The organism is Methanobacterium sp. BAmetb5 (genome assembly GCF_003491305.1).
Taxonomy (GTDB): domain Archaea; phylum Methanobacteriota; class Methanobacteria; order Methanobacteriales; family Methanobacteriaceae; genus Methanobacterium.
This window is the reverse complement of sequence record NZ_CP022706.1, coordinates 2,297,501-2,355,171: the sequence shown is the minus strand read 5'-3', so window position 1 is coordinate 2,355,171 and position 57,671 is coordinate 2,297,501. Positions and strand designations below refer to the sequence as shown.

54 protein-coding genes (2 of these 54 running past the window's edge) are annotated in these 57,671 nt (G+C 40.5%); 19 read left to right on the top strand and 35 right to left on the bottom strand.

The features are described 5' to 3' along the window. The 8 genes from CIT02_RS11745 to CIT02_RS11710 all read right to left on the bottom strand — a co-directional run. A protein-coding gene (locus CIT02_RS11745; RefSeq protein ID WP_292612719.1) for a methanogenesis marker 15 protein crosses the window boundary here: on the bottom strand, window positions 1-1,141 show its 5' portion. 110 nt of this gene lie to the left of the window's left edge; only the first 1,141 of its 1,251 coding nucleotides appear in the window; the start codon lies at window positions 1,139-1,141; its stop codon lies beyond the left edge, outside the window. Between the two features lie 2 nt (window positions 1,142-1,143). Further along, the gene (locus tag CIT02_RS11740) at window positions 1,144-1,638 is read right to left on the bottom strand and encodes a methanogenesis marker 5 protein (RefSeq protein WP_292612717.1); all 495 of its coding nucleotides are present in this window, start codon (window positions 1,636-1,638) and stop codon (window positions 1,144-1,146) included. Next, window positions 1,635-2,012, bottom strand: coding sequence for a DUF2111 domain-containing protein (locus CIT02_RS11735; RefSeq protein WP_292612715.1), 378 nt, complete (start codon window positions 2,010-2,012; stop codon window positions 1,635-1,637). The genes CIT02_RS11740 and CIT02_RS11735 overlap by 4 nt, the downstream gene beginning before the upstream one ends. Beyond that, window positions 2,009-2,431, bottom strand: coding sequence for a methanogenesis marker 6 protein (locus tag CIT02_RS11730; RefSeq protein WP_292612713.1), 423 nt, complete (start codon window positions 2,429-2,431; stop codon window positions 2,009-2,011). Before CIT02_RS11730 ends, CIT02_RS11735 begins: the two co-directional genes overlap by 4 nt. After that, window positions 2,412-3,944: a methanogenesis marker 3 protein gene (locus tag CIT02_RS11725; RefSeq protein ID WP_292612711.1), complete on the bottom strand. Its 1,533-nt coding sequence runs from the start codon at window positions 3,942-3,944 to the stop codon at window positions 2,412-2,414. Before CIT02_RS11725 ends, CIT02_RS11730 begins: the two co-directional genes overlap by 20 nt. A gap of 11 nt (window positions 3,945-3,955) precedes the next feature. Next, on the bottom strand, window positions 3,956-4,942 hold the full coding sequence (locus tag CIT02_RS11720) for a methanogenesis marker 2 protein (RefSeq protein ID WP_292612709.1): 987 nt from the start codon (window positions 4,940-4,942) through the stop codon (window positions 3,956-3,958). A 128-nt stretch (window positions 4,943-5,070) separates the two neighbouring features. Beyond that, the gene (locus CIT02_RS11715; RefSeq protein ID WP_292614992.1) at window positions 5,071-6,183 is read right to left on the bottom strand and encodes a DUF2117 domain-containing protein; all 1,113 of its coding nucleotides are present in this window, start codon (window positions 6,181-6,183) and stop codon (window positions 5,071-5,073) included. A gap of 130 nt (window positions 6,184-6,313) precedes the next feature. Continuing rightward, window positions 6,314-6,814, bottom strand: coding sequence for a ribonuclease VapC (locus CIT02_RS11710; RefSeq protein WP_292612707.1), 501 nt, complete (start codon window positions 6,812-6,814; stop codon window positions 6,314-6,316). 618 nt (window positions 6,815-7,432) lie between these two features. Between CIT02_RS11710 and CIT02_RS11705 the strand changes: the two genes are divergently transcribed. Then, the gene (locus tag CIT02_RS11705) at window positions 7,433-7,972 is read left to right on the top strand and encodes a molybdenum cofactor biosynthesis protein B (RefSeq protein ID WP_292612705.1); all 540 of its coding nucleotides are present in this window, start codon (window positions 7,433-7,435) and stop codon (window positions 7,970-7,972) included. A 111-nt stretch (window positions 7,973-8,083) separates the two neighbouring features. Here CIT02_RS11705 and pyrE read toward each other — a convergent pair whose 3' ends face one another. From pyrE to CIT02_RS11655, 10 genes are all read right to left on the bottom strand, one after another. Beyond that, entirely contained in the window at window positions 8,084-8,611 is a 528-nt protein-coding gene (gene pyrE / locus CIT02_RS11700) for an orotate phosphoribosyltransferase (protein WP_292614990.1), read from the bottom strand. Further along, window positions 8,607-8,774, bottom strand: coding sequence for an orotate phosphoribosyltransferase (locus CIT02_RS11695; protein WP_292612703.1), 168 nt, complete (start codon window positions 8,772-8,774; stop codon window positions 8,607-8,609). Before CIT02_RS11695 ends, pyrE begins: the two co-directional genes overlap by 5 nt. 128 nt (window positions 8,775-8,902) lie before the next feature. Beyond that, on the bottom strand, window positions 8,903-9,166 hold the full coding sequence (locus tag CIT02_RS11690; protein ID WP_048072142.1) for a PRC-barrel domain-containing protein: 264 nt from the start codon (window positions 9,164-9,166) through the stop codon (window positions 8,903-8,905). Between the two features lie 380 nt (window positions 9,167-9,546). Beyond that, window positions 9,547-11,145, bottom strand: a complete 1,599-nt coding sequence (locus CIT02_RS11685) for a sodium:solute symporter (protein ID WP_292612700.1) — start codon at window positions 11,143-11,145, stop codon at window positions 9,547-9,549. Window positions 11,146-11,176: 31 nt separating this feature from the next. After that, the gene (locus tag CIT02_RS11680) at window positions 11,177-11,386 is read right to left on the bottom strand and encodes a symporter small accessory protein (RefSeq protein WP_048072144.1); all 210 of its coding nucleotides are present in this window, start codon (window positions 11,384-11,386) and stop codon (window positions 11,177-11,179) included. Between the two features lie 342 nt (window positions 11,387-11,728). Continuing rightward, window positions 11,729-13,516, bottom strand: coding sequence for a glycosyltransferase family 39 protein (locus CIT02_RS11675; protein ID WP_292612697.1), 1,788 nt, complete (start codon window positions 13,514-13,516; stop codon window positions 11,729-11,731). A 348-nt stretch (window positions 13,517-13,864) separates the two neighbouring features. Further along, complete coding sequence (locus tag CIT02_RS11670) at window positions 13,865-14,599, bottom strand: BPL-N domain-containing protein (RefSeq protein WP_292612695.1); 735 nt, start codon at window positions 14,597-14,599, stop codon at window positions 13,865-13,867. A 436-nt stretch (window positions 14,600-15,035) separates the two neighbouring features. After that, window positions 15,036-15,338 (bottom strand): hypothetical protein, encoded by a 303-nt coding sequence (locus CIT02_RS11665; protein ID WP_292612693.1) that lies wholly within the window; start codon window positions 15,336-15,338, stop codon window positions 15,036-15,038. 12 nt (window positions 15,339-15,350) lie between these two features. Then, a complete protein-coding gene (locus CIT02_RS11660) occupies window positions 15,351-15,635 on the bottom strand; it encodes a winged helix-turn-helix domain-containing protein (protein WP_292612691.1) in 285 nt (94 codons plus the stop codon). A 241-nt stretch (window positions 15,636-15,876) separates the two neighbouring features. Continuing rightward, on the bottom strand, window positions 15,877-16,638 hold the full coding sequence (locus CIT02_RS11655; RefSeq protein WP_292612688.1) for a winged helix-turn-helix domain-containing protein: 762 nt from the start codon (window positions 16,636-16,638) through the stop codon (window positions 15,877-15,879). A 60-nt stretch (window positions 16,639-16,698) separates the two neighbouring features. Between CIT02_RS11655 and CIT02_RS11650 the strand changes: the two genes are divergently transcribed. Both CIT02_RS11650 and CIT02_RS11645 read left to right on the top strand, forming a co-directional pair. Next, window positions 16,699-17,349 carry a PadR family transcriptional regulator gene (locus CIT02_RS11650; protein ID WP_292612686.1) on the top strand — a complete coding sequence of 217 codons (651 nt, stop codon included), beginning with the start codon at window positions 16,699-16,701 and terminating at the stop codon, window positions 17,347-17,349. A gap of 254 nt (window positions 17,350-17,603) precedes the next feature. After that, window positions 17,604-20,009: a DUF362 domain-containing protein gene (locus tag CIT02_RS11645; RefSeq protein ID WP_292612684.1), complete on the top strand. Its 2,406-nt coding sequence runs from the start codon at window positions 17,604-17,606 to the stop codon at window positions 20,007-20,009. Window positions 20,010-20,063: 54 nt separating this feature from the next. Here the strand turns inward: CIT02_RS11645 and CIT02_RS11640 are convergent, their stop codons facing one another. Next, window positions 20,064-21,728: a serine hydrolase gene (locus CIT02_RS11640; RefSeq protein WP_292612682.1), complete on the bottom strand. Its 1,665-nt coding sequence runs from the start codon at window positions 21,726-21,728 to the stop codon at window positions 20,064-20,066. A 309-nt stretch (window positions 21,729-22,037) separates the two neighbouring features. Here CIT02_RS11640 and CIT02_RS11635 point away from each other — a divergent pair, with 309 nt between their 5' ends. Both CIT02_RS11635 and CIT02_RS11630 read left to right on the top strand, forming a co-directional pair. Next, window positions 22,038-23,102 (top strand): CPBP family intramembrane glutamic endopeptidase, encoded by a 1,065-nt coding sequence (locus CIT02_RS11635; protein ID WP_292612680.1) that lies wholly within the window; start codon window positions 22,038-22,040, stop codon window positions 23,100-23,102. 124 nt (window positions 23,103-23,226) lie between these two features. Continuing rightward, on the top strand, window positions 23,227-23,709 hold the full coding sequence (locus CIT02_RS11630; protein WP_292612678.1) for a GNAT family N-acetyltransferase: 483 nt from the start codon (window positions 23,227-23,229) through the stop codon (window positions 23,707-23,709). A gap of 168 nt (window positions 23,710-23,877) precedes the next feature. Here CIT02_RS11630 and CIT02_RS11625 read toward each other — a convergent pair whose 3' ends face one another. The 3 genes from CIT02_RS11625 to CIT02_RS11615 all read right to left on the bottom strand — a co-directional run bounded on the left by CIT02_RS11625 (window position 23,878) and on the right by CIT02_RS11615 (window position 26,993). Next, on the bottom strand, window positions 23,878-24,615 hold the full coding sequence (locus tag CIT02_RS11625) for an ABC transporter permease (RefSeq protein ID WP_292614988.1): 738 nt from the start codon (window positions 24,613-24,615) through the stop codon (window positions 23,878-23,880). Between the two features lie 14 nt (window positions 24,616-24,629). Next, a complete protein-coding gene (locus tag CIT02_RS11620) occupies window positions 24,630-25,619 on the bottom strand; it encodes an ATP-binding cassette domain-containing protein (protein WP_292612675.1) in 990 nt (329 codons plus the stop codon). An 87-nt stretch (window positions 25,620-25,706) separates the two neighbouring features. Beyond that, a complete protein-coding gene (locus CIT02_RS11615) occupies window positions 25,707-26,993 on the bottom strand; it encodes an APC family permease (protein WP_292612673.1) in 1,287 nt (428 codons plus the stop codon). Between the two features lie 484 nt (window positions 26,994-27,477). On the opposite strand from CIT02_RS11615, the gene CIT02_RS11610 reads away from it, so the two are divergent. Next, complete coding sequence (locus CIT02_RS11610; protein WP_292612671.1) at window positions 27,478-28,362, top strand: CPBP family intramembrane glutamic endopeptidase; 885 nt, start codon at window positions 27,478-27,480, stop codon at window positions 28,360-28,362. Window positions 28,363-28,396: 34 nt separating this feature from the next. Here CIT02_RS11610 and CIT02_RS11605 read toward each other — a convergent pair whose 3' ends face one another. The 3 genes from CIT02_RS11605 to CIT02_RS11595 form a co-directional block, all read right to left on the bottom strand. Next, window positions 28,397-29,218, bottom strand: a complete 822-nt coding sequence (locus tag CIT02_RS11605; protein ID WP_292612669.1) for a CPBP family intramembrane glutamic endopeptidase — start codon at window positions 29,216-29,218, stop codon at window positions 28,397-28,399. A gap of 67 nt (window positions 29,219-29,285) precedes the next feature. Continuing rightward, a complete protein-coding gene (locus tag CIT02_RS11600) occupies window positions 29,286-31,058 on the bottom strand; it encodes a serine hydrolase (RefSeq protein ID WP_292612667.1) in 1,773 nt (590 codons plus the stop codon). Continuing rightward, a complete protein-coding gene (locus CIT02_RS11595; RefSeq protein WP_292612666.1) occupies window positions 31,021-32,700 on the bottom strand; it encodes a serine hydrolase in 1,680 nt (559 codons plus the stop codon). The genes CIT02_RS11600 and CIT02_RS11595 overlap by 38 nt, the downstream gene beginning before the upstream one ends. A gap of 226 nt (window positions 32,701-32,926) precedes the next feature. On the opposite strand from CIT02_RS11595, the gene CIT02_RS11590 reads away from it, so the two are divergent. Then, the gene (locus tag CIT02_RS11590; protein ID WP_292612664.1) at window positions 32,927-33,508 is read left to right on the top strand and encodes a hypothetical protein; all 582 of its coding nucleotides are present in this window, start codon (window positions 32,927-32,929) and stop codon (window positions 33,506-33,508) included. 356 nt (window positions 33,509-33,864) lie between these two features. Beyond that, on the top strand, window positions 33,865-34,743 hold the full coding sequence (locus CIT02_RS11585; protein WP_292612663.1) for a hypothetical protein: 879 nt from the start codon (window positions 33,865-33,867) through the stop codon (window positions 34,741-34,743). Between the two features lie 424 nt (window positions 34,744-35,167). Here CIT02_RS11585 and CIT02_RS11580 read toward each other — a convergent pair whose 3' ends face one another. After that, window positions 35,168-35,662, bottom strand: a complete 495-nt coding sequence (locus CIT02_RS11580; protein WP_292612662.1) for a CPBP family intramembrane glutamic endopeptidase — start codon at window positions 35,660-35,662, stop codon at window positions 35,168-35,170. An 816-nt stretch (window positions 35,663-36,478) separates the two neighbouring features. On the opposite strand from CIT02_RS11580, the gene CIT02_RS11575 reads away from it, so the two are divergent. Both CIT02_RS11575 and CIT02_RS11570 read left to right on the top strand, forming a co-directional pair. Next, on the top strand, window positions 36,479-36,841 hold the full coding sequence (locus tag CIT02_RS11575; protein WP_292612661.1) for a DUF5518 domain-containing protein: 363 nt from the start codon (window positions 36,479-36,481) through the stop codon (window positions 36,839-36,841). Between the two features lie 346 nt (window positions 36,842-37,187). Continuing rightward, entirely contained in the window at window positions 37,188-37,673 is a 486-nt protein-coding gene (locus tag CIT02_RS11570; RefSeq protein ID WP_292612660.1) for a DUF5518 domain-containing protein, read from the top strand. A gap of 64 nt (window positions 37,674-37,737) precedes the next feature. Here the strand turns inward: CIT02_RS11570 and CIT02_RS11565 are convergent, their stop codons facing one another. Then, the gene (locus CIT02_RS11565; RefSeq protein WP_292612659.1) at window positions 37,738-38,613 is read right to left on the bottom strand and encodes an MBL fold metallo-hydrolase; all 876 of its coding nucleotides are present in this window, start codon (window positions 38,611-38,613) and stop codon (window positions 37,738-37,740) included. Between the two features lie 73 nt (window positions 38,614-38,686). Further along, window positions 38,687-40,291, bottom strand: a complete 1,605-nt coding sequence (locus tag CIT02_RS11560; RefSeq protein WP_394340416.1) for a sodium:solute symporter — start codon at window positions 40,289-40,291, stop codon at window positions 38,687-38,689. A gap of 300 nt (window positions 40,292-40,591) precedes the next feature. On the opposite strand from CIT02_RS11560, the gene CIT02_RS11555 reads away from it, so the two are divergent. The 3 genes from CIT02_RS11555 to CIT02_RS11545 all read left to right on the top strand — a co-directional run bounded on the left by CIT02_RS11555 (window position 40,592) and on the right by CIT02_RS11545 (window position 43,369). Next, a complete protein-coding gene (locus CIT02_RS11555; RefSeq protein ID WP_292612657.1) occupies window positions 40,592-41,428 on the top strand; it encodes a PsbP-related protein in 837 nt (278 codons plus the stop codon). 123 nt (window positions 41,429-41,551) lie between these two features. Continuing rightward, the gene (locus CIT02_RS11550) at window positions 41,552-42,859 is read left to right on the top strand and encodes a phenylacetate--CoA ligase family protein (protein WP_292612656.1); all 1,308 of its coding nucleotides are present in this window, start codon (window positions 41,552-41,554) and stop codon (window positions 42,857-42,859) included. 78 nt (window positions 42,860-42,937) lie between these two features. Then, window positions 42,938-43,369: an ACT domain-containing protein gene (locus CIT02_RS11545; protein ID WP_292612655.1), complete on the top strand. Its 432-nt coding sequence runs from the start codon at window positions 42,938-42,940 to the stop codon at window positions 43,367-43,369. A 144-nt stretch (window positions 43,370-43,513) separates the two neighbouring features. Here the strand turns inward: CIT02_RS11545 and CIT02_RS11540 are convergent, their stop codons facing one another. The 4 genes from CIT02_RS11540 to CIT02_RS11525 form a co-directional block, all read right to left on the bottom strand. Continuing rightward, window positions 43,514-44,008 carry a DUF7000 family protein gene (locus CIT02_RS11540; protein WP_292614986.1) on the bottom strand — a complete coding sequence of 165 codons (495 nt, stop codon included), beginning with the start codon at window positions 44,006-44,008 and terminating at the stop codon, window positions 43,514-43,516. 145 nt (window positions 44,009-44,153) lie between these two features. Next, window positions 44,154-44,750: an indolepyruvate oxidoreductase subunit beta gene (locus CIT02_RS11535; RefSeq protein ID WP_292612654.1), complete on the bottom strand. Its 597-nt coding sequence runs from the start codon at window positions 44,748-44,750 to the stop codon at window positions 44,154-44,156. Further along, complete coding sequence (iorA, locus tag CIT02_RS11530; RefSeq protein WP_292612653.1) at window positions 44,747-46,630, bottom strand: indolepyruvate ferredoxin oxidoreductase subunit alpha; 1,884 nt, start codon at window positions 46,628-46,630, stop codon at window positions 44,747-44,749. Before iorA ends, CIT02_RS11535 begins: the two co-directional genes overlap by 4 nt. 225 nt (window positions 46,631-46,855) lie before the next feature. Continuing rightward, on the bottom strand, window positions 46,856-48,973 hold the full coding sequence (locus CIT02_RS11525) for a CocE/NonD family hydrolase (protein WP_292612652.1): 2,118 nt from the start codon (window positions 48,971-48,973) through the stop codon (window positions 46,856-46,858). Between the two features lie 86 nt (window positions 48,974-49,059). On the opposite strand from CIT02_RS11525, the gene CIT02_RS11520 reads away from it, so the two are divergent. The 5 genes from CIT02_RS11520 to glyS all read left to right on the top strand — a co-directional run bounded on the left by CIT02_RS11520 (window position 49,060) and on the right by glyS (window position 54,848). Beyond that, window positions 49,060-49,617, top strand: coding sequence for a M48 family metallopeptidase (locus tag CIT02_RS11520; protein ID WP_292612651.1), 558 nt, complete (start codon window positions 49,060-49,062; stop codon window positions 49,615-49,617). Window positions 49,618-49,875: 258 nt separating this feature from the next. After that, window positions 49,876-51,381 carry a fumarate reductase (CoM/CoB) subunit TfrB gene (gene tfrB / locus CIT02_RS11515; protein ID WP_292612650.1) on the top strand — a complete coding sequence of 502 codons (1,506 nt, stop codon included), beginning with the start codon at window positions 49,876-49,878 and terminating at the stop codon, window positions 51,379-51,381. Between the two features lie 102 nt (window positions 51,382-51,483). Then, window positions 51,484-52,176 (top strand): RNA methyltransferase, encoded by a 693-nt coding sequence (locus tag CIT02_RS11510; protein WP_292612649.1) that lies wholly within the window; start codon window positions 51,484-51,486, stop codon window positions 52,174-52,176. Window positions 52,177-52,347: 171 nt separating this feature from the next. Then, complete coding sequence (gene dcd / locus CIT02_RS11505; protein WP_292612648.1) at window positions 52,348-52,956, top strand: dCTP deaminase; 609 nt, start codon at window positions 52,348-52,350, stop codon at window positions 52,954-52,956. 170 nt (window positions 52,957-53,126) lie between these two features. After that, the gene (gene glyS, locus CIT02_RS11500) at window positions 53,127-54,848 is read left to right on the top strand and encodes a glycine--tRNA ligase (RefSeq protein WP_292612647.1); all 1,722 of its coding nucleotides are present in this window, start codon (window positions 53,127-53,129) and stop codon (window positions 54,846-54,848) included. 72 nt (window positions 54,849-54,920) lie between these two features. On the opposite strand, the gene CIT02_RS11495 is transcribed toward glyS, so the two are convergent. Further along, window positions 54,921-55,076: a hypothetical protein gene (locus CIT02_RS11495; RefSeq protein ID WP_292612646.1), complete on the bottom strand. Its 156-nt coding sequence runs from the start codon at window positions 55,074-55,076 to the stop codon at window positions 54,921-54,923. A gap of 179 nt (window positions 55,077-55,255) precedes the next feature. On the opposite strand from CIT02_RS11495, the gene CIT02_RS11490 reads away from it, so the two are divergent. After that, window positions 55,256-56,023, top strand: a complete 768-nt coding sequence (locus tag CIT02_RS11490; protein WP_292612645.1) for a TatD family hydrolase — start codon at window positions 55,256-55,258, stop codon at window positions 56,021-56,023. Between the two features lie 111 nt (window positions 56,024-56,134). Here the strand turns inward: CIT02_RS11490 and minD (CIT02_RS11485) are convergent, their stop codons facing one another. Together minD (CIT02_RS11485) and minD (CIT02_RS11480) are read right to left on the bottom strand one after the other, a co-directional pair. Then, window positions 56,135-56,932, bottom strand: a complete 798-nt coding sequence (gene minD / locus CIT02_RS11485; RefSeq protein WP_048072169.1) for a cell division ATPase MinD — start codon at window positions 56,930-56,932, stop codon at window positions 56,135-56,137. A gap of 32 nt (window positions 56,933-56,964) precedes the next feature. Then, window positions 56,965-57,671: the 3' portion of a cell division ATPase MinD gene (minD, locus tag CIT02_RS11480; protein ID WP_048072170.1), read on the bottom strand. The gene runs 73 nt beyond the window's last position; only the last 707 of its 780 coding nucleotides appear in the window; its start codon lies off the right edge, out of view; it ends in the stop codon at window positions 56,965-56,967.

Genomic DNA, 57,671 nt, shown 5'->3' with positions numbered 1-57,671 from the left:
CCAGGACTGTGCTTACTGCTTCCACCAGCCCTCCGATGAGGCTGGTTCCCCCTACCTGGATAAGGGGTTCTCTCACGTCAATCTCCTGTAACTGCTGTTCGTATACCTGTTCAGCCACGGAGTAACAGGCTGCGGCAGCTACATCTTCCTTGGTACCACCGGCAGCCAAGGAGGTAACCAGGTCCTGAATTCCAAATACAATACAGTAACTGTTCAAGAGTGCTTTCTTGAAGTTTCCGTTAAGAGCTAAGGGCCCTAATTCGCTGATGTCCACACCTAATCTGCGGGCAGTGATTTCCAGAAATCTTCCTGATGCTCCGGCACATATTCCACCCATGGTGAAGTTGTCTGGAATACCATCGTTGACAGTGATGACCTTGTTGTCCATACCGCCTATGTCCAGAACTGTGGCTTCACCGCGCTGGTGTCCGGCCAGGTAAACTGCTCCCTTGGAGTTAACTGAAAGTTCTTCCTGTATCAGGGCAGCGTTCATGTGTTTCCCTATGGTGAGCCTACCGTAACCAGTGACTCCTACCCCATCTACGTCTGATTCCTTGTATCCTGTACCTTCAAAGGCCTGTACCATTCCTTCCTGGGCACTGCCAATTACATCGGTGGTGGGGAGCCAGCCTGTACCTATTATCTTGTTATTTTCCATTAACACTACTTTAGTGGTGGTTGACCCTGAATCTATACCCAATGTGAGGCCTTCCTGTTTTTCCCGGGCCAGTAAACTTTTTCGGGCAACAATGGTGGATAGTGCTTCCATCCGGATGAAAAGCTCATCAGCCTTGGTTCGTTCGGTGAAGGAATAGGTAACCACCGGCAGGTTGGTATTTTGCTGTATGAAACGCCTTACTTCATTTCTAACCAGTGCTCCCTCGGCACAGCGGAAACAGGTGGCTATAAATACTGCATCGGCGTCTGATTTTCCCTCAACCAGGGACATTGCCCGGGCAATCATCAAGCGGATGCTGCTACTGGCAGCATTGAATCCGAACTTATGGTAAGCTTCATCAATGTAGTCCAGATCAGCTTCAGGGATAATTATTTCTGCGCCAAAGGTGGATGCTGCCTTTTCAATTTCTTTCTGGACACCACTGTACTCGGTTCCACATGAAATCTGAGCTATTTTTACCATTGTTATTCCTCCACCGTCTCCTTGGTATCTTTCTCTGGTTCTGCCTTTTCCTTTGATTCAGATTTATCCAGACCATCCAGAAAGGTGTTGATTTTGTTAATTACTTCCACAGTTTCATCTTTGCTTTCAGGATAATGTATTTCCAGTACGGGAATGCCTCTTTTCCGGAGGAAGTACATGGAAAGTTCGTTGGTACGGGCACAGCCTATACATCCAAAACCATAGGGGGCATCCTCCATGATTATGGCTGCTTCTGCCTCGTCAATAATTGGTCCAAAAATGGCCATTCTGCCCCTTACACCCGAGGGAACTTCGATAGCCGCGTATTTAAGGCCCTTAATGGGTTCTTCTTCAGTGATGTTAAAGGGAGGGGAATCTATTTCCGGGTCAGTGACCTTCTTACGAATCTCTTTCTGAATAACCAGAGGCTCATGACCCTTTCTTTCCACCATATCTGCCAGTATCAACGAGTTAGGTGGGAAAACAGCAATTTTCACTGCACATCACCCCTGGGCTCATTTAGTTCTTCTGGTCTTTTTGTAATCTCCATAATATCACTGTAAATTCCCTTAGTTATATCCACCACACCTATGGCTGCTATTACCTGTCCTTCTTCTATAACTGGAACCACCACCACTGGGATACCCTGGTAAGCTCCGGTTTCAGGGATTTCCCGGACCACTTTACCCTCTTTAAGCACTTCTTCCAGGACGGGCCCCGTATATTCACTGTCCACAATTTTACTATCTTCAATACGAACACCAGGATTTTCAAGGGTGCGCATGGTTATAGGAAGACCATTTACCAGTTGGTGAATGGCCAGAGCCATTGATGCTATTTCTTCTCCTGTGGAGGATGTATTGATATTCATTTTTCACACTCCCGGGCAATTTTTTTAAACTCATCCGGAGTAATTTTCTCTGGTTCTTCCAGGGTCACTGCTTCTGGATTTTCCAGGGCATCACAAACATATTCCAGTAATTCATATTCCTTTTCCAGCTGGTGGAATCCTTCCCTGGCAGCTCCGCGTTTAGCCCGGCACCTTCTAGGATCTCCTGGTGGGAATCCCCGGTCCTTAGTAAATATGTTAGATGGGTCGAGCTTTCTTATCTGGTTAACTGCTTCCATCACATCTTCCTTTTCCCCGTGTACCACAGCACCGTAACAGGTGGATTTAATGGTTAGAGGTAATTCTAGCATGTGCAGTTTCCCCACCAGTTCACTCTGGCTTAGCTGGGCTTTGGGGCTCAGTACAATCATTCGGGTGACTTTATCTTTTTCTGGCGACATAAATGGTATCCCCCTCTTTGTATTTCTCCAGATGTTCTATTCCTTCAACCATTCTTCCGATGATGTTGGTTCCCTGGAATGGTTCTCCAGTAGGTCCAAATTCCTTGTTATCTTCAAATCGCACCCCTAACATCCCTACATGGCGACGTGACATGTTGGTGACCCCTATTTCTCCTGCTTCCACCACTTCCTGAGGGTTGTTTTCCGGTATTAATCCCTTGGATTCCTTGGGGAAATCCTTGAACATCAACAGTTTCATACCGGGGAAGGCGAAGTGTACTTGCAGTGATCCCACTGGTGAATCCAGGAGTCCAGTGATTTTCTGGAAGTACCATGTGGATCGCGGTGCATCTGGGTAGAGTTCCACGTGTAATAAGTCTTCTGCAGGGATCCCTAAGGTTTTAACCTCTCCCTGGGCTATGATGTCCATGGTGTAGTGTGGTTCCTGCTTTACCACCACGGCATCATCATCCTGTAGACCTTCCCTGATCTGTTTCACTCCATTTTCTTGTAAGAATTCCTCGGCCTCCTTCTGGGTCATGGAGAGAGTCATTATCCGGGTGGGAGATGTTTGGAAGGTTACTTCATCACCGTAACCAGCTATGTCCAATAATTGCATTCCACTGACCACGGTTCCCAACACATTATGGGAAGGGGTAGAAACTCGGTCTTCACGGTAAATGTACACACGACCCATTCCCTTCCCCTTATTACGGAAGGTTATGGTTCCCCTTTTACGTTGATCAATGTGTTCTGCGTCTTTTTCCAGCCCCTGCAGGGCATAAAATCCCAGGAATGTATTGGATTCATAATCAACCCGTATTTTTCCAGATTCTTGGAGTGCATAGAAGTGTTCTACTGATTGGGGCGATTTGGGGTTGGGCTTAACTTGGACATAGGTGAATATCTGGTTACCCTCCTCCAGGAGTGTTTCCAGGTTGGTTATGGCTGCACTTTTAACTATGTTTTCCCGTTCCAGGACTGGTTTTATCCCTAATATTTCATCATCATCATTAAGTTTGAGTATAGTTCTTTTCCCCCCAACCACCCGGGCGAAAACTCCCCTGTTTTCTTCAGGGGCACCGTAAACTGCTTCATGTTCCCCCATAGAGAGTATTAAATGAGTTGAGTCTGCGGTAAAGCCGGAGAGGCTGAAAAGAACATCCCACCGTTGATAACGGTATTTTTCACGGCTGGGAGTAAGTTGGGTTTGTACTGGTCCAATTGCCACCTCTTGGGAAGTGGTCCAGCGCACACCTTTAGCAAATTCCTTGTAAAACTGTTTCCAGGTTGAAACCAGGCTTTCAGGAGCATCGTCCACTATTTCAATGATGATACTTCCCTTGTTAGTTTTCAAACTGTACTTGTTGACGTGTTTTTCTACTTCTTCCGTCCCCTTTACCAGCCCCAGAACACAACCTGGCAAGTAAGGCGCTCCCACTTTATCAATGGCATCCTGTATTGTTGATCCTTCTGGGAGTTCTATTTTTTCTCCATTGATCTTCACCTGCATTAAATATCCTCCTAGGGATTTTCATCATGTATTCCTGTGATTCTATCGGTGCAAAAGTCGAAAACAACCTCTTTATCACCTTCAGAGGTTAGATATAATTTTTTTTCTGGTATTATATGGCCCACCACTCGGGTGGTTACATTGACCTTTTCCAGGATCTGGGTGATTTGGGAAACATTATTTTCCGGGGCAGTGAGCACAAATCCCGATCCAGGGTAAAGTTTCAGCCAGTCCTCCCAGTTAACAGTGGTGTTACGGGGTATCATTCCCAACTCCACGGTAGCTCCCATATTGGAGGTTTCCAGAAGCATTCCCAGGGTTCCCAGGGTTCCAGGGTTACTTATATCCTTCCCGGCAGTTAAGAGATGTTTCTGGGCCAGTTCATTCATGGCCAGGATCTGGGCCTGAACCAGTTCTGGGCTTTTCATGGTGGTGGTATCCCAGTTCAGGTGAAACTGGGGGTGGATCTCTCCATCCAGATCAATGGCCACCAGGACTTTATCTCCTGGCCGGGCTCCACAACTGGTTATAATGTCGTTGCGGTTCATTATTCCAGTTATAGAGACATCCAAAGAGTTGTATGGTGCGTCGGGATGCACATGTCCTCCCACCATTGGCACTCCGAATTTTTTAACCCCTTCATTGATTCCATCCATGATCTGGGCGCATATCTCTTTATCCTGAGTGGAAATGACGTTGGTCATTCCAATGGGTATCCCCCCCATGGCGGCAATGTCATTGACATTAACCAGTACTGAACAGTACCCGGCCCACCATGGATCCGCTTCCATGAGCTTCCCCCACATCCCATCTGCGGCCAGAAGAACCACCTGGCCATTGTCTATTTCCAGGGCGGATGCATCATCACCAAAGCCCAGAATAGTGCGTCCTGCGATGTTATAGGTGTCTTCCAGAAGCCCAGTCACGTCTTTTATAAGGTTTTTTCGGGTAATGCCCTCAAAATTTTTTATAGAATTAACAAGTGATTTTAAATCCAAGAGTGCACCTCTATTAAGTTAGTTTCTATTATTACCTGCCCGGGAGCATTATGATTATTAAATCTAAACTGTATATAATAACATCAACTAAATATTAAGACCTTATTCTCCAATTGGATAGCATATACTTAACTATACCTTATCTGGTATTGGCTGGTTATATTACTAATAATCTGTAGTAATTTACTTTTAAAATTTTCTATATTTTCTATTTCTATGCTCTCTTGACGGTTGAAAAGTTCTGAAAATATCTTTTCACCCACCAAATCATCCCAACCACTTTCAAATTCGATTATTAAAGAACCCTCAGTTTTAAACCCCTCTTCAACAACTTTATCCAGATCTCCATCGGTTATACCAATTATGGGAACGTTGAAACGGTAAAGTATATCGGCAGCAACCAGTGTGGTATCATCCCCCACGGTAACCACCAGGTCCGCATTTTTTAACTTGTAGATATCCTCGGCAGCATGGCTAAGGTAGGCGATGGTGAAATTGGTGTTTAATTTTTCAGATTTTAATATTCGGGGTTTTACCCGGGATTTACGTAACAAGCCAGTTTTTACAATTGCCTTTTCCAGCTCAACTAGCCCTAATTTTTCCACTCCATGTTTTTTCAACGTTCCACCTATAAGTTGAGTTATAATACCATCTTCAGCCACAATAGCCACTTCAGATGAGGTAGATTTGCCAATAACTATACCATTAACGAATATATTCTCATCAGGGGACACACCGGCAATTTTTCGGCAGATGGTTTGGCTGGTTCCCTGACATGGATCCTGGGAAAATAGAGTGTTCCTGATCTCCTCGGGAGAGACCAATCTTAACCCAATTTCAGTGGCTATCTCTGCTGCCAAAGGGATTAGATCATCCCTCCAGGGCACCACACTGCCATCGGGTTCCCCGGGTCTTTCCATCTGAATAAGGGGAGGATTACCCGTGCTGTTGTTATAAACCTTGTAACCAAAGGCGTGTCCAGTTACACTGGATTTACCGTAGTTAATAAGAAAAATAACATCACTACCTTCTTCACTGAATTTATCCACCGACTGGCTGGGGAACAGTTTATGGCTGATGTCAATCTTATCTTCCAGATTAGCATCAATAACTGCAGTTCGCCCCATGGTACCACCTAATCTGGCTCTGACCGTACCATATCTTTCTAAAAACTTTAAAAACTTCAGGGCATGACCAGAATCAACTATTTCTGGCCCGTGCACCACTAAACCAATGTTCATCTTCATCATTACTTCACCATAGAATCAGGGTATTTATTATAATTACCTACCACCCCGTACTCGTATTAAAATACTACCACCATAGTAATATTATTATTACTTACCAATCCATACCAATGGGCCTACGGGGTTATTTTTTAATTCGCTTGCGATAAACAGGGGATCCGCAGATTTCACAGTCTTCCTCCTGATAATCAGAAGGGTACTGGTGACGGCAACCCCGACAAATTTTGATCCAACCATAAATTCCAGTTATTCCTTCAGTCATTACCCCCTGGTAGGGAATTTTTAGAATTTTCAGGATGTTCTGTATGGAGTAATCATCAGTGACCACCGTAGGATGATAATTCTTCAAAAGTGTGACTGCCAAGGCCACCAAACTAATATCCACCTCGGACAGCCTTAAAATATCTCCGGAGTTATGGATGGCATTTTTTACATGGTTAACAGAGTCATTATCCGGTTCTTTCACCATGATTTTACCCTCATCTAAGGCCGATTGAAGTGTTATCTGTGATTTTAAATCTTTAATTTCCGATAAAACACCATTTATGGTTATATTTTTATGTTTTGAAGATATGAATCCCCCAATGATTCCAGATGCATCCAAAACATACACTTTCTCCTTCACTAATTCACCATCCTCTTTAGTATTACTTTACAGGCCCCCCTATCATATAAATTTATGATCCAACCAATGGATTGATTAGCCAGGAATACAAATTTAAATAAATATGTGGGGTTTTTCTGAATAATAAAAGAATTTAAACCTTTTTTATTCGTTGCCCTCCACCCGTGAGAAATGTTTTTATGTTAGTAAAACAATAGATCAAGTGATCGAGGGAGGGTGACATTAGACTCCTTTCACAATTTTTCGCCTGCGAAAAACCGCCTCCGATTTGGACCTAATTCCCTCCCTTGGATTAATATGGGAATAAACTTATTTTAAAATGTTTTTTAGCAATATTGTCCAATTATATTCCTATAAAATTTTAGAGATTAGTGATTTACTAACACCAAATCCTCCTTAATTAATACTCCAATAATACTTTTTAACGCCATTAATGCAATTTTAATTAATTCTGAGTAATGATTCCTTTGCATTTATTTTTATAGGCATATATTTTATTTAATCCTCACAGTTTAATACTCCATTGTTTAAATCTGTCTATATAAATTCAATACCAGTAACTGTCAATAATATTAAACTGTACTGATTTAGTTTACCCCGGTCTAAGGAAGTGAAACCATGCAAAATAAAACCATGGCCGAACATAAAAAACACAGCCCTTTACAGGTTAAGGTGGGAATAATCACTTTAAGTGACTCAAAATCTGTTTCATCCCACCCTGAAGATGAAAATTTTGTTTCCAGTAAGGAAGATCTATCCGGCAAGCTCATTAAAGAGTCTCTGGCCGATCAACATGAAATAGTAGCTTATCAGATCATACCTGATGATGCCGGTCTCCTTTTAGAAACTATAGAGAAAATTCGGAAGGTAGGTGCCCAGATCATCATCAGCACAGGTGGTACGGGAATTGGAAAAAGAGATATTACTATTGAAACCATTAAGCCCCTGTTTGACAAAGAATTGAATGGTTTTGGAGAAATTTTCCGTTACGAAACATATAAAGAGTTGGGAACCGGTGCCATAATGACCCGAACCACAGCCGGAGTGTGGAAAGAAACCCTCCTGGTAGCCTTACCTGGATCACCAAATGCGGTGCAGCTGGGGATGGAAATAATTAAACCAGAACTGGGACACCTGGTCAAACATATGAAACATTAATTGAGTGAAATTGGTTATAAAAAAGCAATAATAAATGAAAGAAAATAAGGAAAATACGGAAGGAATAAGGAAAAATAAAGGAAGAAACAAAGTGGAAGATTAGATTAATTGTTATCTTACTTCACTAATGGAGACCAATGGTTCTAAAGTTACCCCCTGCTTTTTTAACTCTTCCACTGCCCCTTCTTCTCGATCAACCACTACAAAGGTTCTTTCCACCACTCCTCCATTGTCTTGAACTGCCCTGACTGCTTTTAAAAGAGAATGACCAGTGGTAGTAACATCTTCTACCACAATTACTTTATCCCCTGTTTTCAACTCTCCTTCTATTAATTGAGAGGTTCCATAATCTTTCTGTGCCTTGCGAATCATGAGCATGGGTATACCCGCGTGCAGGGCCACGGCTGTTGCTATGGGAACCGCTCCCAGGGCAGGCCCCGCCACCAGGTCAATATCATCATCACTGATGAGTTGGGAAATGATCTTGGACACCTGGGAAAGGATCTGGGGGTCGGTGATGGCTTTTTTCATATCCACATAATAGTCACTCTCCCTACCGGAAGAAAGAGTGAATTTACCAAATTTAATTACATTGTTATCCTTTAACAGACTTATTAATTGGTTTTTTTCCTGTTTAATCAATTAAATCATTCCTATTCTTGAATCTTGTTCCCCTCTGACATCGCGGGCAAACTCCTCTATCCTGCTGAAAACATTTTTCACAGACCAGGCTCCCACAGAGAGAACAGGTGTACATTTTGCCGGGTCGCCCGCAGATACTGCACAATCCTCTAACTTCCAAAAAACATCACCTTCCTACTGGATGGTCAGTTGAAGCTATTAAAATCTTACTTGAGTCCGGGGCAAAAAATAAAGGGTAAAATTAAGTTAATACCCCAATATACTTAATATAAATACCCTGAATAATAATTAAAAATCGTAGGCTGTTTCGTAGGTGGTTTCTCCTTCCCTGCTTTTGAGAAGTATTTTATCCCCGATTTTACTCACCATATCATAAGGAACAATTGTCTCTCCTTTAGACAGCCCTAAACCTTCAGATATTCCTCCTTTGCTTACTACAAAGGATAAGATTTGATTGGTTTCGAAATTCACTTCCACATCTTTAACTTTTCCAATAACCACAGCTGAACTGTCTAAAACCTCTTTTCCAACAATTTCTTCAACGATCCTCATGGTAATCACCTCGGTTACATAGGAAGGGTAGTTCCTTTTTTACCACCCTCAATTATTTAAGATCAAAGTTTTATTCATATATTTTAAGTTCCAGGTTATACTTATAATTTCACTGTATGATTTAAGGGCGTAAAAAGCCATATATCCTGATAAATAGTGGGTTGCAGGATTAAATTGATCCATATACTTTTTAAATGATATTTATTCCAGCAGAGTATAAATTGGTAAATAATATTAAATTAGGGTCGTTTTCGTATGTTCTTCACCATGTTTAAATGAAAAAACCAACCCTGCATGAATTTTACATTTCAGATTAGGTTAATTTTATAATAAAAAGAAAAATGGGGAATAAAAAAGAAATGGAAAAATAGGGAGATATTCTAAACTCCCTCAAAGCATTTGTCCATGTGTTCCTTACTGAGTTTCCGGGTTAGAAGGCTCACCACCACAGTTACCACCAGGGCAATGGGTAGTGCGATCACTATGGGGTCCACAGTTGGCCAAGGAAGAGCAGTAGTGAGTACTGCCTTTCCAGTGAGTGCCTTAGCTATACCCAGAGCTTCAGCGGATTTTTTGTATTCAAATACCAGCCAGAATAGGCTGATGAGTGTTCCCACCACCAGTCCAGATATGGCACCGGCCTTGGTACAGCCCTTCCAGAAGAGGGCAAATACATACATGGAAAGGAATGCCGCGGCAGTGATGGAGAACCACATGGAAGTTCCCACCGCAATGATGTTAGCCGGTAAGATGAATCCCATTATAACCGCAATAACCATGGCAATGGCAATTCCCATCCGGGCAATCATCACCGATGCCCCACTCTTTCTATTGGTCAGTGTTTCGAAGATGTCCCTGCCCAAGGCAGTTCCCTGAGTATGAACCTGTGCACTGAGGGTGGACATGGCCGCTGATAAAAGGGCAATCATGAATATGTAGGCAAACCATAAGGGCATGGCCGCAGTGATGAACGCCGGTATAATTGAATCAGCATTACCATTTACAACCTGAATAGCCAGTTTTCCAGCGGTTTCAAAGAAATATACATTGGATAAAGCCCCCACAATGAAAGCTGTCCCAGTCATTAGGAGGATAAAAATTCCTCCCACCAAAACTGCCCGGTTAAGTTCCCGGTTGGATTTGACAGTCATAAACCGGACCACCAGTTGTGGCTGTGACAAAACTCCTATGCCCACTCCCAGTATCAGTGTGCTGACTAAGGTCCACCAGAATGGGCTTCCCAGGGCAGGCATGGACGTCCACCCCGTGAATCCTGTGGCAGTAGCCGCTGCCGTGGCCTTGGCTGGCACCACATTTACCAGATTGGTGAGAGCCTGATTGGCATCGGTGACTCCACCCAGCATCCAATAGGTGGCCACCAGAAGTATGAACATCCCCACAAACATTATGGTACCCTGCAGAGCATCAGTGTACATCACACCCCTTATTCCTCCAAAGATAACGTACAGGGCCACAATTACTGCCAGTACAACGAGAGCAATGTTATAATCAATACTGAGTGTTGTTTCTGCAAACCGAGCCATACCAATGAGAACCACCGATGCGTACAATGTCATTCCAAAGAATATGACCAGTCCACTGAAATACTGTATAAATCTACTATCGAAACGTTTAGATAAAAATTCAGGGAAGGTAAGGGCTCCTAAATTGTGCCCCATTTTCCGGGTGCGTTTTCCAAAGAATACAAAAGCAATAAAAATACCTACCAGTATGTTCAAGAATGTGAGCCATAACAGTCCCATTCCATAAACTCCGGCTGTCCCCCCAAAACCGACAATTGCCGCGGTGCTGATGAAGGTAGCCCCATAACTCAAGGCCATTACAAATGGATGGGTTTCCCTTCCCGCCACCAAATAGTCATCGGCAGTTTTGGTTCGCCTCCAGGCCACGTAACCTACGTAACCTGTTAATAATAAGTATATTATAACAACAATACTTAATATCAGCAAATCATTCATTTAATCCACAACCTATATTTTCATTAGACCCCTATTCATCGTATTCATCCCAAAGGCCCAGTTCTTTTTCTTCCATTTCCTTTTCTTTCTCGTGCCATTCCACTTCTTCTTTTACCTGTAATTCTTCATCTTCGCCGCCTTTATTCCAATTCAAAATTCCGTAAACTACACATAAAAGAGTCACCAGAATGCATCCAATATAGGCACCCCATATCCAGGGGTCATTTATCCCCAAAACCAATTTCTCACCTCCTTAACAATGTTAATTCCTATTATTTATCATTATAATTAATGATACTTTTAATATTTTTGGCCATTATCCCCCTAACCAAACACAGAATTCTTCTTAAAATGATTAAACCAGAGTGCATAGTCGCTTTACCCAAAATGATAAACATCCCGTAGGGGGATTCTCCTTGACCAAATCCCCATATTCTCACGATAAATTATATTTTTACATCTTATAGGAGGATATTTCCCTTTTAATCCCCCAATAAAAGATAGTTAAAAAAAAAGATAGTTAAAAAAAAAAACGAAGGATCTAAAAAAATACTTCGACTAATTCAGTTTACCCCACTGTATTTTAAAACTTTAACCGGATTAATTGGAAGTATCTTCCACTGTAGACTGTGGTTCCGGACTCAAATATCTCCAATGACTGGCTACCAGAGCCCATTTTATTTCCCATAACTCCTTGAGTCTGATTAAAACCATCACCCCTACCCCCTTGTTGTTGCATGTTGTTGCTGAAGGTGTTATTATCCGGGGGCATATTACCCTGGCCGCCAGCAAAAGGAGTGGCGTTTCCCCCCGGCACACCGGTACTGTTATTCCCCGGATGGTGATCATTCCGGTTAAGTGTATTGGAGTTTAAAGATCCTCCCGTATTCAATGATAATTGGTCCCAGGAATTTGGTAAAAGGGAAGGCCCGTATGGTAAGAGTAAGCTTAATTCATAATGGCTGCCCATACCGTTTCCAACATTATTGAACGAGTTTGATCTTGTAGTGGGAGGATTATTTGTGGAATTACTGTGATCCACAGTTGAATTTCCTGGATTTAACGTTGAATTAGTGGAAAATGCATTGGTGCCCTGCCCGGCAGATGTCTGATTGTTCATCGAATTTACAGAATAAACTGTGCTGTTTTTGTAATTTCCCTGAACTCCATTAATGTTTTCCACAACCGTAACATTGGCCCCCTCACCTAAAACATACTCAATCCAATATTTGGTCTGCATATCCGAAGCCAGAATGACAGTACTTCCGGTGGTTGTATTAAAATAACTGGCTTTAAGTTCCACCAAGTCATTGTACTGTTCATTAGTTATGGTGGGGCCTAAACTATTAAAGGATTGTGAAGCAGTGTAAAAGCTGGAAAATGCAAATATCAGGGAAATCCCCACCACTAAAAGGAGAATGGGAAGTTTTTTCTCCGGATATCTGGCTAAAAATTCTGTTTCTATGAATTTAAGTCCCAGGGGAACCAGTAATGCAATGGGTAAAAAGGCAATTAACAGGAATCTGGACTGATAATCTGAGGCAGGTATGACCACTAATATTACTAGAGCTGCTGCTAAAGAAAGATAACCCCCTGCTAAAAGGGTGTTGGGATTGATTTTGAGTGCAGAGGTAGATGTACTTGGTATTTTTCCCTTTAACCCCCGATAGAATATGATAATGGAAGCAGCAACTCCCATTAAATAGGGTAAACTGCAGAAAATCAGGCCATTAAACGGGTTGCTAACTCCCCCTGCACTGTTAGTGGTGGTTGAAGAGTTAAAAAATGATAAAACAGTCCCGTATTTAGTGTACATGACAGGATATACAAAAAATAGGGCAACAAAACAGGCCCCTACCAGAACAGCAGATAAGCCTAAAATTTTCAGATCAAAATGGGGTAATTCACGTGTTTTATGGGTCTTCAAGAGGATACTGAAAATTAGTAGTGCAAAAAACAGAGCCACCGCCAGGGCTCCGGTATAAATATGAGTTAAAAGATTTGCGCCCAACAGGAGGACAGTGATAATCCCATATTTCTTCCAATCCTGAATATTTTCAAACCATTTAATGACAAAATAAAGGAATAGGGAAAGAAAAAGAACCCCCACCAGATTCTGCATGAAGTTGGCAATTAGGGAGAAATAATTTACATTCACCGTTATCAGGAAGGCGCTTAAAAGTGCGGGTACCCTGGAACCAATAATTTTTCCATTCTTTTTCTTAGCATAGCATTCTGTGAGGAAAAAAGCAGGGAAAGCAAGTAAAGACCCCATAAAGGCCATACCTATTTTAATTCCCAAAAATGAGTTTCCAGATAAGAGCACGAAGGGTGTGAGTAAATAATATGCCAGTGGCGGGTCGTTACTCATGGGAACCCCCTGTTGCAGTATATTGCGGACCTGAATATCGTAAAAGGCCCCATCAATACCATAGGATAAAGAGTAACGTGTTAGAAGGAACAGGTCAAGGGCAAAGGAGAATACAAAGATGATTATAATAGGATTAGCCAGTACTTCCTTTTGAAAAATTCAGTAAGATTAATTTCTGTAAGAATTTTATTAGAGTTTGCAATATCCATAATATTCACCCTTTTTAAATTTGAGAAATGGTTTTTAATTGAAATAGTATCTTAATGAGTGTTTAGGGCTCCAAATTAAGCGGTGAAGCGTTTAAACCTGCCAAGAATATTTGGAGCCCAAATATAACCAAGAAAATGGTTATTCTGATTGATTAGTGGCCCATAATATCATCTGGACCAGTAGGGGGGTGTCTTGGGGATCGAGTTCTGGGTGGGAACCACTTAAGATCACCCGGCCAGAACCATAATTTTCTCCGGTAATTGCTGAATATCCCTGGTAACCAGTTCCATTATCAGTGTAAGTGGCAAAAGAAATTGCACTGGAACTGGTAGTGTACATAACCGGGCCGTTCTGGTGATGGAGACTTGTTTTGGATGAATCCAGTATGGTGCTCCCGGAAGATGTGGGTGAAACTGAAACCAAACCATCGTAAACCACATTAACCGTGTTTACATGGGAAGCAAGACCCCATCCGGAGTAAAGTCCATCCACACTGTTTGATCCAGCATAAGCACCAGCACATATACCTAAATATCCATTCCCTTCACTTAAGAATTGTTTAATGGCATCTTCATCAATGTTGGTGCTGGAAATGTAAGTTGCCGAGTTTCCTCCCGGGATTATCAGAATATCATATCCCGACAGGGTGTTGGAGTTAATGTTACTGGTGGTATCATAATCAAAGTAAATCCCACTGGAAAGATTTTCCGTGTTACTTTCGTCCAGGCAGGCTTCCACACCCGCAACACTCTCTTCCATGGAACCTTCACCATCGAATATCAAAACTTTAACCACTGAAACTTTATTAGTGGCGTTAACCGCTATTTTTTCCGAATCCCCGGGTAGTCCTACCACCAGGGTGATAGCCGACAACAGTAGGAGGGTTAGTGAAACTGAGACCAGTAGTTTGGTTTTACTTATAAAAATGCCTTTTATTATGATTCCTTTAATTAAATAACCTCCGGCATGATTTATGCCACTTTCTTGGTTACTTATCTAAAATTACCCAATAAAAGTAAATTTTCCCATAATTCGCCATGTTTTACCAGTTCTATACCATTCACACCCAGATCTCACCCAATTCTCGAGAGATGAGTTTAAAAAAAACGGTTTAAATTAAAAAAATCTATTTAGGGATGTGAAAAATCCTAATTAATGGGACAGGATAGAGAATCCTATTTAAGGATGAAATTCTTATTAAGCGAGGATAAATTCAAATAATTTCCAGTTTCAAAAAAAAGATTTATTAAAAATGGTGAAAAATAGATCAAAAGGTTTAACCTACAATGAACGGTTTGGACCTTAAAATCTATTTCCAGCTTATTTTTAAGAGCGCACTGAGGGAGATCAGCTGACATATATTGATCAACATCAGGGAATAACCATCACCCACTCCTCCCGAAGGTCCGGGTGGTGGAGGGGGTGCCAGAAATCCCATGGAAAGCAGATTCTGGATTAACAGGAAAAAACCAAATATCAGGAGTCCAATGGTATATTCTGATTTCCATTTCCGGTAGTTTTTCCAGTAAATAGAAAGTAAAATTACTATTATTGATACGTTTGCCAGGGCAATTGCCACACCAAGATATCTAAATATCATTATCCAATCCATTCCCTATCCCACCTATTCTTTTTCCGATTCCTTCCAGATCTTTTGGAATGAATCATAATTCTTTTCCATGGTAGCAGAAAGCATGTAAACTGTTCCATAATGGCCTTCACCACAGGCCGTCACAATATTATTTTTTGTAAGCACGTTCAGATGATGTTTAACAGTTTTATAATCTAATTTAAGGCATTTAGCAAGTTGATTAGCATTATAAGGTCTGGAATTTAATTCATCAATTATTCTGGCCCGGTTTATCCCCCCACGAGTCCCAGCCACCAGCCACCAGAGTAAACCTTCCATAATATCACATTATTGCTGTTCCCATTGGTGGGGTATTAACCATCTTTACCCTGAATTATAAATATATCTTAATTATTCCCCACAAATTATAATCAACGATTTAGAGTATATCCCTGATTTAATACTATGAGTTTTGAATCAGGTTCCAACTTACTTACTTAATCCGCAGTTATATGTAAATTTCTAATTTCCAGTAACTTCTATATTGGTAGCCTACTTAAGTTTGATGATGTATCTGCACTCATTTATCCCTGTACAGGGATTTCTTTTGAAAATCAGCCAAGAGTAACAGTAGGTTGAATCCCTTTTTGGTAATCATATAATCTCCTCTTTCGTGTCTTTGCACGATCAGATCGTTTTCCAGGAGTTTCTGGAGGTGAAACAATAGATTACCACCGCGATGTCCGGTGAACTCGGAAAGGGCGGAGAAACTACGGGTTTGTGAGGCCATATATTTCATTATCTGCAGTCTTTGCCGGTTGGATAACGGCTCCAATACATTTTTAACAATTTTTTCTTCATCTATAACCGATATTTCAGTCTTTGTTTCATCATTAAAACTGTATATTTGTAATGAGTCCATAATGTTTAGTTGCTTTTCAAAGAGAGAGTTAACTTCCTGGAAACATGTATCGCAGTTATCACCAGAGACTTTTTCCCTTATTTGATTTAGTTCATCCCTTTTTCGAGCTATAGTCTCCTCTGAAAAATGCCCCTGCCGGATGTTCTTGGAGTTTTCCTCCAAATAAGCAGTGAATACTGATTTGCAGGTGTCCCTCATAGGGCAGGGATTCACCATCCCCTTTTCCAGACCATTTTCAATATCATCCGATAAGTAGACTGTGATTGAGTCTATAAAATCTTTTCTTAAATTGGCCATCATCAAATCCAGATATTCTTGATTGGTTCTTTCCATCAAACGTTTTATATCACGATGTATGGCCTCTAACTTGGCAGGAGTATCGTAGTTTGTTGAATCTTTCAGGTTATTCACACGTTCCATGGGTTTATATTATGTAGGGTATCCAGATAAAAGTTTCTCTTTTAACCTTTAGGGTCAGATTTGTGTAGAAGAAGCGGTTACTTCCATCCACACCCCCTAATCCCCCATATTATGTCCGGTTGCAAGGAACTCATTGTATTAACCTTGAAGATCATAATATCACTCATGACGGAAATTTCCAACCAGGAGACAGCTGTACTGGGTCTTCTCTACGAGCATCATCATTACGCCCACCGGATCAGGGAAATAATAGAAAAAAGGGGAATGGATAACTGGGCAGATGTGGATTATTCCGCCCTACTCCCCATCCTGAAAAGCCTGGAAAAGGAGGGATTGATCCGATACCAGTACCGAAATGAAGGGGAAAAAGGACCTGAAAAGGTTTACCACATAACCGAGAAGGGCAAATCCATATTTAAAAGGCAAATTAAATCTATTTTATCTGAAAAAGGAAGTATAATTTATTCTTTTGATCTGGGATTGGCAAACATGACTTCTCTAAACCAGGAAGAAATTATTCAAAGTATAAAGCTTTATTTAAAGTCTATTGAAGAACGAATTCATGCTTTAAGCTATTCCGTTAAGATACAGGAAGAAAACAACGTGCCCTACAACTTCATAGCTATCTACAGTAGAAACTTAAGTATTTTGAAGGCTGAAAAAGATTGGGTAATTAAATTCATGGATAAAATCCAGGCCCAGGAGAAATAATCCCTGATTTTGGTCAGGAGTCTAGTCAAAACATAATAAGTATTAACCTAAAGGAATAATTAATTACACAGACTTTATAACAAAATTTTAAATGGACCTATGCAGCTCAAATGGGCAAAAATAGCCTAGTAAAAACCTAATTCAACGCATCTAGTAAAATATTAGCTCCCTTTAGCCAAAAAACAACCAATACTGTGAACCTATTCTTTGCCCATGTAGTTGAAATCCTAAAAATGAAAATGGGAGAGAAAGGCATGAATAATTTGGAGAAAACTGGAAGTTATACTAAGGGTGATAGGGTAGATGCGGAGACTGGAAATAAAATAACTGATTCCCACGGGTCAGCAGTTTGCGGAGCAAAGATGGATGCTGAACAAGCCTATGCCCACATTCCCCAACTGTTAAAGAAAGTTATTGATGAAGGAGATGTTGAAGCCTGGCAATCCATCGTTAAAAGGATCGATTATATTTACCAACATGTTGGTTACTCCCTAATTTTCCTTGATAAAGAAACAGATTTTATTCAAAAAGTGAAATCAGAGGTCCAATCAGGAAAAAAACTACTTTTCAAACCAAACCTGGTAGGTCCCCAAGTAATTGACCATATTACTCATGGCGAAGGTCTGGGTGCCCCCATATGTACTGATTGGTCAGTAATAGCTGCTTTGATGCGCTGGTTCCACGATGAACTTGACATAGATTATCACCAGATGGCCTTAGGTGAAGCTTCCACTTCTTCTCTTTTAATGGCCACAATAGCGAGCCAATATGCCGGAAGAACCATCACTTCCGAGGCTATATTTGAAGGAAGATCCGGAGACTTCTACGGGGGTTGGGGATTCTATTTCGTGCGCCAGTACCTTAAAGAACACCATCCTGCATCCCATACTGATGATCCCCTTAATGGATATGAAGATAGTGTGGCCGGGAAGTATTTCCCGCCGGGTGAAGCTGAAAACAGGCTGATGATCTATGATTTAAATAAACTCAAAGATCCCACTCGTGGCCGTACCGTGCCTGTTCCGGAAGGAGCCAACTACCCTGAAATCACCCTTCACCAATTAATCATTGGAGGCTATCCAGAAAATGCCGAAGATCTTAAATCTTATCCTGGTTGTGTCCTGATTAACGTTCCCAAAATGAAAATTCACGCCCAGGATCTCCTTACTAATGCCATTAAAAATCTGGGCATAGGTCTTTATCCCACCCAGTGCCCTTCCAGTACTGATCCTAAAAATAAATCCTGGAAATACGCCATGCCCCCCTCAGATACTCCCAGTTACAAGGGAAAATTGCCCCACATGCCCTGGGTGGTGGAGATTGATGAAAAAACCAGTTTACCTAAGAAAGATGAGAAGGGGGAATACATTTTAACCAAAACCAGTGGAATGCCCGGAACTCAGGCCGATGTTATCCGGGCGGTGCAGGAGGAGGGTGTTTTCATGGTGCATATTTCGGATTCTATTGACATGATCAACCTCAACCATAACCCCGAAGGAATTGCCGTTAGAGTCCCTGAAGGGTATATCTGGTCCTCCCTGGACTGTGTTGCCCTGGACCAGTTGTGCGCCAATTACTGTTTCAAAACCATCCCCATGAAACAGGGGAGGGAACTTAAAGAGAAGAACAACTGGAATACAGAATTCGTTCACCAGGTCCCAGTGGCCACCATTGAAGGAAAAAACATTGTTACTATTGAAGGACTGGACTCCCCTCTTTTCAGGTATAACTTGTACAACTACGGGGAAAAAAGAGGAATGGGGCAACAGCAGTACTATGTTACTGGTTGGGATAGTATCACTGGCACCCCCTTAGCATCTCTGGACGGCCATCTGGGTAGAATTGAAAACACCAGATTCATTGAACTGATAACCAGGAATATGTATTATAATCCCAGCTGCATGCTCTGGGATATGCAGAAGACTCTTCTAAGCTATGCCGAAGCCCATGATGAGTTAACTGGCTCCTCCATCTACCAGGATTTCATGGAGGGATTTGATGAAAACGGTGATGGGGTAATTGATTACGATGAAACCGGAAGAAAGGGATTCGACACTCATCTCTTTTTAATAATGTCCGATGCACTGGATATCCAGTTAAGCGAAAACTACGGAATCCTCAAGGGGAATTTCTATAACGCGGTAAATATAGGTAAACATAGCAATAAAAAATGGAATCCTGACGGTCATGACTTTGCCCGGGAATTCACCTTGATGAGCATTGCCAACCATGCCTATGAGATGTCCAAAAATGAAGCCATAAACCCCGATCCATTTGTATCGGGAATGGAGTGGGGTCAGGGCCTTTGGCCTAGCTGGGAGTTTGCAAAATGGGCCATGTACTCCAGTATGCTGTACGGTGCACTCTCACCAGAACATGCGAGTATTAACTCCCTTTATGGATTAGCATTCTGTTATGCAGATAAAACCGAGAATAATGGCAAATACACGGGTAGTGTTGATCAGATGATATCTGATCCCCAAGCCCTGGAAAGCTACTTTTCAGCACTGGCCGCAGGGGCAGATCCCCTGAGTTTTACCTTCTACGTGCCAGCGGGCTACGGAAATCTGGGAGATCTAAACTTACCAAATGTGGAAGAGACCAGTGATCCGGAGAAGATTTTAACTGCCGAATTCGACCATGGGAAAGAGAAATGGTAGAAATAGAATAAAGGGGACACTTTTATCCCCATTTTATTTTTAATTTTTAAAAGACTAAGTATCTGTGCGGTTAAAGGTTCCATTTTCCGGTGGGAAAGTGAAGGTTACGTTTACCTGGTGAGCTGAGCCATCGTGGAAATCTGTGAAATTGAAATAATGGTTATTTGTTGGATCTTCAAAGGTGGTATTACTCCAATGTTTTAAATCAAAAGGCTGGCTATTATTCCCATAGTAACAAATTAAAGTGTTACTATCCATAGTTAGGTTTACCAGACCAAATATATTACTGGAATATTCACCAACATAGGCACTTAGAGGTTGTGGATTGGGTACATATGTATCCGGAAGATCTGACTTCCAGGTGGCATCAATTGAACTTTTCCTGGAAATCCAGGGATCATAATTTTCATTACCGTTTAGTAATTCCCTGAATTTAGCATTTAAGCTGACTTTAAAACCTTCGGCATATTTTCCTCCATTGCTTAGTATAACTATACCTATGTTTTTTGAATTATAGATGGTAATCTGGCTGAAAAATGCATCACTATCCCCATCATGGAATATTGTGCCATTGGAGATTGCCCAACCATACCCGTACATTGAAATGTTTTTATTGCTAGTGTATATTTTTCCGGTGCGTGTTTCATCTAATTCCTCTTTAGAAACGATTTGCACACCATCATATTCACCAGTGTCGGCAATTTGGAATTTTAACCAGTTAACCATCTCACTTATGGACACGGCCATACTACCCGAAGGTCCTATGGGGTCGGGAATAATATCATACGCCTTCATGGTTCCGTTTTTAAGGAGTTTGTAGGGAGTTACATGATTACTTGAGCTAATAAAATCATAGTAACTGGTGGTGGCCGTGGTCATTCCCAGGGGACCCAGGAGATCCTCTTTTATCAAGTCTTTCCATTCAGTATTAGCCACCCTGGCAGCACAGTAACCGGGCAAGGCATAAATCATACTGTTATACATATACGTTGAGCGGAATTGAGTGGTATTCTCCAGGTAACGGAGTTTATAAAGGGCCGTAGTATACGAATCATTAAAATAGGTGGGGAAATCATTTCCACTTTCAGGACCCAATCCACTACGATGGATTAGGCAATCGTGGATGGTTATTTGTTCACTAGCTTCGTTACTGTATAACTGGAATTCATCCGGGTAGGAATAGTAATCGGTTATGGGATCTTTCCAATTCATTAACCCTTTATCCACTAATTGGGCAATATTTGTTGCTGCAAACTGTTTAGTGATGGAACAAATTCCAAATAGGGTATCTTCATCCACTGGTTCCTTTGATTCTAAATCTTTAACTCCTAAACAGTTCATGTACAGTATTTTATCATTTTGAACAATCACTACCGCCATACCGGGTATCAATGACTGGTTGTAATTGGCATTGATGTACTGATCAAATAAGCTGATTATATGTTCCATGGGATCAGGAGAAGGTTCAGGACCCGGTGAAGGACTCACCGATGATGAAGATTGACTATAATCTTCTGAGAAGGAAAGGAGAGATAACGATGTTGTCGGTGGGAGGATATCATTATTAGAAGTAGTATTGTCTCCAGTTTGATTAACAGGAGCCATTGCACTATTAGCGGGGATTATATTGTGATTTAGAGGATTAAAAACTAAAAAAACACCGGCAACTACCACGATCAAAGAACCTAGAACTATTCCCGACAAAACTTTATTATCCACCAACACAACCCCCCTAATAACTATATGATTGTTAGTAATTACCCATATATATATATACTATTAAGCAAAATAGGAGTTTAAAAAATTAACTCTGAACTTAATCCGAAGCTATTAAAACCCACAACGCAAGTCATTACCGTGTTCTTTTTGAAAATGAAATTAAATGAAAAATAGGAATGAAAATGTTTCTTCACCAGATATTTATATGTTAACTTTAGGAATGCATCCACACTGAGTTGCGGCTGGTGAATATTTAACAAACATAAACTAAATCATGATTACAGTTAATATAGATGAATAGGGGGTTCTATGACTACAAAAGTTATGGACAAACAAAAACTGAAAAAAGAATTGTTGTTATTCTTGATTATTACGTTTACCGCAACTATATTACTTACATTTGCTATTTATTTCATTTCAGGCCCCATATCTAGCTCACCATCTAAACTGTGGTATACATCACTTCAAGTGTGTATGCTAATACCAGCCAGTACTGCCCTATTCTGTATGTTCTACTTCAGATCAACATCCATCACCAGGGAAACAAAGATTATATTCGCATTCTTCCTGATTTATGTTATTCTATTCTGCTTTGAAAGTTATGTTAAACCCATTTTAGGAACCGTAGAAATGCCTATGGTTGCCTTACAACCGACTTCTGTGGAAATACCACTAATTTCCATGATTGTTGCCTTTACCGGAATTTTAACGGTAATCCTCTTGAACTTGAAAAAGAAATGGAGGGCCGGCCTGGAACCGGCAAAACTTTTCTGGGGAAGAAATTTAAAAAATTATCTGATTATACCCATTATCCTTTCATTAATAACCGTTTTCAGTTTTATTTTAAATTATCTTCTGGGATTGGGCCTTCCCAGTAAAAAATTTGACCTCTACCTTTTCTTTAGCACTTTGTTACCCAGCCTTACCCTTTCCTTCCTGGTATTATGGCCAAATTACTTTGGTGAAGAGTATGGGTGGAGAGTGTACCTTCAGGACAGGTTATTACCCATATTAGGGGGTTACAAAGGAGTTTTACTGCTGGGAATTATCTGGGGCCTGTGGCATGCTCCCCTAATTCTGGTGGGACTCAATTTCCCGGGACAGCCCGTGCTGGGAATTGTTCTGATGATCATTTCCACCATTATAATGGGTATCATTTTCAGTTACGCTGTTTTAAAAACTGGAAGCGTCTGGATAGCAGTGCTACTGCACCTGATTCTGGATACAATTTATCCCATAGCCCAGTATTATATTGCCACACCCTTTAATCCCGTATTCTCCTTTGGTACTGGAATTTATGGTTTTGCACTTCTCGCAGTATTGGCAGTTATTTTATTAAGGTCCCGAGTCTGGAAAATTAAAAACATGGAATGATAATGGAGTTAGGTTTTTATGGCACACTGAGGGATTTAACCACTTAATGTAACGGTAAAGTCCAGCACCACTCTCTGAATGTATATTTGCCAAATTAATCTGAATAATAGATATAGTGAAGAAAATGATAAGAAGAGCAACTTTAAATGACGTTAACCCCCTAGCCATGGTGATAATGAGGGCTTGGAAAGTAGCTTATACAGGAATCATCGACCAGGAATACATAGAAGGTATAGATAAAGATAGATATGTTTCTATTTTTAAAAATAACATTTTAAACCAGGAAGAAATAATCTTAGTGTATGATGAGAAAGGAGTGAAAGGTTTTATCTCGGGAAAAGAACAGGAGGGGAAATATGATTGTGAAATAGTTGGATTGTATGTTGATCCTGAAACCCAAGGGCAAGGCATAGGTAAACTATTATTCCAGAAAATTGAAGAAGAATTTCGGGCAAAAGGGAGAAATAACCTCATTGTGTGGACCCTCGATAAAGCTGATAACAATGATTTTTATATGAAAATGGGGGGAGTGAAAAAAGAAAATAAAACACTGTTATATGGTGGAAAATCATACAGAGGGGTGGGTTTTAGTTTTGATTTAGAATAAAAATTAATTAGAGTTTTGGAGTGTTTTAAAACCTGTGAACCAGCCGGCCCTGGCACTGCCGAATAAAGTGTACTGTTTTTAAACAATTTTAGTATAAAAAATTATTATCCTTTACCTGATCCCCTGGAAAGAGTTCTCCTAACTCCTTTATCAAGTTAATCATTTGTTTTATTGCCTTTTACTGAACGCATAGGTTCCAATAATGACCATGATCACATCGAAAGCACAGATAATCAAAATATCATACTGAAGTGGCAGTAATGGTTGCCAGTTACTTATCATTACTCCTCGCAAAGCATCCACCCCGTAGGTTAGAGGGTTAATATAAAAAGCCCATTTAATCCAGGAGGGAAGATTGGTTACGGGGAATAATGCCCCACTTAAGAAGAACATGGGCATGTTAACAAATGTTACAATAGTCCCGAAACTTTCAAGACTGGTCATTAAGCTGGCAATTATCAATCCAATACAAGTTAAACCGATTGTGATTATTATCATTAAGGGAATTGCCAAACTTATGGCGTACAGACTCAGGGGTACGCCAATGATGACTCCCAGTACGATTACAATAAGTCCCTGTATCAAGGCGGCAGTGCCAACACCAAACATTTTCCCGGCAAAGATGGAGATTCTGCCAATGGGGGCCACTAAAATTTCTTTCATGAACCCAAACTGCCTATCCCAAATAACGGATATGCCCAAAAAAATAGCTGTAAAAAGAAGTGTCTGTGCAATAATCCCTGGAAGAAGAAATTGCGTATAGTTGAATCCCGTAGCTGCCGATATGGAAAGTCCTAGACCTCCACCGAAGATCACCAGCCACAAGACAGGTGTTATCACTGAACTAACCAGTCGGGAGTGATCCCGGATGAAACGTTTGAGTTCACGTCGCCATAACGCATAAATGCCTCGGAATTCGCTTATTTTATCCTCCTCCTCATTACCGCACCCATGCCAGTAAGTGCTTTGCTGTTACCAGTATCACGGATTTCCCTACCTGTAAAATGCATGAAAACATCATTCAAGTCAGGTTCTCTTATGGTAATATTTTCAATATGCACACCTATAGACACTGCTAACTCAACAATAGGTGCAATGGCAGTATGGGCATTTTTTACACATAAATTAAGTTCTTTCTCAGTTTTTAGGATTGTATCAGCCAGTTTAACTTCAGTAAGCTTACTGGATAACAGCTCATTATTACTAGATTCAATAATAATGGTTTCACCCTCCAATTCACTTTTAAGGTTTTGAGGAGCGTCCAGAGCAATGATCCTGCTTTGATCAATAATTGCTATTCTATCACAGAGTTTATCTGCTTCTTCCATGTAATGAGTGGTAAGAATGATGGTAATATTTTCCCGCTTCTTTAAATCCCTTATATAATTCCATATATGGTCACGACTCTGGGGATCAAGGCCTATGGTGGGTTCATCCAGGAACAACACTTTAGGATAATGTATTAAGCTTCTTGCAATCTCCAATCTACGTCTCATCCCACCAGAATAGGTGTTAACAAAATTTGAGGCACGATCGGTTAACTCGACCAATTTTAATACTTCATCAATTCTAGAATTCATCACATCACGTGGCACGTCATACAGATCGGCATGCAACTGCATATTTTCCATACCCGTAAGTCGATCATCAATACTGGGGTCCTGAAAAACTATGCCTATTGAACGCCGCACCTCTGCTGCCTCCAGACGGATATCATGACCTTCAACCTTAGCTGTTCCCGATGAGGGCTTTAAAATAGTACATAACATGGAGATGAATGTGCTTTTACCAGCGCCGTTAGGACCTAACAATCCAAATATTTCACCTTTATCCACTTCCAGATTCACATCATCTACAGCTGTTAAAGATCCAAATCTCTTTGTCAGGTTTTTAGTTTCAATTGCTTTCATAATTCCATCCTTTACCAGTTAACAGTTTGGAATTTAAGCATACTATTATAATTTAAGTCCTGCTACCTTATGAAAGCTTTTCTCTTTCTAAGTTCGGGGGTGGAACTTTCTGTATATCCACTCGAAAAGGAAAGAAAAAAGGACTGCTGCACACAGAACAATGAGGGTTAATGGAGAGTTATAGGCTTCGTAATAAGCTAAAACTAAAAATGAGAATAAACATCCTAAAATCGCCAGATAAATGATGTATTTATTAGCTCCAGTGTCTTGGTAAAGTTTGAGATGGGCGAAATTTACACCAGCATAAATTATTAAAAAGGCTGCACTTCCCATCATAGCAATACTACTCAGGTTCAGGAAAAATATCAAAAGGATGATCAGGACACTGGTAACTAACAAGCCCTCTTTACCCTCCAGCCATAATTTCCTATTGAAAACTTCTGGTAATTCTCCATTTTTAGCCATTAGATAACTCACATTAGCCCCACCATATAAGGTTGCGTTAATAGCCGACGAAGTGGAAAATAAAGCGGCCAAGACCATTATGGTAAAACCAATAGAACCTGCAAATGGTGCTGCAGCTGCTGCTAAAGCATAATCTGCAGTTTTTGAAATCTCGGGGATGGATAGATTTCCCACAACCGCAACGGAAACAGCTAAATATATCAATATTACCAGGATAACTGAGATATAAAGAGCTCGAGGTATGTTTTTTCGTGGTTCTTCAATGTCTTCAGCTGCATTAGTTATTAAACCAAAGCCTTCGTAACCTAAAAAGAGCAAAGCCGCACCAATAAATATATTACCTAAGTTAGGCTGTGCAGAAATTGATAATAATGCTGGTTTAATAAAAAAGAATCCTATGAATGCGAATATTAATAGTATAGCTACCTTTATCCCTACAATTAACGTTTCTGATCTTCCTACGGCTTTAGGACCTACAAAATTAATCAAAGTGAATATCACAATTATGAGAATGGCAAAAACATCCACCCCGATCTTAAAAAGATCCGGAGGGAGAAAAGTAGCAGCGTAACTGCCAAATGCCTCGGCATAAACCGCTAAAACAAAAACATATCCCAAGTAAAGTAAAAAGTTAAAGCCGCCACTTAAAACTCCCCCTCCAAAACCACGAATTAAAAACTCCACAGGACCACCTGCAGAAGGGTATTTTGAGCTAAGTTTAGCGTAAGAATAAGTACTCAAAAGCGCAATCATTCCCCCCAAAATAAAGGACAAATAGACGACATTACCCACTATGTTGGTTGCAATTCCTAAAACTGCAAAAATACCGGCCCCTATCATTCCCCCAATCCCTATAGATATGGCAGACCATAACCCGATAGCCTTTTTACTAGAAGCCTCGTTTTTCACAGAACCCCACCTAAATTTAGACTTATCTACAATTATAGTTATTTAACCCATCATTTATACCTGAAGTAAGATTAATCTCCCCTTATTAAATCAAGAAAAATTTAGAACTCATAAACAGCCTCACCTTACACTGCACAAATCATATCAGTTCAAATTTTCCCAGAATTAATAAATTTAGACTATGAGACTCGTTATAAAAGATACTTGTAACAGCGAGTGAAAACCCCGTGCTGAGTCCAAATGTTAAACATGACAGTCATGAAAAACCCACCTAAAGAAGAAAGTAATAAAAATTAATATATGGGATTATTTAAAGATTAATATTTAATATTGATCAGGGGGGATCCATATTAATAATCCGGATTTAAATAGGGGACAGTTAAAGAAGGAACTCTTGGTTTTTTTAATTATTACCTTTGCCGCGACTTATCTTCTTCAATTCGTTGTTTTTATGTTTGGTTTAAAATCTGTTTCGGGGACAGATATGCTGATTCCGGCAACAGTGGCCATAATCTGTATGTTCCTTTTTAAATCCAAAGCTCTAAGCAGAGAAACCAAGATTATTTTCGCGTTCTTTTTGGTTTATACAATACTATATTTCTTTGAAGGATATGTCACCCCCATTATGGGGAGTTTAGGCGGGGCATTACCTCTCTTCTCCTCTATTATTGCAATTTTGGGACTGATTACTGCGATAATATTGAACCTGAAAAAGAAGTGGAGAAAAGGACTTACACCCTCCAAATTATTCATTGGAAATAATCTTAAATTCTATATCATCATACCCGTGATCTATTTTGTTCTACTCTTGGTAAGTCTAATTCTTAACTATGTCTTTGGTTTAGGTGTTCCTGGAAAAGAATTTAATTTGACTAAATACTTTATGTCCTTTATAACCCTTACAATTATGTATGGCCTATTATTCTGGCCTACATTTTTTGGAGAAGAATTCGGATGGAGAGTGTATCTCCAGGACAGATTATTCTACATTTTTGGAGGATATAAAGGCGTTTTAATACTTGGAATAATATGGGGGGTATGGCATAGTGCGACAATCATACTGGGAAGCAATTATCCGGGACAACCAGTACTTGGAAATATAGCTATGATATTCGGTACAATAGTAATGGGAATTATTTTCAGTTATGCTGTATTAAAGACCGGAAGTGTCTGGATAGCTGTATTACTGCACTTAATTACTGATGTTGCAGGAGGACCACCAGCTAACATGTTTATAGCAACTCCAGTAGACTCAGTATTCTCCTTCGGCCCCGGAATTTATGGTATGGCAATTATGGCCATATTTGCACTAGTACTGTTAAAATCCAACCTCTGGAAAAAGGAGAACATACCGGAACCGAGTACTTGAAAAAATATTTAAAAATAAATAAAAAGGATAAGAATTATCCTGCGGGTTTATCCGTCTTAATTATTCTTAGATCAGGTAATCGATCCCTGTAGTACCATAATATGATTACCAGTATGAGCATGGGTATTATGGTGATAATTCCTGATTCTCCCACATAATATGCTGATGTTCCACCAGCAAATAATGGAGTAAATACTTTTATCATATTGTTATCGAGTCCATGCCATAACACCACCGGCCAGATACTACCAGATTTCAATCTGAACCATGCTAATACAAAGGCAAATAAGATGTTTCCAACGAAGAATATGGGTAACGACCACCATAATGGAACTTCTGCAACATAGGACCCCATTAATATAACTGGGAAATGCCAGAGCGCCCATATTATACCGCTGAGAAATCCTATTTCCGTAAATGAATTGGTTAATTTAGCAAGTTGAGGTACCAGAAAACCTCTCCAACCAATCTCCTCACCCAATCCTAAGAATATACTGACTATAATACTGAAGATTAATAAATTTCCAAATTTTCCAGTATAAGTTCCAAGACCCCCTCCTATTAGCCAGAACAATCCATAGGTACAGATACTCAACAATACCGGCAGGACAATACCCAGAGCCAAATATTTAATTTTCCCCGGTCCCCATCCAAAACCCTTAATACTCCTGAAAAATATTAAAGCAGTAACTATGGCGGCAATTCCCGGGGTCCACATTAATAATAGGTTATAGGCAAATGTCATTCCAGTACTAACCATTAAAAACCAGATAACACCACTAATGGCAAAAGTAAGTAGCACAAAACAAATAATGGATTTTTTAACTGTTGAAATATTTTCTTTTGCATTTTCCATTAAATCCCTCATTAAATTTCGATACATAACCTTATTCTAACTTCACAATAGAGAAAATAGGAGAGTTTCAGGTGCTATTGGTACGGTTGAATGTTGTTGTACTGTTAGATGGATAAGTGGTATAGTCCGGCAGTGAAACTGCTAATTTATTAGTCTTATCATTGGAAATGTCGGTGAAGTTAAATGTAAAATCGTTGTACGGTTCATTAAACACATCACCATTGAAATGCTCTAAATTAAAGTTTTGGTTATTGGTTCCATAATTACAGATCAAAGTGTCGTTTGATGATGTGATAGTTATGTTTCCACAGACCATGTTGGAATAAACACCAACATAACCAGTTAAATTTAGTGTTGAACCCACTAAAGGTGGTGAGGGAGACTCGGGTTTCCATACAGCGTCAAGTGCATTTTTAGTAGCAGGCCATGGATCAAAATCTTCATTACCAATTAATAACTGCCTGAATTTAGAATCTAAGATACTTCTGAAATTGTTGGCATATACTCCTCCATTGGTCAATATTACTATGCCCAAATTCTGTGATGGATAAATTGTAATTTGGGCATGGAAATCCGTGCTATCTCCGGGGTGGCTTATATAATATGGAAGATTTTCATCTTCAGGATGGATAAACCAGCCTAGACCATATTCTGAACCATACATGGCCGATTCAGTGGGGTCAGAAATATTTATCTGTGGGGTGCGTGTTTCATCTAACTCCTTTTTAGAAACAATTTGCACGCCTTCATAGTAGCCTGTATCGGCTATCTGGAACTCCAACCAGTTGGCCATCTCACTTATGGAACTGTATATACTTCCTGCGGGTCCAACTGGATCAGGGATAATATCATAGGGCACCATGGTGCCGTTTTTAAGAAGTTTATAAGGTGTGGCATGGTTGGATGAATTCAAGAAATCCACGTAGCTAGTAGTTGTAGTGGTCATTCCCAATGGATCCAGGAGGTTTTCCCTGATTAATTCATTCCAAGTAGTATTATTTGCCTGTGCTGCACAATAACCCCCCAATGCATAAACCAAACTATTATATGCATATGTACTGCGGAAAGCAGTGGCATTCTCTACGTATCGGAGCTTAAAAATAGCCTCATCAAATGAATCATTAAAGTATGTAGGATACTCATTTCCCAGTTCCCTACTTAATCCACTGTTATGCATCAAAACATCTTTGATAGTGATATTATTGCTGACATAAAAATCATTGTACAACAGGAATTCATCTGGAACTCGATAGTACTTAGCTATGGGATCTTCCCAGCCCATCAACCCTTTATCTACTAACTGGGCGATATTGGTTGAAGTAAATTGTTTGGATATGGAACATATTCCAAATAAAGTATTCTCGTCAACTGGTTCTCCAGAAGATAGATCTTTTGCTCCTAATGTATTCATGTAAATTATTTTACCATTTTGGACTATAACTACCGCCATACCCGGTATCAAAGATTGATCATAATTAGATGTAAGATAAGCATCAAAAAGACTGATGATATGATCCATAGAATCTGGAGTAGGGGTTGGCCCGGACTTTGGATTTGAGTAGGATGAGGGCCTAGGAGCAGAGTTTAGCTGGTTATATGGAAGCACAGTTAAAGTCAATTGACTGGTTGACGGTGTTGTGTTAGTAATATTGTTATTTGTTGTGTTATTGGTGGCTTTATTAACTGGAGGTGTATTAAAATCATGATTACAAAATAATATGCCTGCAAAAACTATTATAGCGCAAACCAGGAATACTCCACTTATAATTTTAATATCCATTAAGCGATCCTCCATTATATGTCTAAGTACTATTTGTACGGTTAAATATTGAAGTTTCATCTACTCCTTCGGATAGTTGTTTTAGAGTTAATTGTGTAACGTTTCCTTCACTATCATTGAAGGTTAAATAATTGCCTAAGACGGGGTCTTTAAAGGTGTTGTTGTTCCAATGTACCAATTCAAATGGTCTGGGATTAACACCGAAATAGCCGTACAAATTGTTATTGGATAGTGTAACGTTTATGTTTCCGTAGAACTCATTACTATAAACGCCAACAAAGCTACTTAACGGCAGTGTAGTATTATATATAGGTGGTGTGGGCGGCACAGGTTTCAATGACTCTGCAGTTTTGTTTTTTTCTGCAGGCCATGGATCACTGATTTCATTACCCCCTAATAAATCCATAAATTTATTATTTAGGGCTGTTCTGAAGGCACCACCATAATCTCCTCCATTGGTATTGATTACTATTCCTAAACCTTTTGATGGATAAATTGTAACCTGGCTTCTAAACGCGTCAAGAGCTCCGCTGTGTTTGAAAGAAGAATTGTCATTGGCAATACCCCACCCAAAACCATAACTATATAATTCATTCATCTTCATTTGTCCTGTGTGTGTTTCGTCAAACTCAGTTTTATTTAAGATTTTAACTCCCTCATAATACCCTGTAGCGTTTATCTGGAACTTCAACCAGTTGCTCATCTCATTTATGGAGACGAACAAACCTCCTGCAGGGGCAATAGTATCAGGATTAACTTCAAACGGTAGCATGGTACCGTTTGAAAGTAGATAATACGGAGTAACATGATTTGATGAATTCATAAATTTATAGTAACTAGTAGTTGCAGTAGTCATTCCCAATTTTTCCAAGAGGTTTGTCTCGAAAAATTCATTCCAAGTCATGTTAGTCACACTTTCTGTAGCATAACCCGGTAAAGCATAAATTAAGTTATTGTATTGGAATGTACTACGGAATTGAGTATTATTCTCCCTGTAACGAAGTTTTCCTAGGGTGAAATTCAAATAAGGTTGATTAAATCCAGCCCATATAAGATCTCCATCATATGTAGGTAGTCCGCTTCGATGAAGAAAAGCATCTCTGATGGTCATATTAGTGGTGACATAATCGCTGTACAACTTGAAATCTGAAGCATTAAAGAATTTATATAAAGGATCATCCCAACTCATTAATCCAGCACTCACCAGTTGTCCCACGTTGACAGCCGTAAAGGACTTAGTATTAGAACCTATCCCAAATAAAGTATTCTCATCAACAGGTTCCCCTGAAGATAGATCTTTTACTCCTAATGTATTCATGTAAATTATTTTACCATTTTGGACTATAACTACCGCCATACCCGGTATCAAAGATTGATCATAATTAGATGTAAGATAAGCATCAAAAAGACTGATGATATGATCCATAGAGTCCGGAGTAGGGTCAGGCTTAGGTGTTGGATTTGGTGTAGGTGCAGATTGATAATTTGAGAATGGAATTAAAGTTATAACAGAGTTAGATAAAGGAGAAAAATTATTATTAGTAGTGGTGGTATTATTTTTTATAGTTTGGTTATTTGTGCTTACAGTAGGGGTATTTACTCCAGATGTCTTCGGATTTGTTGAATTAAAAAACATTACACCTATTACACCTACTATAATTACAAAAATTATTATTATTCCACCCAAAGTTTTATTATCCAATTTCAATCCTCCAACTAAAGAATTAATATGCTATTTTCCGGTTAATTTGCATTTAACTGGCAAGTCTCTCTCAAAAGTTTATTCTTATGCGCAATTATTTATAGTTTATTTGCACGACATGCGTATGACATACGTATGTTTTTATATTATACGTGAAGATAAGTTTTAAGAAAGGATTAAAAAATACTAAAAATAATAAAGAATAAGGGAAAAAGGAGTTATAAATATGAAAAAACGTCGTATTAACACTACTATCTCCCAAGAACACTACAAATTACTTAAAAAGCACGTAGAAAAACATGGAACACAACAAAAAGTCTTAGAAACCGCCATAGAATGCTTGGAAAACAATTCAAAACAGTACCCCCCATTATCTATTGAAGAAAAGTTTTGGATGAGGATAGGGAGAGAAATAAAAGATTTATTAGTGATTTTCAATAAAAACACGGCTAGAATGTTATTAGAAACTGCTGATATTGAGGGTTTTAGAGAATATGTTAATGATCAAAAACCATTGGAGTTCACATGTGAATGGTGGTATAATAAACCGATTAAAGAGTTAAGTTTACAGGAATTAGTCGATGGAATAATCATGGGTATGAATATTTTAGGTCCCAAAGACACCATAAATCATATAGAAAATGATGACTGCCATACCATAATCATAACTAACAATTTAGGCATTAATATGGCTAAAATTATGGCAATGGAGTTTGAAAGCTTGTTTAAAAGTTACAATACCCAGGCTGAAATTCATTTCTCAAAAAGGGCTGTTTTTTTAAAAATATTTAAAAGATCTAATGATTGAATTAATGAATTGATTTTGTTAATTATTGGTTAATTCAAATTTAATTAATTAATATTCCAATATTGACTAAATATTCTAAAACCATTAAAAAAAAAAAAACTTATTTTCCAAATAATCCCAATTTAGACCTTTGAATAGGGTTAAATGGAATCTATAATAAATTCATTTAGTAATTCACTAAAAATAGCTAAATTAGATTTAATCCATTAAATTTATGTAAAACATTTTTCAAACCATGTGAAACTGGAACACCTTAATTACAGACAAAGGGTGTCCACATAAGTTTTTCTAGAATAGAATAAATATTCCTGAAATATAAGATTGTAAATGATATGTTTGGAGGGGGAGACTAGATAATGAAAGAACAAGCTGATAAAATCTTTGGTTACTTAGTGGATACTTATAAAGAAGGAAACCTCTACAAATATGGTTCTTTTCATGTGGTTGAGTTACATGGAAGTTATCGAGATATGGGCCGCCAGTACGGTGCTTTACGTAAAGATGTTTTAAATGAAATATACCAAATCATGAGCCAGGATACGTCCTGGTTATCCTCTTTCAAAATAAAGGATCTGAAGGATTTAGAACAACCAAATATGGAAAAATATGCACTATATCCAAACTACAATGAAATCATTCAGGGGATTGCAGAGACATCAGGGCTGGGAAACAAAGCATATGTAGTTGCCAGTATAACGAAAGAACTTTATATTATGCAACAAACCATGCTAAATGCACAATCACAGGGACAATGTTCATTTAATGCCACATGGGGACCTTATACAACAGATTCTCACATGATAGCTGGAAGAAACTATGATTTGGGCCCGGATTTAGCCAATTATACAGAGGTAGTGGTGTACAATTTCGATGATGGAACTATACCCGTTGCAATATTAGGGTATGTAGGATCAGTTTATGTCACCTCCGCTTTAAATAAAGAAGGTGTTTTTCTAGAGTTAAACAACGGAGAAATATGTGCTCAGCGATTAGATAATTCAAATTTATCCTGGAATGAATTTCTAGAACATATCCAGAAAAATTTGTCTAAAAAACCAGAAGAAGAAGAAGAAGAAGAAGAAAAATTGGAATTTGATCCTAATTTAGAACTTTTTAAATTGGTTCAAAAGTCTGCAGATCTGGATGAGTTGGATAAAAATTTCCAGGGTATAAACACCCCCGGAGGCATTATTATCAATGTAGCCAGTAATGATGGGTCTTATTCCTATGAATAGACCCCACAAGATAATAAAAGGAGAACACCCGATGCAAATGGTGCATTAACAGCAACCAATTGGTTTGTTAATCAATCCTGGGGACTTGAACCGATACAACCCGGAAGTGAAGAGGACCTGATCATCTCCTGGAGCATCCTCAGGAGAACAAATATTTTAACCCTTAATGAAAAGAATAAAGGACAAATCACTCCCGAAACTATGAAAGAGATAATAAGTACGCCCCTTGAAAAAGGAGGGCCTTTTATTGATCAAGGAACATCCTATCAAATGGTAATAGAACCTGAAGAATTAAAAATATGGTTCAATGTTCCACATCATATGGAATGGACATTTATTGATTTAAAAAAACATTTCTAAAAGTTTAATACGTATACCCCCACTTTCGCACATCACTTCCAAATTTTCAATTCAGAGTTTATTTTTAACTGACACTATTTTCCTGATCCTTCTTAATCAAAGTATCCGGCAATTTATCTCTCCATGTCCAGAAAATGAATGCAAACAGTAAGATAGCTACCACAGTGAAGACTCCGGTTTCTCCTAAATAGTATTTGGTTATCCCGGTTTGCATGGTCATTGGATCAAAAATGAATTGCAAGAATAGATTATTACTGGCATGGAATAACACTGCTGGCCACAGACTGCCCGATTTCAAACGGAACCATGCCAGTAAAAAACTCATTCCAATTATCGCTACAGTAAACACTGGCAGAGCATACCATAAAGGAGTATCTGCATTATATATGCCAAATATCATTCCCGGATAGTGCCAGACAGCCCAAATAATTCCAGTTATTAACGCCACCTTGGTGAATGATGTTATTTTGGCCATCTGAGGTACAAGGAAACCACGCCAACCAATTTCTTCCCCCAAAGCAGTCAGGACACAAGTTAAAGTCCCAGATATCACCGCCATAAACACCCCAATAGGAGCTATCCCTCCTTTTAAGGTGCCGGGATTTAAAATCCAGAAAAAACCAAAAGAGACCAAAGCATAAATTAGGGGAATGAAATAAGCTCCTATAAGATATTTAACCTTACCCGGTCTCCATCCAAACTCTCTAATACTCCTATAAAAAATTAAGCTAGTTATTATGGCGGCAATTGCGGGGCACCACATTACAAGATAAACATAAAACTGGCTATTCCCTCCGGTAACCATAAGATAATAAAAAATACTGCTTAAACCGAAATTCAAAATTAAAAAGGTTATTATTGCTTTTTTTATTTTTCCAACAGATTCCATTTAATCATTTCCCCACAAATTTAAATATAAATGAAACATATCTGATTAATAATAAATTTTTCCTTTCAGTTCTTATTGATAAAGTTACTTATAATAAATTTGTTTATTAGTACCCACTCTAGATAAAAATTTTTCAATAGTACACTGTATTCTAGGCCCATCCACATTGCAGACAAAAGTGTCCGCATAACGCATTTTTATAAGAGAATTCCACGGATAACCTATTTGTGATCACTAATAAAAATTAATGATAATATTTTTCTAAAAAAAATTCTTTAATCACAAATATAAATCACAATTATTTTATAAAAGTTTGCCTATAGTATAATTTAAAAATTAATAAGCATAACATCGTTCACAGATGGAACTAAAAACGCTGGTAATTAATTTTTTATTACTCTTTCCAATGACACCTCGGATACTCCGATAGTTACATTTTTTTCAGAATTCAAATTCATTATTATCATGGTTTGAAGGTGTTATAATATGGTAGAAATAAAATGGGGTACTGTGAGAAGGGGATTAGTGTTATCACTAATCTTATGGCTTATTCTTCGAGAAGTTGCAGGGGATATCGGAGGCATAATTGGATTTATCATAGCCACGATATTTGTCGGTTACAAAGCTGATGAAGGTTATAAAAACGGTGCAATACATGGAGCACTAGTTGGTATGGTTGGCGGTATTATAGGTGGATTAATCATACTAGTATTATACCTCATCGGGTTAGGAGACATAGCAAAACAGCTTTGGCCAGTTACAGGAGTAATAGAAGCCATCATAGCCATAATCCTGTATGCAATTGTAGGGGCCATTGGTGGTACCATCGGCTCAGCCATCAATAAATAGGTCAACTGCATGATAAAAATAGGGTATTTCATTATATTCTTGAATTGTAAATTTTAAAATTATTTCCAGCCCTCATGAACAGCGACCACCCTACATTGCGACCAAAGGTGTCCGCAAAAAGCATTCCAGAATAGAAAGAAGAAATAAGTTAAGTAATGTAATACCCTTATATATTTAATTCAAATATCCCTTGACTAAATCGCTGTTTTTTTTAAAATATAATTGATCTATAAATTACATAGAAAGGTTCTCAAATTAGTCTTAGGCCAACGTAATTGAATTCCAAATTTTTGTAATATATCTTAATTAACAACAAGTTTAGATTAATTATAAGGGGCGATTAAATTTGGTAATTGCAAAATGCAAAGAATGTGAAAAAGAATACCAGTTGAACTCTAGTGATAATCTTGGAGATTTTCAATGTGAATGTGGTGGGGAATTGGATTATTTTGATAATTTCGAAGTTGAAAATGGGAATTCAATAAAAATGAAAAGGATTCATTGGAATACTTTAATATTAGGAATTATTGTAACTGCATTTCTTGGTTTTTTATTGGGTTTAATTGGATGCATAATAGCTACACTATGTGTTGGTTACTCAGTTGATAGAGATTACAAGAATGGTGCTGTTCATGGAGCATTAGCCGGATTCATCGGTGGGTTCATAGCAGTCAACATTGGCAATATCATAAGTATTATTTTGCCAAGCAATACCAATACAGAATTTGGTCTTCTTATGATAGGAACATTGATGGGCTTTATTATCTTATATGGATTTACTGGTGCCATCTGTGGAGCTATCGGAGCATTTATAAAACAAAAAAGAAGTTAAAACTTTTAAATAATTATTATTTTCAGGTAAGTTATTAGTTATATGAATGACATTTAAAAAAATTTTAAAACTGCTTTAATATCTCGTGACCAGCGATCACCCTAACCTGAGGATACTCCCCTAAAAAATTGATTATTCTCTCCAGACTTTTCTGGGCTAGATCCACATTCCAGGTGTAGTCACTGGGGGCCACACCCCTCTCCAGGTTTTCGTGGATGAACGCAGCGTCCATGGTCAGTAAAACAGGACCCCCCAATCCATTCACCAGGAAAGAACTGTGTCCAGGGGTGTGTCCCGGTGTATGGATGGCCCATAGCGACCCATCACCCAACAGATCCACACTGGCACCTAGCAGGGGCATTTCCGGTGCCTGGGAGTAATCGATTTCCAGTAACTCTTCCAGCCCCTCTAAGAAGTCACCGTGTATTTGGGGCTGGTATTCCTGGTATTCCCCTTTTCCCGTTATATAAGGGATGTTTTTAGATAGTTCCCTGACTCCTGCTGCATGATCACTGTGCAAGTGACTTAAAAAAACCATTTGGGGATTGATATCATTGTTTTTCAGGTGATGGGCTATATTTTCGTGCCTATCCTGCTGATATTCATCAACTGCAGTTCCCTCTAATCCCCCACGGGGATGGGCGAAGTAGGATGAATCCAATCCCACATCCAGAAGAAAATCACCCTTTTCCTGGTGGTGGACCCAGTGGGCCAGGATGGGCACTTCCAGTTCTTGACTGACAATATCAACAGCCAAGGGGTGATGAGGATTAATAGTTCCCTTCCGGTTAATTATCACTGTCCCGGTTTTGAAGCTCTCTACTTTAACTGGACAGGGACTCTGGAAAACATCATCCCAGGTTTTTTTATCGGATTCTTTATAAAGGAACGGTTGGATTTTCATGGTTAATCCTACCTTATCTTTCATAATCCATTTCATAACCTACCTAATTTCCCCATAACCTAATTCCTAACCTAATTTCATCATATACCTACTAATTCCATTTATTCTATTATTTTCCCTTGGCCGTGTCTATACCTTCAAAACATTTATCCACAAATTCCTTTTCTGGAGGTTTGGTGAGTAAACTGACCACAATGGTGGCAATGATAGCCACTGGTAGGGCAATCACCATGGGATCCACTGTGGGCCAGGGAACCGAGGTTATGATAGTGGAATGTCCCATAAGTGCTTTGGAAATCCCCAGTGGCTCAGCTGTTTTCTTGTAACCGAATATAATCCAGAATAAACTGACCAGTGTTCCGGACAGTAATCCGGCAATTGCTCCTTCCTTGGTGGCCCTTTTCCAGTAGACTGCAGCCACGTATATTGCCAGGAATGCTGCAGCCGTGATTCCGAACCACATGGAGGTTCCTACTGCCACTACACTGGCTGGTAAGATGAATCCCATAATCACCGCAATAATCACCGCAATAACGATCCCGATCCGGGCTACCCTTACCGAGGATATTCCAGTTTTATTGACAATGGTTTCATAGATATCCCTCCCAAATGCTGTTCCCTGCACATGGAAATTGGCCGAGAGGGTGGACATGGCTGCGGATAAGAGGGCGACCATAAATAGGTAAGCAAACCATAAAGGCATGGCCGCGGCGATGAAGGTTGGTATGACCTTATCCAGGTTTCCCCCCGCAGCCTGAACTGCAGTTTGGCCGGTTGTCTGGAAGAAGTAGACATTGGAAAGTGAACCCACCACATAGGCCCCGAAGGTCATCACGAATATGAAAACCCCACCAATCAGGACTGCTCGGTTTAATTCACGGTTAGATTTGACAGTCATGAAACGGACCACGAGCTGGGGCTGGGATAATACTCCAATACCCACACCCATAATCAGACTGGATACCAGTGTCCACCAGAAAGTGCTCCCCAGAGCAGGCATGGAAGTCCAGCCCGTGAATCCTGTGGCAGTGGCTGCCGCAGTTGTATTAGCCGGTACAATATTCACCAGATTGGTTAAGGCCTGGTTGGCGTCAACCACACCCCCTAACATCCAGTAAATTGCACCCAATAAAAATATCATCCCAAAGAACATTATACTTCCCTGCAGGGCATCGGTGTACATGACACCACGTATTCCCCCAAAAATAACATAAATGGCTACAATGGCTGCCATTACCACCAGAGCTATGTTATAATCAAGCTGCAGGGTTGTTTCCACAAAGCGGGCCATTCCCACCAGAACTACCGAGGCATAGATGGGCATTCCAATAAAGATAACTGCCCCGGAGAAGTACTGAATAAATCGGCTGTTAAAACGTCGGGATAAAAATTCAGGGAAGGTTAAGGCATTTAAATTGTGTCCCATTCTTCGGGTTCGTTTACCAAAGAATACGAAGGCTATGAATATCCCCACCAGGATGTTTAGAAAGACCAGCCACAGGATGCCCATCCCATAATTGGCAGCCACTCCTCCAAATCCAACAATAGCCGCTGTGCTGATGAAGGTAGCCCCATAACTCAGAGCCATGATGAAGGGGTGGGTTTCCCTGCCCGCCACCATGTAATCATCGGCACTCTTGGTCCTACGCCATGCAATGTATCCTATATACCCATTTATCAGGAGAAATATCAAAACAACAACAGTCAATACCATTAAGTCCACTTAATCACAACCTATCCTCTTATAACAATTTTATCATTATTAATCACGATTATTGAATTTCTGGCGACCCTATATATACTTTGACTTGTGGAGGCCAGTTAATATTAATCCAGTTAAATTTATCATATGAATTAAGATTTTAATCCAGAAACCTTCACCCCATCCATCAAAATTTAAATAATGTTAACAATAAACTCCCATTAATACACTATAGATAAAGGTTAAAATAGATAGGATTAAATCAACTTTAGATTAATGAATTAATAGAATTGGAAAAGGAAAGTGAAATAATTGAGCGAAGATGGGCCGCCTCGATTAAGAAGACCAGAAAATGGTAATAGTGAGAGAGATTCATCCAAATTGGGAAAGGCACGTGCCGATATTAAGGAGAAAGTGAGTTCTCTTAAATTGAAAAAGGGTGAGAGCTCCCTTTCCAGTAAAGTTTCCTCGTTTAAACCCAATAAAATCAGTACAGGGAAACATGAAAAGGAGGGCCCCCGTAAACTGAGAGTTCCCCACACCCAAGCTAATGAAAAATCCAGTTCTAAAGACATTAGAACAAAATTCCTTAAAACTATGGGGCAAAAACCCGTTTGGAGTATTATTGGAATTGTAATTCTGATTATTCTGGTTGCTGGCGCGGCGCTATGGATTGCGGGTGATAAAAACCAAACTAATACTGGTAACAACACCACCCAACACGTTGTTAATTCTACAAATCATTATAATAATGGTAACATCTCTTTTGATTATCCTGCAGGTTGGAATGTTACCAATGGCACGTCTTCTTCCCTGATTGTTTCCGTTTCCCAGGATGAAAATAACAGTTTTTCCATCTTACAGGAAGAATTGCTTACCCGGAATTTCACCTACAAAGTAGCTAAATGGCGTTCAAACATTTTGGAAAAGGGCATAATCTATTATGAAGGAGATTTAACTATTGACAATGCCACTGCTTATGAACTGGAAGCAAACTACAAGCCGGGAGATAAGGTTTTCACCACCCGTGGAATTGCCTTACAAAAGAATAACACTGCTTATTTCATTATCTTTGTCTTTGATAAAGCCCTTCTGGACTATAAATCCGAGATGGACACGGTGATAAACAGTTTTCACGTAAATATATAACTCCATACAGGTTAAGGAAATATTTGCTAAGTGAATTTGTATTATCAATATCTAATTGGAAATTAGGCTTACGAGAAAGGAATTTAACCAATAATCTAAAATATGGCCGGTGGGATTTGAAAAATGATGTGGAATGAAGAAGTTGAATCTAAATCTAGAGAGGAGATGAAAAAACTACAGCTTGAAAGGTTACAGGCTGTTGTAAAATATGCCTATGAGAATGTTCCTTACTATAAAAAGCGTTTTGATGAGCAGGGTGTTAAGCCAGAGGATATTAAAACCCTGGAAGACATCCAGAAATTACCATTTACCACCAAAGATGATCTCCGTGCAGCCTACCCCTTTGGAATGTTCGCTGTGCCCCAAAAAGAGATTGTAGAAGTCCACACATCCTCCGGGACTACTGGAAAACCTACCGTGTCAGGGTACACCCGTAAAGATCTGGAAACCTGGAGCGAAGTAATGGCACGTGGTTTAACCATGTTCGGAGTAGATGAAGATGATATAATCCAGAACACCCATGGGTACGGGCTGTTTACCGGTGGTTTCGGGGTGCATTATGGTGCCCAAAACATTGGAGCCACAGTGATTCCCATTTCCACTGGACAGACCCGCCGGCAGATCGAAATAATGAAGGACTTCCAGACCAGTGTTTTGATTGTTACACCATCCTACGGACTCTACTTGGCCGAAGTGGCTGAGGAAGAAGGTGTGACCCCTGATGACCTTAATTTGAAATCCATTGGATTCGGAGCAGAAATGTGGACTGAAGAAATGCGCCAAGAACTCCAGAAACGTTTCAATGCACCAGCCTACAATATATATGGACTTACTGAGATTATGGGTCCGGGAATTGCCCTGGAATGTCCAGTGCAGGATGGATTGCATGTGATGGAAGATCATTTCTACCCGGAGATTATTGATTCTGAAACCCAGGAAGTACTGGATGATGGTGAAAAGGGCGAACTGGTTTTAACCAATTTAACCCGGGAAGGAATGCCCATAATTCGTTTTAGAACCAAGGATGTTACCAGTTTACAGAGAAACTCCTGCTCCTGTGGACGCACCATGGTTAAGATGGACCGTATCACAGGAAGAACTGATGATATGCTTAAGATTCGTGGAGTGGCAGTGTTCCCATCCCAAATTGAGAAGGCACTCCTGAAGATGGATGGTATTGAACCCCACTACCAGATAATCGCCACCCGCCCACATCACCTGGATGAACTGGAAGTACGGGTGGAAACATCCCCTAACCTCTTCTCCGACGAGGTCAAAGAATTGGTTGGAATTAAGAAGAAAATTGAAGGATACATCCACAATGAAATCGGTTTAAGAGTTAAGGTTACCCTGGTAGAACCAAAGACACTGCCCCGCAGTGAGGGAAAAGCAGTTCGGGTTATTGATAAACGGGAACTAAATAGTGACTAATAAAATTCATGGGTAAATTAGATGAAAAGGACTGTAGTTGGGAGTTACTCCAACACGAAAGTTAATGGGGGAATATGAGTGAAAATAAAACAGTTATCAATATTCTTGGAGAATAAGAAGGGTAGAATGAGGAATGCACTGGATGTTCTGTCTGATGCTGGCTTCAACATCCGGGCCCTATCCATTGCTGACACCTCAGACTTCGGTATTTTAAGGTTAATTGTACCGGAACCTGATAAAGCTCAAAGCATCCTGGAAGATAACAACTTCGTGGTGAAGATGGGTTATGTTATCGCTGTGGAGATGTCAGACCAGCCCGGAGGGCTCAGCACCATCCTGGGGATACTGGATGACTCGGATATAAACCTGGATTATCTTTACGCCTTTGTGGATGAAAAAGAAGAAAGAGCCATAGTATTACTCCATCCCGAGGATATAAATGCCGGGGTCAAAGCCCTGGAAAAGAGTGGGGCCATCGTGATCCCCCCAGAAGATGTTTACAACTGGTAAACATAACTTTATTTTTGTTCATTTTTTTATTTTGTTCATTTTATTAGTTGCGATTTCTAATTTGAATTTCCTATATTTTGGTCCTATTTTCATCTTATGTTCCATTTTTCGTGGCCTTAAGAGCAAACCAAAAAAATATCTAAATTACCCCGATTTTAATAAGAAATTCTCAACATCATTAATAAAATCCAATGTTCCAGTCTCTATTTGCTTTGTTAAACTATCCAAATCACTGAAATCTGGATTTTCAACTAAAATATGCTCCATAATAGAATCCACACCTTTTGTAGTTGGCGGAATATGGTATTTATTCCAATCAATTTCTTTAAACAGTTTCCAGTATTTGTTTTGAACGTTTTTATTGTATCCTGCTAACCAAACTTCAAATCTAAATGTTTCATGGATAAAAACTATGGCAATTTTCAGTTTTCGGCTTTTTAATGATTCTGGGGAAAAGGAAAAATAGGTCATATCCATATATCCCTGATAGATACCTGACACAAAATATTGGGGATATTTATTTTTAAAATAAACTCTCAAATCCATTATATATCCCATTAATCCCCCATATGCCTCCTGAATACAACCTTTCTCTAACTGTTTTCTATATTCCTGCATACATTCATTAAATGAACCCATATCCAATTCCCCCTCGCCTGATCATCAGATTATAATAAATATATCTGATTATTATGAATTATTTTTCCACTTTTAATTAATTTTAAAGAAAAATAAAAAAAATATTAAAAAAAAATAATATTTCAGTGAATTTAATTAATCCTGCTTAAATATTGGAAGAACAAACCCTGAATCCTTCCTCAAATGCCTTCAAATTTATAGGAATACTCTTCTCAGGCAGGTTGTTCTGCATTGATTCCATTATAATCTGCTTATCCACGGGGAATCCTGGAACTGCTGCTGCAGCACCTAACATCACCATGTTCACTGCCAGGATGTGACCGGCTTCCTTGGCAATTCCATCGGCATCCAGGGCAATGACTTTCTTTGTCTGGGATTCCAGTTCATCCAGCATGGTGGATAATTCAGGGTAAGGGTGTTCACTTTGCCTGATGTTAAAGGGATAAATGGTAGAGGTGTTCACAACCACGTAACTATCCTCATTAATCATATTCATCGCCCGGAGGGCTTCTAATGGTTCGAAGGCCAGTAAAAGGTCAGTTTTTCCTTCTTCAATGAGGGGGCTGTGAGAGTCTCCTATCTTCATCTGAGTGGATACCACTCCTCCTCGCTGGGACATTCCGTGGATTTCTCCCACCACCACAGATAAACCACTCTGCATGGCTGCTTCTCCCATGATCACCGAGGTTTTGATGATACCCTGACCACCAACTCCTGAAATGTAAATATTATAGGGATTCATTGTTTGTTCCTCCCGTTCTCTGCATCTATTCTTTTGGCTCTTATAGCCTTCTCTGGACAGGTCTGTACACACACATTGCATTTTCTACACATCAGGGGATCAATCCTTATCTTACCCTCTTCACTGGTGTAAATGGCCGGGCAGGTAAGCTCCAGGACACAGGTATCACAGTTTGTACATTTATCCTCCTGGACATCGATAACGATGTTTTTACCTGTCTCTTTTCTTCCTTTAATTAACATGCAGGGGTACTGGGAGATAACCACAGCCACTCCCTCGTACTGGAGTGCCTTTTTGAATGATTCCCGGGAGTTGCGTACATTGAGGGGGTTGATGGTTTCCACCATTTCCACTCCACAGGCCTTTACCATTGCGGGTATGGATATTTCCGGTGCTTCCATCCCCATACCATCAATGGGTAGCCCGGGGTGTGGTTGGCCTCCGGTCATGGCTGTGGTACGGTTGTCTAGGATCACCAGGACGAAGTTGGCTTTATTGTGCACTGCGTTGAGGAGAGGTGGTATACCTGCATGGAAAAAGGTAGAGTCGCCTATAAAACTCACCACAGTTTGGTCCGTGGCTTTGGAGAATCCACAGCTAGTTCCAATGGAGGAACCCATGGATAACAGGTAATCTGCTGTTTGGTAGGGGCGTTCAATACCCAGGGTATAACAGCCAATATCAGTGGGGAAGATCACATCAGTAATATTCAGTTCTTCTGCTGCCTTTTTAACCTCAAAGTATGCTGCACGGTGGGGGCAACCCGGGCACAGTGTAGCCGGTCTTTTGGGAAGCCCAAGCGAAGTTTTAACATCTTCAGGGGGCATTTCCAACCCCATCATCCGGCCCACTCCTCCCAGCACTATATCCGGACTGTACTCGTATATCAATGGTAGAGTTCCATCCAATTTACCGTGAACAGTTTTATCAAGATGGTGTTTACCCACAATTGCCAGCACCTCTTTTTCCATTATGGGGTCAACCTCTTCCACCACCAGCACCATTTCCAGGTTATCCATAAACTCCAGCACCTTTTTTTCAGGGAAAGGATGGGAGAAGGTTATTTTAAGGACATTTACCGGTAAATTGTACTCCTCCACCACATCCATGACGTAGTTGAAGGCACTGCCACTGGTGATGATTCCCACTTGACTTCCTCTGTTAAGGGGATGGTTTAGGGATGAGTTATTGGAAAGCACACCTATTTTTGCCATTTTCTCAACCAGGTTGCGGTGCATTACCCTGGCAGATTCGGGTACTGGTACGAAGCGCTGGGGATCCTTATCAAAGTGTCCCTTTGCCGGGGCTTTTTTAAGGGGTCCCAGTTCCACTACACCCCTCATATGGGAAACCCGGGTGGTGGTCCGGAGAATAACAGGTAATTCGAATTCTTCCGATAACTGGTAGGCGTATTTCATGAGATCCTTAACTTCCTGGGGGCTGGATGCTTCCAGGAGGGGTAAGTTGGCCAGTCGTGCGTAGTGACGGTTGTCCTGCTCATTCTGGGATGAAAACATAGAGGGGTCATCAGCCGTGAGGATCACCATTCCCCCCCGGACACCGGTGTAGGCCACGCTCATCAGGGAGTCGGAGGCCACATTCAGGCCCACATGTTTCATGAAGGTGAATGATCTGAGTCCGGAGGCAGCGGCAGCGGCAGCCACTTCCAGGGCTACCTTTTCATTGACTGAAAATTCGAAGTACATCCCTGCCTCTGCGGCCAGGACTGATAAAACATTTCCAATCTCAGAAGAAGGTGTTCCGGGGTAGGTGCTGGCCACAGACACACCGGCTTCCAGTGCTCCGCGGACTGCAGCTTCGTTGCCCATCAGGAACAGTTTATCCTTCTCTTTTTTGGTGAGTATTTCCTTGATGTTCATAACTATCTTCCTTAGAGTAAAGTGACGATTAAATTCATAATTTTATTAATCAGACTAGATTATTAATCAGACTAAAATATAGCTTTGGATATTTTTTAGTATATAGATTTAGATATTTAGGGTTAGTTATTTGAAAATTTATCGGGACCCTTGAAAAGATTTATTTCCATGTTTAATCTCTTTTTTTAAAGATTTTAAATGGAATATTTTCTTACATAAATCGTCTTACAAATAAGATCCCAGCAACCCTCTGTAGATGGAGCTATTAGAAGGTATAACTGGCAGTAACAGGGATGAATGATGTTCCAAGTCGTGATAAATGGTCTGATTTGCTATCTGCTGCTGTGTGTCTGTGGCAATGGGATTACCAGTGTTGGGGTTGGGGTGCAGGATAGGGTAAGCACTGGAAGATATTTCCAGGCGGATTTTATGACCTGGAAGGAACACGTGTCCCATGTCATAAAGTTCAATTCGGTATTTTTCAATTTTACCTGGTTCTAAGAGGATTTCCCGGTCAAAACCTTGTCTAAATCTGGCTCTAATTGATCCCCCTGATTCAAAGTTACCCAGGTTGATGGTGGTCCCATTGGGATATACATCCATGATTCTGGCCACGAAATCCGTGTCCCGGGCAGTACTGGCTGCATACACTTCTACGGTCACTGGACCCAATATCATGACTGGTTCTTCCAGTGCAGTGGTGGTGTAAACCAGGACATCAGAACGGTTTTCAGTGCTGATGGAGTTGATAGCATAACCTCCGGATGTAACTGGTCGGGGGTTAGCCGGATCATAGGTGTAACTGTCAGAATTAGCTGTCAAGTTGGTACTGGAAGTTGAATTGACCGCACTGGAATTGGAGGAGGCATTGGCAGAGGTTAAGTTCCATTGCAGGAAACCATTGCCATTTAAGGTATTGGCCTGCCCTCGGCTGTTAAGGTAGAGGGGAGTTATATTCATATCCTGCGGAGGATAAGTGGTGAGGTTTATCCATTTACTCAAACCAGTGATGTAGACTGTTGCCCGAGGTAGGTTTAACGGCCCATTTAAAGTATCGGAGGTGTTAGTCCTATTAATATTGGAAAGGGTAGTGTTATTATTTGAAGGGATAGTATTGGGGGAACTGGAGTTAGAATTATTAACTGCAGGATGGGAGGAGTCAGTTGAATTTTTAAGGTAATAATTGAAAAATGCCAGTTGAGTGGCCAGTAAATCTTTCTGAGTTCCGGGAACCGGTAGATCTCCCACTGGAGATACTTGTTCCCCTGTTTTGAAGGTTCCCTCGTGTGTCCAGGGCCCTATGATCAGGTACTGGTCACTTGGTGTGGAATTCTTTTTAATACCATTCCAGTAGAAGAGTGTTCCGGGCTGGTTAACATCGAACCAGCCAGTGGTGGTGAGGACGGGAATGTTTATACCTACAAAATCTTGTTCTGTGAACTGGATCCGCTTCCAGTAATCATCCCGGGTTTGATGTTCCAGGAACTGGCGGTAGAGAGCAACCTGGGTTCCGGTCAGCTCATCTGCCGTTGAAAGTGGCCGATGATTAAATATGGGGGTCCAGTTAAGGTTTTGAGTATTGGAATCAGGAACTCGGCCGTTGTTGGCCAGTGCCCAGGGGAGGGCCCATCCCATATAGAAAACTCCCCCAATGGAGGGTACTTCTTCCATGTATCTGCCAGTGGCTGCGGTGGGTGCTATGCATACCAGGTGTGGTGGTTTTTCCCGGGCAGCCAGCCACTGGTCAGTTCCCATGTAATCATAACCCATCATACCTACTCTTCCATTGGACCAGGACTGGTTGGCCGCCCATTCAATAGAATCGTAACCATCCTGTCCTTCCTGGAACAGGAACCCGAAATCTCCTGGGGAGTCACCTTTACCCCGCACATCCTGCACCATGAACACGTATCCCTGTCGGGCGAAATACTCTCCCATGCCAGTGTAGTTCATTTGAGGGTTGCTGCGACCGTAGGGTGTGCGAATCATGATAACTGGATATTGGCCCTCCTCAGTGGGCATCCAGAGATCAGAAACCAGTTGTACACCATCACGCAGGGGTGTTTTTTGTCCCAAAATTGTTTCAACCGAATAATTAGTGGATTTGGTGTTATTTTTCGGAGTCTGGTTGGAGTTACTCGAGGTATTGGTGGTGTTAGAAATTTCGGAAGTGTTTTGCGCTAGTTCTGCACCAGGAAGACTGGAGTCCTGTTGTTGGTTTAAAAAAGAACCCGCATCTTCTAATATTGAGGTTTCATTCTCAGCCAGCAAAACTACCCCTGATAAAACACCCAGAAATGCCAGAAATGTTACAATAACCACTGCAAATGAAGTTTCTTTCATTGTCCCCCTCACTATTGGCATTAGAAAAGTTCAGTATAAGTTCACTAATAGAAGATTATTTAAGGATTTTATTATAATTAACCCTGATGAGGAAAATTAAAATCCAGGATATTGAGGTTAACTATCATGTATTCCACCGGAAGGTGAAATACGCTCGTTTGGAAATTAAAAATGGGGAACTCAACCTTATATTGCCGCCAGGGGTGAATGATTACCGTGAACTGGTGGATAAACATGAGAAATGGATTTATCAAAAAATTTCACGAATTAGAAAGTTGAGAAGTGAATCTCTAAAAAGGAAACTGGATTTTAGTAGGAGTAGAGAAGACTTTAGGGATATGGTCACTAACTTGGTGGATGAAATATCCTGTGAAATGGGTTTGAAGGTTAACCAGATAACTCTGCGACGGATGAAAACCCGCTGGGGAAGCTGTAGCAACCAGGCTAACATTAATATAAACACCCGCCTGAGATATCTACCAGAAAACCTTATCCGATACGTGGTGCACCATGAAATCTGTCACTTGAAGGTCAGAAACCACAGCAAAGAGTACTGGGATCTGGTGGCTGTAACCTACCCCAACCACCCCCAATTGGAAGATGAACTAGCCATTTACTGGTTTTTAGTGAAGGATTTAGATTGATAATCCCTAAAAAGGTTCATTCATGAATTCCAATTTGGTGGACAATACGCTTTTTTATTGTATAATATTTTTTATAGGAATAACACCTAATATTTATTGATTCTATTTTAACTCTCAATCGCCTTTGGAGTTTATAGAATGGATTTTTAAACTGAGTTTGAAAAATCTAAAAAACCCAGTTAACTAACTAATAATGTTTTTTAAAAGCTTAAACCAATTAAAAAATCATTAAATGCTTAAATCATGTCGGAGATGGAAATGATAAATGTAACTGTTATGCGCCAGCCTTCCAGGGATGAAACATCCCATCCAGAAACTTACTCGGTTAAAAGAAAGGATAAAATGAAAGTCCTGGATGCCTTGAATTACATCAACCAGCATCATCAGGCCAACATTGCCTATCGCAGCTCCTGCCGGGCGGGTCAGTGCGGATCCTGTGCAGTTAAAGTTAACGGAGAAATGGCTCTGGCCTGTAAAAAAGAAATACAGGATAAAGATGTAATTGAACCCCTTAATCTACCAGTTGTTAAGGATTTAGTTGTTGATCGAAGCGAAATGGACGGCAAGGTAAAGGATATGGGCCTCTTTCTGGAGGATGAATGTGAGATGGGTGAGTGCCCGGCTATTATCAATCCAGAAGATCTGGCCAACACCAAGAAGTTAAGGAGTTGTATTGACTGTTACTCCTGCTTATCAGCCTGTCCTGTATTGAAAGTTAATGATGAATTTGCAGGACCCTATTTCATGCGTTATCTATCTAAATTTGCATTTGATCCAAGAGATTGCTCTGATAGGGCAGAGGAAGGGTTTGAAGAGGGGCTTTACTGTTGTACCTCCTGTTCTAAATGCGTGGAGGTATGTCCCAAGGAAATTAACACCTTTGGTGGCGCCATTGAAAAGTTACGGGAAATGGCTTACCAGGAAGGTATTGGACCCCTACCACCCCATCGCGCTTTAAAGGAACTCATTGAAAAGACCGGAAGATCCGTGGAACCCATGGAAGAAGGCCCCATGAGGGCTGGTTTTGTGAAAATAGCCAACTCCCGAGAGTTACCCGAAGATGCAGCCGAGGGGAAAGAGAAAGTTGCCCTTTTCACTGGTTGCCTCATGGATTATCGTCTACCTGAGATTGGAATGGCCCTCCTGGACGTTCTAAACAACCATGATGTCATAGTAGAGGTGCCCAGCCAGCAGGTTTGCTGTGGTTCCCCCCTGATCCGAACCGGACAAACTGATATTGTGGAAGATCTGGTGAAAAAGAATGCCGAGGCCTTTGCTGGTTACGATACCATTATAACTGTCTGTGCCGGTTGTGGTGCAACCCTTAAAAAGGATTATCCCCGGTACGGTGTCCAGTTCAAGGTAATGGATATCAGTGAGTATCTGGCAGATAAGCTGAAAACAGAGGATATGAAACCGGTTAACCTGAAGGCAACCTACCACGACCCCTGCCACCTCGTTCGTGGCCAGGGAATCCGGGAGGAACCCCGTGAAATTCTAAGGAAAATTAAAGGCCTGGAATTCGTGGAAATGGAAGTCCCTGACCAGTGCTGTGGTGCTGGTGGGGGTGTGAGATCCGGTAAACCAGAAATTGCTGCAGATTTAGGCCGGGCCAAGGCAGAGATGATTGAAAAACTGGGTGTGGATGCGGTGATCACCATCTGTCCCTTCTGTGAAAACAACATCCGGGCATCCCTGGAGAGGGAAGGCCTCAACCTGGAGGTTATGAACATACTCAAATTACTGGAAAAGGCCTATCAATGAAAAGAGGATGATAAAAACTCCCTACTTTAAGGATAACTCTGTGTCCTCATTTGACTTTCAGAACAACTATAAAACTAAAAAAAAGGATTTGAACAGGATAACATGATTTATGTGGTTTTTGTGGAACCCGAAACTCCAGGGAATATTGGTTTTCTGGCGCGGACCATGAAAAATTTCGGTTTAAGGGACATGGTGCTTATTAATCCCTGCCAACTGGAGAATGATTCGTACTATAAGGCTATGCATGCCCGGGAAATTGTTTCCAATCGCCAGGAGTACAGTTCGCTGGAGGAATTTATCAAAATAAATAAAATTGACTTTGCAGTGGGCACTACTGGTACAGCGGGTGGAAGTTACAACATCCCCCGTATCGCCGTTACTCCGGATAACCTGGCCCAAAACTTAAATGAGAAGGGCAATATTGCACTGATATTTGGTAGGGAAGGGGATGGCCTTACCAATCAGGAATTGGAACTATGTGACGTGGTGGTATCCATTCCCACCCATGACGTTTATCCCATACTTAACATCACCCATGCTGCGGCCATCATCTTTTATGAACTGTTTAAGACTGAAAAAGCCTATCCCGTGGAAGAGATAGATGAAGCCTCGGTGGAGGAAAAACAGGATTTAATCCGGGACATGAACGAAGTACTGGACCATCTGGATTACCCGGATCATAAAAAGAAGAATGCTTCCACAGTGTTTAGAAGGGTGATGGGCAGGGCATTTATTTCCGGAAGAGAAGCCCATACTCTTAAAGGAGTGTTTCGAAGGATTAAAGAGAGAATATAATAAATAGTAAAGTGGAGGATTATTAAGTAGATTAAGTGAAATTTTGTAAATAATAATCCACTTGAAGATCATTCCCGTGAAATAAAATTTAAGAATAATGTACGGATTGTATTTATCCCCAAACAGCTTAATTAATTAAAAAAACTAACTAAAAAGGGAGAATGAGATAAAATGGCTATTTTAAGTGACCAGGATATCATAAAATATTTGGATGAAGGCAAGATCACCATAGACCCTTTGGAAGACCCAAGCAGGCAGATCCAGCCATCATCAGTGGATCTCAGGATTGGTAATGAATTTAAAGGATTTCGCATAATCCGAAAACCCTGTATCGACCCCCTGGACAAATCTGACCTGGAGTCCTACATGGAATCATTCCATTTAGAACAGGGAGAGGCATTCATAATACATCCCGGCGAATTTGCACTGGCCACCACCTACGAAGCTGTTAAACTCCCTGATGACTTGGTGGCCCGTGTGGAGGGGCGTTCATCAATGGGGCGTTTGGGGATCACCATGCACGTCACTGCCGGCTACATTGACCCGGGATTCGAAGGGAAGATCACCCTGGAAATTTCCAACATAGGTAAAATGCCAGTTGCGCTCTACACCGGTCAAAGAGTATGCCAGATCGTGTTTGAAACCATGACCACCCCTTCACTACGTCCCTACGGACATCCTGAGCGTGATAGCAAATATATGGGTCAGGACAAACCAGTTACCAGTAAAATCAAACAGGACTATGAGATCAGAGACCGGAAGCAAACAAAATTACTTTAAATTTAATATTAAAGTTGCTTTAAGTTGTAAAGTTTAGGTTACTTTGATTAAATGGATTGAAGTTTGCATTAGGGATTATCCCTGCATACTGTATCTTTTTCCGGGAATAAAGCCAACATATTTAATTTTATTGATTATTCACACTAAAGATGAATCATGAGAGGATATAAATGAAAAATGAAGATGTTATGAATATTGCCAAAAAAAGAGGATTTTTATGGTCATCATTTGAAATTTACTCAGGAGTGGCAGGATTCTTTGATTACGGTCCTTTAGGGGCCATCTTGAAAAATAAGATCATGAACAAGTGGAGGGAGTACTACCTGGTGGGCGAGGGTTTCTACGAAATAGAATCACCAACCATCATGCCCGAAGAGGCACTTAAAGCATCGGGACATGTGGATCACTTCAACGACCCCATGACTGAATGTAAAGATTGTCTGGAAGTGTTCCGGGCAGATCATGTTATTAAAGAAGCCATTGGAGAAGAAGTGGAAGGATTAGAAAACCAGGAACTCACAGAGATATTATCCGACCGACAGATACCTTGCCCCAAATGCGGAGGCCACCTAACCCATGTCTGGAGTTACAACCTGATGTTCCAAACCCTTATAGGTGCTAAAGGTAAAAAGACAGGTTACATGCGGCCAGAAACCGCCCAGGGTATATTCATACCCTTCAAGAGACTTTTAAGGTTTTTCCGTGGAAAACTCCCCTTCGGTGTGGTGCAGCTGGGTAAGGCCTACCGGAATGAGATCTCACCACGTCAGGGTGTTATCCGGCTTCGGGAGTTCACTCAGGCTGAAGCAGAGATCTTCGTGGACCCCCGGGATAAGAAACATCCCCACTTTCAGAGGGTGGCCCAGCAGACCCTTACACTGTACACTGCCGATGCCCAGGAGAACGAGGGGGAAGCAGTCCAGATCACCGCTCAGGAAGCTGTGGATAGTGGAGTGGTATCCAGCCAAATGTTAACCTACCAGTTATGTCTGGCTGACCAGTTCATGGAGGATCTGGGAATACCACGAGATGTGATAAGGTTCCGTCAGCACATGAAGACCGAGATGGCCCACTACGCCATTGACTGCTGGGATGTGGAAATCTACACCGACCGTTATGGCTGGATCGAAGTGATTGGAATTGCCGACCGAACAGATTTCGACCTCAAATCCCACAGCCAATACAGTAAGGAAGATCTATCCGTTTTCATAGAATACGATGAACCACGAACCATCACCAAAATGGTAGCTAAACCGGATATGAAAAAATTCGGACCCCTGTTTAAGGGTGCTGCTCCCAAGATCATGAATTTCCTCAAGGAAGCCGATTCCAACATTATAAAAGAAGCTTTCGAGGATAAAGGTGTTTATGAGGTGGAACTAGAAGGTGAGACCTATCAGTTAACTCCGGATCTCGTATCATTCGAAGAAGTTGAAGAAACGGTACGGGGAGAAAAGATATATCCCCATGTAATTGAACCATCATACGGTATTGACCGTATAACCTACTCCGTACTCCTCCACTCCTTTACCCAGGAAGATGAGCGTAATATTTTCCATTTCCCACCAGACATCGCCCCAGTGGGAGCAAATGTCTTCCCACTGGTAAACAAGGATGAACTGGTGGAAATAGCCAATAACATAATGGAAAATCTCCGGGGGGAAGGCATAATAGCTGAAGTGGACACCTCTGGAACCATAGGCCGCCGTTATGCTCGTTCTGATGAGATTGGAACACCTTTTGCAGTTACCGTGGACCACCAGACCTTGGAAGATGAGACTGTTACTATACGTGAACGTGACAGCCAGGAACAGGTTCGGGTGCCCCTATCTAAGGTAGCAGATAGAATAAACAACTTATTACTTAAAAAAGTAAATTTTAGTGACATCTAAAACCAGATTTTAGTTAAATATGTCCTAAAACACTTTTTTTATTCAATTATTTTTTTTATTTTAAGGGAAAACTTAATCTTCTTTGACCAATGATTCCAGTTCTTCTTTAGGGATCATCTGGGCAATTTTTAGTTTAGTTGGGCAGCGTCCCAGTTTTATATCGTGTTTTTTGGCTATAGCCTTCAAATCCTTTAATGTGGCCTTTTTAGCCATTTCTTCCACATCCACAGTTACACCTCCTAAGAGAAAGGAAATTATTGAATTATCCCCTTACATACTTATATGGTTGAACTTCTTAATTAATTTTAGAATAAAAGATGGTAATTTTAGACGTAAAAGATAATTGCTTTCATTAAACATAAAAAAACAGTTAAAAGTCAAGGTAGAAATTTTATGGAGATGAGTTTATGATAGACGCACACATACATGCGGATTGCCGGCCTTACGAAGATTTTAAGAGTATGGCTGTTGCCGGGATAGAATCTGCTCTTACACTGGCCCATGACCCCCTGAGGATGAGCACTTCGGCAGTGGTCCTGGACCACTTCTACCGTATACTGGAAAACGATTTTAAAAGGGCTGAAGAAAATGGTCTCACTCTTAAAGCTGCCCTGGGACTCCACCCACGGAGTATATGTCCGGATTATAAGTTAGTGCTCCGTAAGCTCCCCTGGTTCCTTGATCAGGACATGGTAATTGCCATGGGAGAAATTGGACTGGAAACTACTTCCAACATTGAAAGGGAAGTATTCCGAACCCAGCTAGAAATGGCCAATGAACTGGACATGAAGGTGGCAGTGCACACCCCTCGAAAGAATAAAAGGGAAGTGACCATTAAAACCCTTTCTATAATTGAAGGTAACATTGATCCGTCTATGGTGGTGGTGGACCATGTGGATCCATCCATAATCGATTTAATGGCTGATTTTGAAGGGATGATGGGGGTAACTGTGCAGCCACAGAAGATGACACCTAACGGTGCGGTGGAAATGCTGGAGAAAACATTCGAGGAATACGGCCCGGAAAGGTTCATGCTGGATAGTGACATGAGTTCTTCACCATCCGACCCTTTATCAGTCCCTAAAACTGTGCACGAACTTAAAATGGCTGGATGGGATAATAAAAAAATTGATATGTTGTCTTGTAAGAATGCAGCCCATTTTTATGGATTGTAGGGACAAAAATCAGTATTATTAATGGGATCAATCAGAACCCCAGTACTAATTCTAAAAAAAGATTAAAACAGGCTTAAAGTTAAAATAAGGGTTAAATTTAGGAACTCTTAATTATTTGTTTTCAGGGGGTAATATACCCACAAATTTCTTAATACGTTCCATAATCCCTTCTTTATCCGGCTGTACTGGTTTATATTCCTTTCCAACAAGATCCGCGGCCAGTTGCATTATTTCATTGCTTATGGGTGAAGCAGGGTTTAATTCCATCACTGAACTGCCCAGTGCTATGGAACGGTCCATCTCCCGGTCGTAGGAAATAACCGATATCATGGGTACTTCCAGTATGGATTCTATTTCATTGACTGAGAGAAGAAAATTATCATCGTACCACATATTCAGAACAAAACCAAGGATTTCAATGTTTAGTTCGTTTAAGAGAATTCTTATCTTAAGAGCATCAGCAACAGAGGGCATGGTAGAATTGGTAACCAGTATGGCTTCAGTGTCCTCGGGTAAGGCTTCAAAGATATTTGAATTTATACCAGAAGGCAGGTCCATCAGAAAAATATTTCCATAGGCGGATATTTCTTCCATTATCCTTTGCCAGGAAACATAGTTGGGGTTGATGGTTTTCAAGGTTTCAAAATGCATACCCGTAGGTATTACCAGGGCACCCTGATTAACCTGGTAAACACAGTCCTGGACTGCTTTATCACGCATCAGTACATCGTGCAGGGTTACCTCTGGATTCAAAAGTCCGGTGATAACATCCATGTTGGACATCATCAGATCCATATCCAGCATGACAGTTTCTTCACCAAAAAGGCTCAAGGCCACACCTAAATTAAAAGTAAGGGATGTTCTCCCTACTCCACCTTTTCCAGATGCAAGTGCAATGAATCTTGACATGTACTCTCCAGTCAGTTAAAAATTAAAAATTTTTATCTCCTTCCCAGTAATCCTTCCACCAGTTTGGAGATAACTCCCTTCTTGTCTGGTTCAATTGGCTGGTACTCTTCACCTATCAGGTCCGCTCCCAGTTGCATGACAGAATTGCTGGTGGGAGATTTAGGGTTTTTGATTACTAAAGGCTCTCCAAAGGCAGCGGCCCTGCTGACTTCAGTGTCTTCAGGGATTACCGCAATTACCGGCACTTCCAAAATGGTTTCAATTTCACTGATGGTTAAGAAGGTTTTATCGTGCTGTTCCCGGTTGATTACTACTCCCAAAATGTCCACACCCAACCGGTTGGCTATTATCTTGGTTTTTAGGGCATCACTGATGGATGGTACTTCCGGGGTGGTGATAAGTATCATTTCCTGAGCAGCAGCTATGGCTGCCAGGGCATCCTTTTCCAGACCAGCAGGGGCATCAATTAGCAGTATATCGGCCCTTTCAACCAATACTTCCAGAGCGTTTTCCAGGCGATCCATTTTGATTTTACGAAGGCCTTCCAATGAAATTCCAGCAGGGACCACTTTAACACCGCCCGGTCCCTCATAAATAGCATCTTCAATATCCGCATCCCCAGAAAGAACATCGTGCAGAGTCACTGACTTTCCTTCCATACCCAGTATGAGTTCCAGGTTAGCCATGGCCACATCTGCATCCAGAACTATAACCTCTTCCCCATAGGTAGCCAGGGCCA

What these genes read in the sequence shown, in the direction of transcription:
- CIT02_RS11735 (WP_292612715.1), bottom strand. Translation starts at nt 2,012, where the DNA reads ATGAATATCAATACATCCTCCACAGGAGAAGAAATAGCATCAATGGCT.
- CIT02_RS11730 (WP_292612713.1), bottom strand. Translation starts at nt 2,431, where the DNA reads ATGTCGCCAGAAAAAGATAAAGTCACCCGAATGATTGTACTGAGCCCC.
- CIT02_RS11725 (WP_292612711.1), bottom strand. Translation starts at nt 3,944, where the DNA reads ATGCAGGTGAAGATCAATGGAGAAAAAATAGAACTCCCAGAAGGATCA.
- CIT02_RS11715 (WP_292614992.1), bottom strand. Translation starts at nt 6,183, where the DNA reads ATGAACATTGGTTTAGTGGTGCACGGGCCAGAAATAGTTGATTCTGGT.
- CIT02_RS11705 (WP_292612705.1), top strand. Translation starts at nt 7,433, where the DNA reads ATGCAAAATAAAACCATGGCCGAACATAAAAAACACAGCCCTTTACAG.
- CIT02_RS11690 (WP_048072142.1), bottom strand. Translation starts at nt 9,166, where the DNA reads ATGAGGATCGTTGAAGAAATTGTTGGAAAAGAGGTTTTAGACAGTTCA.
- CIT02_RS11685 (WP_292612700.1), bottom strand. Translation starts at nt 11,145, where the DNA reads ATGAATGATTTGCTGATATTAAGTATTGTTGTTATAATATACTTATTA.
- CIT02_RS11675 (WP_292612697.1), bottom strand. Translation starts at nt 13,516, where the DNA reads ATGAGTAACGACCCGCCACTGGCATATTATTTACTCACACCCTTCGTG.
- CIT02_RS11665 (WP_292612693.1), bottom strand. Translation starts at nt 15,338, where the DNA reads ATGGATTGGATAATGATATTTAGATATCTTGGTGTGGCAATTGCCCTG.
- CIT02_RS11660 (WP_292612691.1), bottom strand. Translation starts at nt 15,635, where the DNA reads ATGGAAGGTTTACTCTGGTGGCTGGTGGCTGGGACTCGTGGGGGGATA.
- CIT02_RS11655 (WP_292612688.1), bottom strand. Translation starts at nt 16,638, where the DNA reads ATGGAACGTGTGAATAACCTGAAAGATTCAACAAACTACGATACTCCT.
- CIT02_RS11645 (WP_292612684.1), top strand. Translation starts at nt 17,604, where the DNA reads ATGAATAATTTGGAGAAAACTGGAAGTTATACTAAGGGTGATAGGGTA.
- CIT02_RS11635 (WP_292612680.1), top strand. Translation starts at nt 22,038, where the DNA reads ATGACTACAAAAGTTATGGACAAACAAAAACTGAAAAAAGAATTGTTG.
- CIT02_RS11630 (WP_292612678.1), top strand. Translation starts at nt 23,227, where the DNA reads ATGATAAGAAGAGCAACTTTAAATGACGTTAACCCCCTAGCCATGGTG.
- CIT02_RS11620 (WP_292612675.1), bottom strand. Translation starts at nt 25,619, where the DNA reads ATGAAAGCAATTGAAACTAAAAACCTGACAAAGAGATTTGGATCTTTA.
- CIT02_RS11610 (WP_292612671.1), top strand. Translation starts at nt 27,478, where the DNA reads ATGCTGATTCCGGCAACAGTGGCCATAATCTGTATGTTCCTTTTTAAA.
- CIT02_RS11605 (WP_292612669.1), bottom strand. Translation starts at nt 29,218, where the DNA reads ATGGAAAATGCAAAAGAAAATATTTCAACAGTTAAAAAATCCATTATT.
- CIT02_RS11600 (WP_292612667.1), bottom strand. Translation starts at nt 31,058, where the DNA reads ATGAAACTTCAATATTTAACCGTACAAATAGTACTTAGACATATAATG.
- CIT02_RS11590 (WP_292612664.1), top strand. Translation starts at nt 32,927, where the DNA reads ATGAAAAAACGTCGTATTAACACTACTATCTCCCAAGAACACTACAAA.
- CIT02_RS11585 (WP_292612663.1), top strand. Translation starts at nt 33,865, where the DNA reads ATGAAAGAACAAGCTGATAAAATCTTTGGTTACTTAGTGGATACTTAT.
- CIT02_RS11580 (WP_292612662.1), bottom strand. Translation starts at nt 35,662, where the DNA reads ATGGCGGTGATATCTGGGACTTTAACTTGTGTCCTGACTGCTTTGGGG.
- CIT02_RS11575 (WP_292612661.1), top strand. Translation starts at nt 36,479, where the DNA reads ATGGTAGAAATAAAATGGGGTACTGTGAGAAGGGGATTAGTGTTATCA.
- CIT02_RS11565 (WP_292612659.1), bottom strand. Translation starts at nt 38,613, where the DNA reads ATGAAATGGATTATGAAAGATAAGGTAGGATTAACCATGAAAATCCAA.
- CIT02_RS11560 (WP_394340416.1), bottom strand. Translation starts at nt 40,291, where the DNA reads ATGGTATTGACTGTTGTTGTTTTGATATTTCTCCTGATAAATGGGTAT.
- CIT02_RS11550 (WP_292612656.1), top strand. Translation starts at nt 41,552, where the DNA reads ATGATGTGGAATGAAGAAGTTGAATCTAAATCTAGAGAGGAGATGAAA.
- CIT02_RS11540 (WP_292614986.1), bottom strand. Translation starts at nt 44,008, where the DNA reads ATGGGTTCATTTAATGAATGTATGCAGGAATATAGAAAACAGTTAGAG.
- CIT02_RS11535 (WP_292612654.1), bottom strand. Translation starts at nt 44,750, where the DNA reads ATGAATCCCTATAATATTTACATTTCAGGAGTTGGTGGTCAGGGTATC.
- iorA (WP_292612653.1), bottom strand. Translation starts at nt 46,630, where the DNA reads ATGAACATCAAGGAAATACTCACCAAAAAAGAGAAGGATAAACTGTTC.
- CIT02_RS11525 (WP_292612652.1), bottom strand. Translation starts at nt 48,973, where the DNA reads ATGAAAGAAACTTCATTTGCAGTGGTTATTGTAACATTTCTGGCATTT.
- CIT02_RS11520 (WP_292612651.1), top strand. Translation starts at nt 49,060, where the DNA reads ATGAGGAAAATTAAAATCCAGGATATTGAGGTTAACTATCATGTATTC.
- tfrB (WP_292612650.1), top strand. Translation starts at nt 49,876, where the DNA reads ATGATAAATGTAACTGTTATGCGCCAGCCTTCCAGGGATGAAACATCC.
- CIT02_RS11510 (WP_292612649.1), top strand. Translation starts at nt 51,484, where the DNA reads ATGATTTATGTGGTTTTTGTGGAACCCGAAACTCCAGGGAATATTGGT.
- dcd (WP_292612648.1), top strand. Translation starts at nt 52,348, where the DNA reads ATGGCTATTTTAAGTGACCAGGATATCATAAAATATTTGGATGAAGGC.
- glyS (WP_292612647.1), top strand. Translation starts at nt 53,127, where the DNA reads ATGAAAAATGAAGATGTTATGAATATTGCCAAAAAAAGAGGATTTTTA.
- CIT02_RS11490 (WP_292612645.1), top strand. Translation starts at nt 55,256, where the DNA reads ATGATAGACGCACACATACATGCGGATTGCCGGCCTTACGAAGATTTT.
- minD (WP_048072169.1), bottom strand. Translation starts at nt 56,932, where the DNA reads ATGTCAAGATTCATTGCACTTGCATCTGGAAAAGGTGGAGTAGGGAGA.